We start from the raw sequence: 56842 nt of genomic DNA, 5'->3' as shown, positions 1-56842 counted from the left end.
GAATGGAACAAGGCATTGAACCTGAACCTATTCCCGGCAGTGCGCATCGATCGCGCGCTGTTGCCCTCGATGGTCGAGCAGCGTTCGGGCGTCATTATCCACGTCACGTCGATCCAGCGGCAATTACCGTTGCCGGAGGCGACGATTGCCTATGCCGCCGCCAAGGCTGCCCTGTCAAACTACAGCAAAGCCTTGTCCAAGGAGGTCAGTCCGAAGGGCGTTCGCGTCGTGCGTGTCTCACCGGGCTGGGTCGAGACGGATGCCGCCGCAGGTCTCGTTGCCGAGATCGCCCGCCAAGGCGGCATCGACGCGGAAGGCGCCCGCAAGGTCATCATGGATTCGCTCGGCGGCATTCCTCTTGGCCGGCCATGCTCACCCCGGGAAGTGGCAGAACTCATTGGTTTCCTCGTCTCTGGCCGCGCCAGCGCCATCACCGGCACTGAGTACGTCATCGACGGAGGAACTGTTCCGACTGCGTGATCTGAGCCGCTTGCCCGGCCGCCCTGGTGTCGAACGTGTCTGCCTACGGACAGGCAGCCACGACCAAGCCTCTTCTGCGAGACAGGGCTTCTGTTCGCGACCGCCGCAACGGTCTACGAGCCGACGGTCACAGCATCATTGACGACTGTCTCTTATCGGTCCGGGAGCGGGCAGTCGTGAAATTTCCTTGAGCGACTCAAGCTGGCCGAACTCGGCCGTCGGACCAGTGGCCTTCCCCGGAAATCGGCGATGAACCTTTTTTTTTGGGGCCCACGCGACCCGCGGCAATTGGCTTGGCACCTGCGAGACAGACCTTGGCGTTCCCGCGCGCGTCGCGGCTGCGTCTCCACGCGACAGTAGCAGGCGATATCGCATCGATGCGTTATCGCCTGCCGCCAGTGCCCAAGAGCGCTGGTACTGGAACTACTGGAGACAAGATGAAGCTTACCTCTCTCGAGCTGATGCGCGTGCGCACCGGCGACCGGCTGGAACGGCTACCCGTATGCGGGTATCACCGCCTTCTGTTTGCCATCATTGCGCTGGCCTTCTTTTTCGATAACCTCGACCTGGCCATGATGACGTATCTGCTGGGATCGATTCGGACGGAATTCGGGTTGACCGCAGCGCAGGCCGGCATGCTCGGCAGCGCCAGCTTCGTCGGCATGGCCACTGGCGCGATCAGCTCCGGCGTGCTGGCGGACAAGTTCGGCCGCAAGCCGGTCTTCCAGGTCAGCATGATCATCTGGGGCGTGGGCAGCTATCTGTGCTCCACCGCGAACGGTCCCATGGAGCTGGGTGCGTATCGGCTGTTGCTCGGGCTCGGCATGGGCATGGAGCTGCCATTGGCGCAGACGCTGATGTCGGAATTCATTCCCGCGCGCCAGCGCGGCAAGTACCTGGCGCTGATGGACGGAAACTGGCCGATCGCCTTCATTTGCGCTGGGCTGATGTCGTACTACGTGCTGAGCGCCTACACCTGGCGCACGATGTTCCTGCTCGGCGCGGTCCCGGCGCTATTCCTGATCGTAGTCCGCCGCTTTGTGCCCGAGTCCCCGCGCTGGCTGGAGTCGCAGGGACGCCATGCCGAAGCGGCCGACATTGTCGACCGTATCGAGCAATCGGTCATGCGGCGGATGAAGCTCGATGCGTTGCCGGAAGTCACGCCGGCGGCAGCGGCGGCGGAGCCGGCCACATCGGGCCTGCGCGTGCTCTGGTCCCGCGAGTACCGTAGTCGGACCTTGACCGTATGGGGCCTGTGGTTCTTCGCCCTGCTGGGGTTCTACGGCCTCAATACCTGGATTGGCGCGTTGCTGCAGCAATCGGGCCTCGGGGTAACCAAATCCGTGCTGTACACGGTGTATATCTCAATCGGCGGCATTCCCGGCTTTCTCTGGGCCGCATGGGCGGTGGAGCGCTGGGGGCGCAAGCCAGCATGCGTGGCGACTCTGGTGGGCGGGGCGTGCATGGTGTTTATCTACGGCAGGGTCGCCGGGTCCAGTCCCGACCCCATGGCGCTCTTCCTTTCCGGCGGCATGATGCAGTTCTTCATGTTCGGCATGTGGGCAGTGCTCTATACCTATACGCCGGAACTGTATCCCACGCGGGCGCGCGCTTCAGGTTGCGGGATGGCGTCGACGGTCGGGCGGATCGGATCGCTGCTGGGTCCGGCGTTGGTGGGGCTGGTTCTGCCCGTTGCCGGCCAGGCTGGAGTGTTCTGCCTTGGCGCGCTGTGTTTCCTTGCTGCGGCCGGCATCGTGTTCCGGTTCGGCATCGAGACCCGTGGCAGAGCGCTGGAGACCATTGCTGACTAATACCGCCCCTAGCGATGCATGCGCCCGGGCCCGGCAGCCTTCATGATGCACGCAGGCGCTTCGCATTTGCCATCGCGCGGCCGTGGATCGGCGCGAGGATCTGCTGCATCAGGTTTGTCGCCAGGTCTGCCAGCTGCAGCGGGTTGCCGGGGAACCCGGCGGCCAATTGCAGAAGGTCGGCCTGGCGTTCGAACCATTGCGCGGCGGATCGACTGGACGCCAGCGTCGCCGCGGCCGCGGAGGTCGCCCAAAGATGATCGCTGGTGTCCTTTGCGAGGGTCATGGTCAGGTTGATCCATCCCGAACCCATGGCAAGCAACGATTCAGACGCGGCCTCTCCTTTCTCAACGCTCATCAGGCTGAATTCGCGCTGGTCCTGTTCGCCAGGCGCCGGACCGGCGATGGCCATGCGCGTGGTGCGAATGCTGACGACATGTATTGCTGCCTGGAGCAGTTCGCACATGTCACGAAAGAGGCGGGAGGAGTTTGCAGAAGCGTCGAGGATCGGCTGCGGAAGAGGGGAGGAGGGCACGCGGGTTTTCCTTCGGCATCCGACGAATAACGGACACCTGGCAAGTTCTTGGGAGGCGAGCGGCGTCCGGGTCGCTTTTCGAAGGCGTAGCCGGCTGGCATGCCTCCAAGCATAGGGGTATTTATGTTGCATTGCACCATTTCTTTTGGTTTTCTGCGCTGGATCGGCACGACACGACAGGATCCGGCTTCCCCCGAGCCGCGCTACGCCAAAGCCCTGATTGGTGTCGAAGCCTCAACAGTGTGGGTACCTTGGCGCGCCTACCGCCGTGCGCCGCCGCGGCCTACGATTTGCTCCATGCCGCGGCACGCAGTGGTGAGTGCCACGGCATCCCTTCACATTTTCCATCCCTCAGGAGCCGACATGACTCAACGCGTGAATGCCATGAAGCAGTCCCCCGAACTCTTCAAGAAGTACCTGGAATTCGGCACCCTGCTGCAGGACAATGCGATCGAGCCATCCATCCGTGACCTGGTCGAGATTCGCGCTTCGCAACTCAATGGCTGTGCCTTCTGCCTGGACATGCACGTCAAGCAGTCGCGCATCCATGGCGAGCGAGAGCTCCGCCTTCACCATGTCGCGATCTGGCGCGAATCGACGCTGTTCCAGCCGCGCGAGCGGGCCGCGCTGGCGTGGACCGAGGTGCTGACCAATATCCCGCCGCACGGTGTGCCGGATGACCTGTACGAGCGCGTGCGCGCGCATCTGTCGGAAAAGGAACTCTCGGACCTGACCTTTCTGGTCATGGCCATCAATGGCTGGAACCGGCTGAACGTGGCCTTCCGGACCGTGCCGGGCTCGGCCGACAAGGCCTATGGCCTCGATAAGGCAAAGCTGGATTGACATCGTGAAAATCATCAGAACGCTGGGCCTGGCCCCGCTGCTGCTTTCCGTCCTGCTGGTGGCGCAACCGGCCATGGCTGCGCCGCCGGAGCCCAAGGTGACGCTGCTGTCGACAGAGGCGCTTCCGGAATATCCCGGCAAGGAGGTGCAGATGATCGTGGTGGAATACCCGCCCGGCGGCGCCGACCCGGTGCATCGCCATGACGCGCACGGATTCGTCTATGTCCTTGAGGGCAGTATCGTGATGGGAGTCCGGGGCGGCAAGGAAGTCACGCTGACTGCCGGGCAGACCTTCCACGAAGGCCCTGACGATATTCATATTGTCGGGCGCAACGCCAGCAACACCAGGCCCGCGAAGTTCATGGTGCTGTTGCTGAAGAACAAGGGCGCTCCGATCCTGACGCCAACGAAGTAGCACATTGGCCGGCTGCGGATGCGATCCCGAAGGTTCAGGGATCGCATCCGCGGGCCCGTCGTTGCGCGCAGCTCAGTCAACCACTGCCACGACGCTGACAATGCCCTGCCTGGCCATCTTCACATAGGGGCAGAAGCGCTCGGTATTGCGCACCAGTTCTTCCGCCACCTGTCGTTGCACGCCAGGCATCCTGACCCGGATGTCCGCGGCCAGCGCGAAGCCGCCGTCAACGGGATCGCGGCCGAACGCTATCTCCACTTCCACTGCGAGGTTGTCGACGCTGACATTGGATCGCTGGGCCAGCAGGTTCAGCGCCCCATGAAAGCAGGCGGCATATCCCGCGGCGAACAACTGCTCGGGATTGGTGCCGTGGCCGTGGCCGGGGCCGCCCAGCGCCGCCGGCAGCCGCAGGTCGATGACAAGATTGCCGTCGTCGGAACGCGCCACGCCCGAGGCGCGGCCGTGTCCGGTTTCCCCGCCCGAGACGGTGACGGTCGTGGTGTAGAGGGCGTGGAAGCCCTGCCCGCGATACTTGTCGAGCAGGCTCAGCGGGGGGGCTTGCAGCCCCTTGTTGTCCATATGGCCCGCCCGCGTTGTCAGGCCTTCGGCTTCTGGCTCTGTCGCAGCCACGCTTCGAAAGCGGTCTTGCCCAGGCGTGCCGGGCCTTCCGGTACCAGCGTATCGTCTTGCAGTTCGGCGCCGAAATAGCGGGCCTTGCCATCGACGACAACCTTGCGCGGATCCTTGGTGGCATCGAGATAGCGTTGCACGAGGTCGCTCAGGTGGAAGCGTTCCGGCCCGGCGATATCGACGATGCCGTTGACGGGATCGGCAAGGGCGTGGTCGGCCACAGCTTCGGCCACGTCATCCGAGGCAATCGGCTGGATCGATGCGGATGACAGGCGCACGGAATCGCCATCGGCGCCCGACTGGACGATGCCGCCAAGGAATTCGAGGAACTGCGTGGAGCGGACAATGGTGTAAGGGATGCCGGCGTTCCGGATCAGCGCTTCCTGCGCAATCTTGCCGCGGAAGTAGCCACTTTGTGAGAGCTTGTCCGTGCCGACCACTGACAGCGCCACATGGTGCGCGACACCGGCTGCCTTCTCCGCCGCCGCAAGGTTGCGGCCGGACGTCTCGAAGAAATGCAGGACGGCATCATCCGCGAACGATGGCGAGTTGGCCACGTCCACGACAACCTGCGCCCCGGCAAGTGCCTGGCTCAGGCCTTCGCCTGTCAGCGCATTCACGCCGGTCTGCGGAGACGCGGCAACGACTTCATGGCCTTGCCCGGCAAGCCGGGCGACGACCTTGCTGCCGATCAGGCCAGTACCTCCAATCACAACGATCTTCATCATGCACCTCGATTCTGGTGGAAGGGATGGGCATCCAACCCATGTCCCATGCTAGGCGAAGGGGTGCAGTGACGGTAGCGCCGGCGGCGGACGCATGGTGTTTCCCGTTCGGCACCAATGGTGCGGCCGGGTTGTGGCGTTTTCTCAGCCGGTCACCTTCGACCGATACTCGCTGGGCGAGAAGCCCAGGTTGCGCTGGAACGTAAGGCGCATCCGTTCCTCGCTGCCGAAGCCGCACTGCCTTGCGATCTGCTCCACCGGCAGATGCAGGTCCTGGAGCAGCCGGCGTGCGGCTTCCAGCCGGAAATGCTCAACCCCCTTGGCCGGGGTGCGCCCGGTCTTTTGCTTGTAGACCCGGGCAAAGTTGCGGGGGCTCATTCCGACCTGTTCGGCGAGCTGTTCCACTGACAGCCCTTCCCGCGACAGGTTTTCGATGATCCATAGATGGAGCGCCTCGAACAGCGGCACGTGCCGGCTCTGCGCCAGCAGGATCTCGCTGATCTGTGGCTGCGTGCCCGGCCGCTTGATGAAGACCGCCAGCTCCCTGGCCGCGCTCAGCGAGATATCGTGGCCATAGTCGTCCTCGACCAGCGCAAGCGCCATGTCGATGCCGGTGGTCACGCCGGCCGAGGTCCAGATGCGGTCCTGGCGGACGAAAATGGCGTCCCGGTCCAGTTCGACCGCGGCAAAGCGCGCGCGGAACTGCGCATGCATCGCCCAGTGAGTGGCAGCGCGCCTGCCGTCAAGCAAGCCCGCTTGCGCAAGCAGGAAGGCCCCGCTGCAGACCGAGGCAACGCGGCGTACCTGTCCGGCGGCCTGCTGCAGCCAGGCGACCAGCGAGGTGGCGCTGTCGAGCACCCTGACCATCTCGGGGGCACCCGGGAGGATGATCGTATCGATGTGCTGCAGATCGATTTCCGAGAGCGCCATGGCCTGCACGGCGGTGCCTTCGGCCGAGGCAACCAGGCCGCCGTGCTCGCTTGCCAGATAGCTCCGGTAGCCGGCGAAGCCGCGTTCGCGTGCAAACCGGGAGGCAGCCCAGAACACGGTTTGCGGTCCGGTGAGATCAAGCAGGCTCATGTCCGGGAAGGCCACGAACAGAAGATTGCGTGGCTGGTCGTCAAGTGTCCGGGAAGAGGGCGCAGGCGGAGAGGGAACCATGGCAGGGATCTTGAAAGTCGATGGATGTTATGCCGCCGGCGCGATCCCGCGCAAGGCATGTGGCCGGCAAGCACGCGCAGTGCGACGCCTTCGCCACGGATCGCAGCGGAAGGCCCTGTGGACCGGCGCCTTCCGCTGCTTCATATCTGCATTGTCGCCGCTCGCGCCGGGCCGGATGGCAGAAATCCAGGGGCATCTGTCATTTACCCGGGCATGGCGGGTCATTACGATCATGCCATGGTTGTGCACCGCACAGCGTGGATCCTCATTCGTTGCGCCGCTCCGAAAGGCAATGACATGGACATCGTCGTTCCAGACGTTCGCCTGACGTCCCCTGTCAACCGCGGGGGGGCGGATAGAGACGTAACCGGTATGCCGCAGCGGGGCTTTCGCCCCGGCCCGCCGGATCGCGCGGACGGGCTGTCCGCCAGTTTCGCGGCAAGCTACGCCGGCATCATCGCCTTCATGGCGGTCGCCACCGAGGGCAGCTTCTCCAAGGCGGGCGAGCGGCTGGGCATCGGCCGCTCAGCGGTCAGCCGCAACGTCCTGAAGCTGGAAACGCAGCTGAGCACCCGGCTGTTCCTGCGCACCACGCGCACCACCCAACTGACCCGCGAGGGCGAGCGCTTCTTCGAGAACTGCCACCAGGGCGTGGCGCATATCGTCGAGGCCATGAACGACATGCTGGAACTGCGCCTTGGACCGCCAAGCGGCCTGCTTCGCATTAGCGCGACGGCCGGCTTCGGCCGCAAGGTGGTGGCGCCGCTGCTGTCGAAGTTCTCGGCGGCTTATCCGGACATTTCCCTGGACCTGGTGCTCGATGACCGGCCAACGGACTTCGCGGCCGGGAACATCGACGTCGCGTTCCGCAATGGCCGCATCGAGGATTCAAGCATCGTTGCGAAGCAGCTGATCCCGATGCAGATGGCTGTGTGCGCGTCTCCTGCCTACGCGGCGCGGCATGGACTACCGTCGACGCTGGAGGATATCGCCCGGCACGAATGCATCAACACCCGCATCGCCGGCGCGCGCATCCTTGAATGGGAATTCAAGGTCGAGGGGCATGTGCGCAAGGTTGTGCCTGCCGCAAGGCTGACGTTCAATGACCCTGAGCTGGTGCTGGCGGCGGTGCTCGACGGGCTGGGCATCGCGCAGATGGCGGGCTACCAGGCCTGCGACCGCATCGCCCGCGGCGAACTGGTCATCGCCATGGGACGGTATGCGCCTGACGACCGCGGGCATTACATCTGTTACCTCAGCCGCCAGCACCTGCCCTCGCGCATCCGCGTTTTTGTTGACTTCATGACTGAAGAGATCCGGGCGCTCAATCTGCATTGCCTGGCGGATTTCTACACGGACTACTCGACGACAGGCTACCGGTCCTTCAGATAGCGTTGTTGTAAGGGCGCGGGCAATCGAATGTCCCGCCTCAGCTCCCGCACGCGTGAATCAGGAACTCCCTCAGCGCATCCGCCGGCTTGCCCAGCTTGCGCCCGGGCTGCCACAGCATGCCAACCTCCATGTCCGGCACCGCATTGGCAATCGGGCGGGCCTCGATCTGCTTTCCCTCCAGTGACCACGGGCGATACACCATGTCGGACAGCACGGTGACGCCGAAGCCATGCGCCACCAGCCCGCGCAGGGCCTCCATCGAGCCGGTCCGGAATGCGACCTTGGGTGCGAGCCGGTGGCTGCGCCAGTAACGCAGCGTGGATTCCTCGGCCTCGTCCACGGTGATGAGGATATACGGATAGGCCGCAATATCGCGCAGCGAAGGGCGCTCGACGGCCAGCAGCGGATGGCTGGACGAAGTCCACAACTGGCGCCGGGATCGCATCAGCGTATGGCGCTGGAAGCGCTGGGGCCGCTCCAGGTTCGACAGCAGCGCGATGCCCAGCTCGATCTCCCCCGCCAGCACGGCCCGCTCGATATCGGGCCGGTCCATGTCGAGCAGATCCAGTTCGATGTCCGGATAGTTGGTGCGAAAGCGCGCCAGCAGCCCCGGCAGGAAGTAGCCCAGCACCGTATAGGAGGCGGCAAGGCGCACGCTGCCCTGCAACCCGTGCACCTGGAAGCGCGGCTCGCGCAGCGCATCCTCGACCGAATCCAGGATCTGGCGGGCGTGCTGGAAGAAGAGGTGGCCTTCTGCCGTCAACGTCACCCCATGGGGCCGGCGCTCGAACAGGCGCACCGCCAGGCGCTGCTCAAGCGCCAGCACGGCATTGGTGATGGCCGACTGCGAGACATGCTCGGCGGTCGCGGCCATCGAGAATTGCCCGGTCTCCGCGGCCGCGACGAAGTAGCGGAACTGCCTCAGCGTGACTTCCTTGGCCAGTCTTTCCGAGCCTTCGCGCGCCTTGGACATGGGAATCTCCGGGTTATCCGTTTTTCAGATATCAGGTGTTTGAATTCATGATTTTACGATGACGGCACGGATTTCTAAACTGCTCCGGATACAAGAGAACAAGCACGGAGACTGAGATCGTGAATGCCCCGCTGAACCCCGCCTTGCTCGAAGCCCTGGCCAGCGCCAGCCTGGACGACAAGTACACCCTGGAGCAGGGCCGCGTCTACATGAGCGGCGTGCAGGCCCTGGTCCGCCTGCCAATGCTACAGAAGGCGCGCGACCGCGCCGCCGGCCTCAACACCGCCGGCTTTATCTCGGGCTATCGCGGCTCGCCGCTGGGCGGCGTCGACCAGGCCCTGTGGAAGGCCAAGCAGCACCTGGCGGCCAGCGACGTGGTGTTCCAGCCCGGCGTCAACGAAGACCTTGCCGCGACCGCCGTCTGGGGCAGCCAGCAGGTCAACCTGTTCCCCGGCGCCACGCGCGACGGCGTGTTCTCGATGTGGTATGGCAAGGGGCCGGGCGTGGACCGGTCCATCGACGTGCTCAAGCACGCCAATTCGGCCGGCTCGTCGCGCCATGGCGGCGTGCTGCTGCTGGCCGGCGACGACCATGCCGCCAAGTCCTCCACCGTGGCGCACCAGTCGGAGCACGTGCTGCAGGCCGCCGGCATCCCGGTGCTGTACCCCGCCAATGTGCAGGAGTACCTCGACTACGGCCTGCATGGCTGGGCCATGAGCCGGTATTCCGGCCTGTGGGTGGCAATGAAGTGCGTCACCGACGTGGTGGAGTCGACCGCCTCGGTCGAGATCGATCCCGAGCGCGTGCAGATCGCGCTGCCGCAGGACTTTGTCATGCCGCAGGGCGGACTCAATATCCGCTGGCCCGATTCCCCGCTGGAGCAGGAGGCGCGGCTGCTTGACCACAAGTGGTATGCGGCGCTGGCCTATGTGCGGGCCAACCGCCTCAATCGCGTCGTGCTCGATTCGCCGAACGCGCGCTTCGGCATCATGACCGCCGGCAAGGCGTACCTGGACGTGCGCCAGGCGCTCGCAGACCTGGGCCTGGACGATGACACCTGCGCCCGCATCGGCATCCGCGTCTACAAGGTGGGTTGCGTGTGGCCGCTGGAGGCGCATGGCGCCCGTGAGTTCGCCACCGGCCTGGAAGAGATCCTGGTGGTGGAAGAGAAGCGGCAGATCCTCGAATACGCACTCAAGGAAGAGCTGTACAACTGGCGCGAGGATGTGCGGCCCAAGGTCTTCGGCAAGTTCGACCAGCGTGGCAACGATGGCGGCGAGTGGTCGGTGCCGCGTGGCAACTGGCTGCTGCCCGCGCACTATGAATTGTCGCCGGCGCTGATCGCCAAGGCCATCGCCCGCCGGCTGGAACGCTTTGACCTGCCGGAAGCGGTGCGCGCACGCATTGCCGCGCGCGTGGCGCTGATCGAGGCCAAGGAGCGCGAGGCCGCGCAGCCGCGCATCGCGGTGGAGCGCAAGCCCTGGTTCTGCTCGGGGTGCCCGCACAATACGTCCACGCGCGTGCCGGAGGGCTCGCGTGCGCTGGCCGGCATCGGGTGCCACTACATGACCCTGTGGATGGACCGCAATACCGACACCTTCAGCCAGATGGGCGGCGAAGGCGTGGCCTGGACCGGCCAGATGCATTTCACCGGCGACAAGCACGTGTTTGCCAACCTGGGCGACGGCACGTATTTCCACTCGGGGCTGCTGGCCATCCGCGCATCGATCGCGGCCAAGGCCAATATCACCTACAAGATCCTGTTCAATGACGCCGTGGCAATGACCGGCGGGCAGCCCATCGACGGCGTGCTGACGGTGCCGCAGATTGCGCACCAGGTGCTGGCCGAGGGCGCGAAGAAGCTGGTCGTCGTCACCGACGAGCCGCAGAAGTATGGCGACGGCGCCATGCTGCCGTCTGGCGTGGCCGTGTTCCACCGCGACCAGCTCGACGCCGTCCAGGTCGAGCTGCGCGATACCGCGGGCGTCACCATCCTGATCTACGACCAGACCTGCGCGACCGAGAAGCGCCGCCGCCGCAAGCGCGGCACCTATCCTGACCCGGCCAAGCGCGCCTTTATCAACGACGCGGTCTGCGAGGGCTGCGGCGATTGCTCGGCCAAGTCCAACTGCCTGTCGGTGGAGCCGCTGGAGACCGAACTCGGGACCAAGCGCAAGATCAACCAGTCGTCGTGCAACAAGGATTTCTCCTGCGTCAACGGCTTCTGCCCGAGCTTTGTCACTGCCGAGGGGGCGCAGGTGCGCAAGCCCGCGGCAGCGGGTGGCAAAGGCACCGGCGCCGACTTCGAGGCGCTGCCGCTGCCGCGGCTGCCGGCCCTGGAGCGGCCGTACGGCGTGCTGGTCACCGGTGTGGGCGGCACTGGCGTGGTCACCATCGGCGGCCTGCTGGGCATGGCATCGCACCTTGAACGCAAGGGCGTGACCGTGCTCGACATGGCTGGCCTGGCACAGAAGGGCGGGGCTGTGATCAGCCACGTGCAGATCGCACCGGGCCCGGACGACCTGCATGCGACGCGTATCGCGACGGGTGAGGCGCGCCTGGTGATCGGGGGCGACGCCATCGTCTCGGCGTCGCCCGAGGTGTTGTCGAAGGTCCGGCATGGCCTGACCGCCGCCGTGGTCAACAGCGCCAACACGCCCACCGCGGAATTCATCAAGAACCCGAAGTGGAAGTTCCCCGGTGCCAGCGCCGAGCAGGATCTGCGCGCCAGCGTGGGCGATGCCTGCGCATTCTTCGACGCCAGCGCATGGGCGGTGACCCTGCTGGCCGACGCCATCTACTCCAACCCGCTGTTGCTCGGCTTTGCCTGGCAGAAGGGCTGGATCCCGCTGCAGCGTGAAAGCCTGCTGCGCGCGATCGAACTCAATGGGGTGTCGATCGACAAGAACCGGCTGGCATTCGAATGGGGGCGGTATCTCGCGCACCATGGCGAGGCGGCGGTCAAGGCGCACTTGCCGGGTGCTCCGGCGGCCCCGGCCGCACAGGTCGTGGCAATCCCGCAGGCGCTCGACACCCTGATCCGCAAGCGCGAGACGATGCTGGCCGAATACCAGAACTCTGCATATGCCGCCCGCTACCGCGAGGCTGTCGAGCGCATCCGCGCCGCGGAGCAGCAACTGGGCATCGACCGCAAGCTGCCGTTGACCGAGGCCGTGGCCCGCAACCTGGCCAAGCTGATGGCCTACAAAGACGAATACGAGGTGGCGCGCCTCTACGCCGATCCCGCCTTCCTGGACAAGCTGCGCGCCCAGTTTGAAGGGGAGCCCGGCCGCGACTACCAGCTCAACTTCTGGCTGGCGCCGCCGCTGCTGGCCAAGACCGACAAGGGCCACCCGGTCAAGCGCCGCTTCGGTCCGCGCACGATGACGGCATTCCGCTTGCTGGCGCGCCTGAAGGGGTTGCGTGGCACGGCGTTCGATGTGTTTGGTAAGACTGCCGAGCGCCGCGCCGAGCGGGCGCTGGTCAACGACTATCTGGCCTTGGTCGACGAGTTCGCGGCGTCCCTGAGCGCGGACAACGTCGACACCGCGCTGGCGCTTGCCGCGTTGCCGGAGGATATCCGCGGCTACGGCCACGTGAAGGAGGCCAGCATGGATGCGGCGGCAGTACGGCGGGACGCGTTGCTGGCGCAGTATCGCGGCGCGGCCCGGCGGGCTGCTGCTTGAGGGGCGGGCGGTTCGAGCCCTGCGCCGAACCGCCCCCCTGTCTATGCTTCGCGCCGGGCGAGCGCCAGAATGGCGCCCAGGCCCAGCATCGTCACGCCCGACATCCGGGTCATCAAGCGGGCGCGAGCTCCGCGGGCGGCGCCGGACTTGAGCAGACGATGCGCGGCAAACACGACAACAACGTCGACCAGCGTATTGAGCGCGACGCAAATGCAGCCCAACAGCACCAACTGCGGCACCAGAGCTTCGCTCGCCGAGACAAACTGCGGCAGGAACGCCAGAAAGAACAGCGCCGTCTTGACGTTCAGGACCTCGACCATGATGCCCTCGACCAGAGCGCGGCGCGCACCTCTGGATGGCATGGTTTCGAGCGTGACCGGCGCCTGCTTGCGCATCAGCATGCGAATCCCCAGGTACACCAGATAAGCAGCACCCAGATACTTGAGCAGGTTGAATGCCATGGCCGACTGGGCAATGACCAGCGACAGGCCCAAGGCTGCCGCGAGCACATGGAGCAAGCCTCCGAGGGCGGTGCCGAAGCATGAAGCCAGGCCTGCGGATCGGCCGCCAGCCACCGTTCGTGCAACGACATAGGCGATGGCCGGGCCGGGGGTGATGGCGAGAACGATGGCTGCGATCAGGAAGGGGATGAATGACATGGCGGGGTATTCGTCAATGGTGAGGAAAAGCTGAGCGCGGGCCCGGGGGCAATTCAACCAGCCTTGCGCATGGACTGCGCAAGTTCGCCATACCCCCGCGCCTCCAGGGTCTCGGCGGCACCGAGGCGGTCCCGCAACTCCTTGTTCTGGCTGAGCTTGACCTTGCCCACCAGCGAAGTGACGGCGATCTCGATGCCCACGATGTTGCGCAGCATGCTGTCGATGTACTCCGGCGCGGAGTCCCCCATCTTCCAGGGCCTGGGTTCGGCTGCCTCGTGCCGCCGTGTCAGGCGCGCAACCAGGCGGCGAACAAAACGCTCGTCGTCATGCACGGTGATCGTGCCGTGCGCGTGCACCACCTCGTAGTTCCAGGTCGGCACCTGGCGGTGCGCCTCATGCTTGCTCGGGTACCAGTTGGGCGAGATATAGGCCTCGGCGCCCCGGAACACGACCATGACCGGCGAGCCGGTGGGGCAACGCTGCCAGAGCGGGTTCGCGCGGGCCACGTGGGCTGTGAGCACGCCGTGGGTTCCCTCGCCGGGATCGAACTCGAACGGGATGTGGTCGGCATCCAGTCCGGCGCTGCCTTGCGTAACCAGCATCCCCAGCGGGTGCTCGCGGATGATGCGGCCCAGTTCCTCTGGCCGGTTTTCAGCAAAGTGAGCAGGAATATACATGGTGGGGAATCGGAAGCGATGGAATGCTCGATACTGTCGCCGACAACTGGCACAATCGGAAGGTCCGGTTTTCATGATTCTTTATGGGCCAGTCACGCCAGCCAGCCGGTACCCGTGCCGGAGCCACGGGCGCGGGGCGCCGCATCTACGATCTTCTGCGTGCCCAGATCGCGGACGGCACCCTGCCGCCGGGCGCCCGGGCGCCGTCCACACGGGCGCTGGCGTCCGAGTTGGGGGTGTCGCGTACCACTGTCACCGCCGCCTACGAACAACTTGCTGCCGAGGGCTTCCTCGTCACTGCGGTGGGGCGCGTGGCCCGAATCGCCAGCCCCCTGGCGGCACCGGCACCAGCCGGGATCAGCGCAGGCCGGCGCGCCAGGTCCGCCCCAACCCTGTCCGAATTCGGGCGCCGCGTGGCGGGACTCGGCATGCCGGCACTGCTGCAGGCTGAACCGGTTCGTTTCGACTTCCTGTATGGGGCGGTGGCTTCGCGGGACTTCCCAACCCTGGCCTGGCGGCGTGCCTACCAGGCCGAACTGCTGCGCCAGCAAAACAGCCTGTCTTACGCCCCGCCAGAAGGTGAGGCGTCGCTGCGACGCGCCCTCCAGGGCTATTTGCGGCGTGCCCGGGGACTGGCCTGCGAGGCCGAGCAGGTTCTGGTGGTGCATGGCTCGCAGCAGGCCATCGACCTGTGCGCGCGGCTGCTGCTGGATGCCGGCGACGCCTTTGCCTTCGAAGATCCCGGCTACCTGATGGCGAGGCGCTGCTTCGAAGCCACCGGCGCCAGGTGCCAGGCCACGCCGGTGGACGGGCATGGCCTGGATACCGCCAGCCTTCCCCAGGACGATCGTGTGCGCCTGGTGTACGTGACACCATCGCACCAGTTCCCACTAGGGGGCGTGCTGCCGATCGGCCGGCGCCTGGAGCTGCTGCAATGGGCGCAGCGCCACGACGCCTGGATCATCGAGGACGACTACGACGGGGAGTTCCGCTACGGCCAGCGCCCGATCGACACGCTGCGCTCGATCGACACCGACGGCCGCGTGATCTACGTCGGCACTTTCTCCAAGGCGCTGTCGCCACAACTGCGGCTCGGCTACCTGGTGCTGCCGCCTGAGCTGGTGCCGGTGTTCCGGCAGGCCAAGCGGCTGGCCGACCGCCATGCGCCCGTGCTGGAGCAGCGCGTGCTGGCAGCGCTGATCGAAAGCGGTGCCTACGAACGCCATGTGCGGCGCATGCGCCGGGAAAACGAGCGCCGGCGAGCGGCCTTGCTGGATGGCGTCGCACGTTTCCTGCCAGCGGACGCGGAAGTCTGCGGTACGGCGGCGGGGCTGCATGTGGTGCTGTGGTTGCCGTCGCTGCGGCCCCGCGACGAGACAGCGCTGGTGGCCGCTGCGCGCAGCCAGGATGTGGGGGTCTACCCGGTATCACCGTTGTTTGCAGGGGCCCGGCCGCACGGACAGCGTCGAGCGGCCGGGCTGGTGCTCGGTTATGCGAGTTTGACGGTGGAGCAGATTCAGCGGGGGATGCAGATTTTAGGGGCGGTGATTGCGGCGATGGGGCGGGCGCAAGGCCAGCCACATCAGCTTGATGGCCGCCTGACTACTGGTCAGGAGGCTCCAGGCGGGGGCCGCATCAATAGTTCATCGTCACGTTGAGCATGGCCACCCGCGGATTGCCCACTGGTAGCACGTTGTTGTTCAGGCCGCCCGCGTAGTACATCTTGTCGAACACGTTCTTGACGTTGAACGCCGCGCGCCAGTGCGATGCCACGTAGCCGACGGCAAGATCGACCACCGTGTAGCCCGGCACGGTGTAGTTAAAGCTGTAGCCGCGCTTGGCGCTCTCGCCGCGCACGCCGGCACCGACGTACCAGCCAGCCAGCGCGCCGCGGAAGCGGTACTGGCTCCACACCGAGAAGCTGTGCCGGGGCACGCTGTTGAGCGGCTTGCCGACGTTCGCAGCCGTGGTGTCTTCGGTGACTTCGCTTGCGATATAGGCATAGGCGCCCGAAACGCTGAGGCCATTGCCGAGATCCTGCGTCAGCTCTATTTCCAGCCCGCGCGAACGCTGTTCGCCCACGGCCACGCTGAAGCCTGTGTTAACCGGATCGGTACTGAGCACATTGGTGCGGGTCAGGTCGAACGCGGCCAGGGTCAGCAGGCCGGTCTTGTCCGGCATGTCGAACTTGATGCCCACTTCGTACTGGCGGCCCTTCTCGGGCTTGAACGTGGCGCCGTTGACGTCGGTGCCGGCGTTCGGCAGGAACGAAGTGGCGAAGCTCAGGTACGGACGTGCCCAGTGCGTCAGGTCGTACATCACGCCCGCGCTGCCGGTGACGGCGTTGTCGTCGTTGCCGGTACGCGACCGCGCCAGCCGGTCCGTCGTGCTCGTCTGCGCGGATTCGTAGCGCACGCCGCCGGTCACGGTCCAGCGCTCGGCGATACGGATCTGGTCGCGCAGGTAGAGGCCAACCGCGTTTAGCGTATCGGTCGCGTCCAGGCTATAGGCGGACGGGCAGTTGATGCTGGCGCCATAGACCGGGTTGTAGACGTTCAGCGCTGCCACGCGGCACGTCTTCTGCAGGCGGTCTTCCTTCGTATGGCGGTAGTCGATGCCAAGGGTCACGCTGTGGGCATGCCCCGTGAACGCGAAAGTCCGCTGCACGTTAGTGTCAACACCGAACGAGTCCCCCGAGAAGCTCTGCTGCGTGCCACTGCGGTTCATCGCCTGGCTGTTGACGGCCATGGTGCCGGCCGACACCAGCGTGCCGGTCAGCGACGACGTCTGGTAGCGCAGGTTCTGGTTCAAGGTCCAGCCGGAGTCGAAGCGGTGCGTCAGCGCGTAGCCGATGCGGTTCTGCTCGCCGTCATAAGACGGCGCATTCGGCTCGCCGATGAAGCGGTTGCTCGGCACCACGCCATTGCGGTTCGGCACCAGGGTGCCATTCACTGGCAGGCCCTGCTGGCGCACGTAGTTGCGTTGGCTGTGGCTGGCCAGGATCGTGAAGTCCGTGCGCGTGCCAAGGTCGAGCGTCAGCGATGGCGCGATCCAGCGGTTGCGATACCAGACGTAGTCGGTCGGATCGTCGCTGTTCATCATCAGCGCGTTCAGGCGGAACGCGGCCTTGCTGTCCTTGGCCAGCGGCGTGCCGACGTCGACCGTCGCCTGCCGGAAGCCGTAGTTGCCGACGGTCAGGCCCAGTTCACCGAACAGTTCGGCACGCGGGCGCTTGCTGACCATGTTGACCAGGCCGCCCGGCTGCACCGCGCCGAACAGGATCGAGGCCGGTCCCTTGAGCACTTCCACGCGTTCCACGCCGAACAGCTCCTGCGCCACGCGGTTGTTGCTGTCGACGAGCAATCCGTCGGCAAAGATCGATTCCGATGCACGCTGGCCGCGGATGATGAAGTCGTCCCAGCCGCGCCTGCCATAGACGTTGGTGACCACGCCGGCTGAGTTCTGCAGCGCGTCGCTGAGGTTCTGTGCCTGCTGGCTGTCGAGCAGGTCACGCGTAATGACGGTGATCGACTGCGCGGCGTCGGCCGCGGATTGATCCGACTTGGTCACTCCGGCCGGCCGCCGCGTGCTGAAGCCTACGTCAGTTTGCCCGTCGGCGGCGGCGCTGACCGTCACGGATGGCAGCGTGGCGGGATCTTCGGCGGCGAGGGAAACGACGGGAGGCAGGAGCAGGCAACTGACGGCGGCGGGTATGGCAAGACGGCGGACAAGCATGAGGGCGCAAGGTGAAAACGACGAAAGTGGCGCATCATAAATGAGAATGGTTTGTATTTACAAGAATTTCGTCCGGCAAAAGCCGTACTAACTTTTTGATTCGTATCCATCAACGCCGTTTCTATGGCACATGCTTTCCCTACATAGCGGTCCCTGCGCAGCCCCGTTGCTGCTATCAATGTTCTCTTCCCGGCCGCCTGCCCATGAAACGCACCACCACCATTCCAACCCCGCCGCCCGATGCCGCACATGTCCTGGTGCCGGCCGACGCGCAGGCGGGCCATGCCTGCGCCGACGACCGCAACTTCGTCACCGCGCTGGCACGCGGCATGGAGCTGTTGCGCGCCTTCGGGCCGCAGGACGATTACCTGGGCAACGCCGAGCTGTCGCGGCGCACCGGCATCCCGCGCCCGACCGTGTCGCGGCTCACCTACACGCTGGCCACGCTCGGCTATCTCACCTACATCGAAGCCACTGAGAAGTACCGGCTGGGGCAGGGCGCGATGGTGCTGGGCCACCGCTATGTAGGCGGCGCCGGCATCCGCGAGATCGCTCAGCCGCTGATGCAGTCGCTGGCGTTTGCCTCCGATTGCACGGTGGCACTGGCCATGCCGGACCGGCACGCCATGGTCTACCTGGAAAGCTGCCAGCCGCGCGGGGCGCTGGTGATCCGGCTGGCGCCGGGCGCGCGCCTGCCGATGGCCACCTCGGCGATCGGCCGCGCCTGGCTGGCGGGGCTCGATGCCGATCACCGCGAGGCCGCGCTGGCCGAACTGGCGCGCCACTATGGCTCGCGCTGGCCCGCCGTGCGCACCGGCATCGACCGTGCGCTGCGCGACCACGCACGGCGCGGCTTCTGCGTGGCGCATGCCGAATGGGACCGCACCGTCAGCGGCGCCGCCGCGCCGCTGCGCCTGGCGGGCAGCAGCGAGGTGCTGGCGTTGAATATCGGCGGGGCCGCGACACGGCTGTCGCCCGAGATCCTGGAAAGCAACCTGGGCCCGCGCATCCGCGAACTGGCCGAGACCCTGCAGGCGCGGCTGTGGCAACCCGGCGGCGCGCGCGCGACCGCCCGCTTTGCTTCCGCGCAGCCGGACCCTGATACCTATCCCCACGCGTCCAACGCATGACGCGGGCACTGAATTCAACGAGGAGACAACCCATGGAAGTACGCAACAAGACCGTCGTGGTGACCGGCGCGGCCACCGGCATCGGGCGCGCGCTGGCGCTGGCCTTTGCGCAGGCCGGCGCGCGCGGCGTGGCTGTGGCCGACCTGAACGCGGCCGGCGCCGCCACCGTTGCCACCGAGGTCCAGGCCGCGGCGCCTGCGTGCCAGGTGTTCGCCCAGCCGGTCGACGTGGCCGATGCCGCCGCCGTGCAGGGCCTGGCCGACGAGGCCACGCGCCGCTTTGGCCAGGTCGACATCTTCTGTTCCAACGCCGGCATCATCCTGCGCAAGGGGCTGGATGCGAGCGCCGACGAGTGGCAGCGCATCTGGGAAATCAACGTGATGGCGCATATCCACGCGGCCAGGGCGGTGCTGCCGCAGATGCTGGAGCGCGGCGACGGCTACTTTATCAACACGGTGTCGGCAGCGGGCCTGTTGTCGCAGATCGGCTCGGCGCCGTATGCGGTGACCAAGCACGCCGCCATCGGCTTTGCCGAGTGGCTGTCGATCACCTACGGCGACCGCGGCATCAAGGTCAGCTGCATCTGCCCGCAGGGCGTGCAGACCAACATGCTGTTCGGCGAGAAGGGCGAGCGCAAGGGCTTCCTGCAGGAAGGCTCGGTCACCGCCGAGCACGTCGCCGCGGTGACGCTGGAAGGGGTGGCCGATGAGCGCTTCCTGATCTTGCCGCACCCGGAGGTGCTTGAGTACTATCGCCGCAAGGGCCAGGACTATGACCGCTGGCTGCGCGGCATGCGGCGCCTGCATGACAAGGTGATGCAGGAGTTCGGCGGCATCGCGGTATAGAGCTTAGCAGGTTCAGACGGCGGCAGTGGCCGCCGTCTTCACATAGCAGGCGGCCACGCAGCCGCCGGCAACAGGAGGAACACCCATGCGTTTCGGCACCCTTGCCGCGGCAATGCTTGTCACATCCGCGCTGGTCGGCGCGGCCCCCGCGCTCGCGCAAACCTGGCCCGCCAAGCCGATCCGGATCGTGGTCGGCTTCCCGACCGGCGGCGCGCCCGATACGCTGGCGCGCATCGTCTCGGAGAAGATCTCGCCATCGTGGGGCCAGCCCGTGATCGTGGACAACAAGCCCGGCGCGGGCGGCAATATCGGCGCCGAGGCGGTGGCGCACGCGCCGGCAGACGGCTACACCCTGGCACTGGGCACGGTCGGCACGCACTCGATCAACGGCGCGCTGTACAGCAAGATGCCGTACGACATGGTGAAGGACTTCGCGCCGGTCATGATGATCGCCTCGACGCCCAACGTGCTGGTGGTCAACCCCGGCGTGCCGGCGAAGACCACGGCCGAGCTGATCGCACTGGCGAAGAGCAAGCCCGGCGCGCTGACCTTCGGCACCCCCGGCGTCGGCACCTCGCCGCACGTGGCCGGAGAAATGTTCAATTCGATGGCCGGCGTCAAGATCACGCACGTGCCCTACAAGGGCCGAGCCATGGCCATCCCCGACCTGCTCGGCGGCCATATCACCATGATGTTCGACAACCTGCCGTCGGCCTTGCCCGTGGTGCGCGAGGGCAAGCTGCGCGCGCTGGGCATTACCAGCGCGAAGCGCTCGGCCTCGGCACCGGATATCCCGACACTGGCCGAGCAGGGCTTGCCTGGATTTGAAGCCGATTCATGGTTCGCCGTGTTCGCGCCGGCCAATACGCCGAAGGATGTGGTGGCCAGGCTCAACACTGAACTCAACCGCATCTTCACGCTGCCCGATGTGCAGGCGAAGCTGAAGACGCTGGGGCTGGATCCGATCCTGGGGACGCCGGAGAAACTGGCGGCATACCAGCGCCAGGAGATTGCAAAATGGGCGAGGGTGGTGAAGGAATCGGGGGCGAAGGCGGAGTAGGCCTTTAAATCCAGAGGGTTTGCTCCCCTCTCCCGCTTGCGGGAGAGGGGAGCACGCAATCACTGATCAGGCGTCCGGCTCCACCGCCCCCCGCGCAGGTTCCGCGCCGCTGGCATCGCGCAACCTGCTCAGGCTGATCAAGGCCCCCAGCGCCGCCACCACCGCCGCCAGATACAGCGCAATGCGGGCCGCGCCGGTCGGCGTCAGGCTGAACAGCAGCGCCACCACCGCTGTGCCGCTGGTCTGCCCCAGCAGCCGCGTGGTCGCCTGCGCGCCGCTGGCGCCGCCGCTGCGCTCGGGCGGCGTGGCGCCGATCATGGCGCGGTTGTTGGGGGACTGGAAGAAGCCGAAGCCCGTGCCGCACATCGCCATGCGCCAGACGATATCCAGGCTGCCGGCGTCCGGGCCCAGCGTGGCCAGCCCGACCAGCCCGCCCGCCAGCATGGCCAGGCCGATGCCGGCGAGGATGCTGGCCGGATAGCGGTCCGACAGCCGGCCCGACACCGTGGCCATCACCGCCACCATCAGCGGCCAGGGCGTGATCAGCAGGCCGGTTTCCTGCAGGGAGCGGCCGAGCTGGTATTCGAGATAGAACGGCAGCGCGATAAAGGCCAGCATCTGCGTCATGAAAGAGCAGAACGAGGTGCCCACCGCCAGCGTGAAGGAGCGGCTGGAAAACAGGTCCACCGGCACCAGCGGAGCGGGGCGCCCGTGCTGGCGCCGCACCAGCAGCCAACCCAGCATCACAGCGGCGGCCATGCCCGCGGCGCCTGCGATGCGCCAGCGGGCGTGGCCCAGGCCGTCGACGCCGAGGATGAACATGCCGAACACCAGCGCCGACAGCAGCGCGCTGCGGTAGTCGAACTCGCGCGGCTGCGGCGGCGTCGCGGGCAGCGAAGTGCGGCTCAGCACCAGCGCGACGATGGCCACCGGCACGTTGACCGCGAACAGCCATTTCCAGCTGGCGACCGCCAGGATCAGCGCGCCCAGCGACGGGCCCACGGCGATGGTCACGCCGACCACCAGCGCGTTCAGCCCGATGCCGCGGCCCAGGCGCGTGGGCGGGTAGATAAAGCGCACCAGCGCCGTGTTGACGCTCATGATGCCGGCGCCGCCGATGCCCTGCAGCACGCGCGCGGCCACCAGCATCGGCAGGTTGACCGCCAGCGCGCACAGCAGCGAGCCCAGCAGGAAGGTGGCCAGCCCCGCCCGGTACACGCGCTTGTAGCCAAGGATGTCCCCCAGCGACGAGAGCGGCAGCAGGCACACGGTCACCGTCAGCTGATAAGCGTTGACCACCCAGATCGTGCTGGACGGATCGGCCTGCAGCTCGCGTGAGATCGAGGGCAGGGCGATGTTGGCGATCGAACCATCGAGCACGGCCATGATCAGGCCGAAGAAAACAGTGAGGATCGCCCAGGTCCGCTGTGGCTGGGGAAGGCCTTGTTCTGGCTGCATGGGGAGAGACATTGAAGACAATGCCGCGCCAGCATTGCTCAGGCATGGCCAGGACGGCCATGGCGCAGCGTTGCCATTATCGTCCCGCGTGGCGATGCTCGCAAATCCGCTAATTGTGGTAAGGCGCAGCGCGCCGCGCGCATTATTCCGCTGCGGCGGCCTGCGCGTATCCGCGCAGCCGTTCATGCAGGGCTTCGGCCGCGGCTGCGGCGGCCGGGGTCCACGCCTGGGCGCCGTCACACAGTGCTTCCAGTGCCAGGCATGCCCCGACGATGGGCTGGCGGCGCACGATCATGAAGGCGCCGGCTGCGGCATGGACCCAGTGCCGCAATGCCGGCAGGTCCTGCTGCGCAATGATGTGCGCTAACGCTGGCAGGTCTTGTTGCAGCTGCCGGCGCAGCATGGCTTCGTAGCGGCGGCGATCAGCGGTTTCTGCCTGGGAAGCCGCAGCTGGCTCGTCATTGGTGCGAGGGGCCGCGGCATGCCGGCGGCCGGGCAGGCCATGCAGGCACGCCTGCAGGTCCTGCAACGACGCCGGCTTGGCGATAAAGCCGGAAAAGCCGCGCAGGCGCCAGTCTGCGCATGGCTCGCTGCCAGTGAATGCGCTGAAGGCCAGTACCGGCATGTCGGGATGCTGCGCGCGCAGCAGCGCATGGCCGTCCATGACTGGCATATGGATATCGGTCAGCACGGCGTCGATGTGCGTGCTCTTCAGCTCCGCCAGTGCCTGCCTGCCGTTGCCAGCAACGATCGGGTGGCAGCCAAGTGCCTGCAGCTGTTCGGCGATCAGGGTCTGGTTCAGCGCATTGTCCTCGGCGACAAGGATCGTCAGCGGCGCCTCGGCCGATGCCGGGAGTGCCTGCGCCGCCGGCGCCGGGCCTTCGGCCGCCTGGGCCACGCAGTCGAGCAGCGCGCGGTGGCTGTAGGCCGTGACTTCGTGCATGCCGGGGGCGCACTGGCACGGCCGATGCGGGCCCTCCTGTGTCACCCACACAACCGGGACCTTTGCCGCATCGCGCAGGCCGGCCAGTGCGGCCAGGGGGTACTCTTCAGTGGCGACGATAACGCGTGGCACCTTGACCTGGAAAGACGCCAGTGCGGCCGCCTGCGATGCCAGCACATCGGCACGCCAGCCTGCCGTGGCGAGCCACGCGGCCAGGGCCTCGCCGGTACGCATGTGCTGGCACAGCACGACCACGTCGCCGCACTGCGCCGCGGCGGGCGGGACCGGCGGCAGCGGCGTGCCAGCGGCCGCCGGCAGCGGCACCGAGACCGTGAACGCGCTGCCCACGTCCGGCACGCTGTCCACGCTGATGCTGCCGCCCATCAGCTCGCACAGCCGGGCGCAGATCGACAAGCCCAGGCCAGTGCCGCCGTAGCGGCTGGCGGTTGCGGCATCGCCCTGCACGAAGGGCTGGAACACGCGCGCCGCCAGCGACGGCGGCATGCCGATGCCGGAATCGCTGACGCGGCAGACCAGCCGCTGCGTGCCGTGGTGGTCCTGGCGCAGCTCGCCGCTTAAGGTGATGCGGCCGCTGGCAGTGAACTTGAAGGCGTTGCTCAGCAGGTTGTTCAACACCTGCACCAGGCGCATGCGGTCGCCTGTGACCTCAGCATCCAGCGATGGCGACAGCTGCAGGTGGAAGCGGATGGGGCGGCCGGCCACCATCGGCGCATGGGTCAGCGCCACGCTTTCCAGCGCCTCGACGGGGCGGAAGGGCGCGTTGACCAGCCTGAGCTTGCCGGCATCGATCTTGGAAAAATCCAGCACATCGTTGACGATCCGGCGCAGCGCCTCGGCGGCGCTGTCCAGCGCCCTGAGCCGGGGCGCGTGTGCCGCCAGGCCGCTGCCGCGCGCGAGCAGCTCCAGGTTGCCCAGCAATGCGTTCAGCGGCGTACGGATTTCGTGGCTCATCGCGGCGAAGAAGGTCGAGCGTGCGCGCATCATTGCCTCGGTGGCCTGCTGGGCGGAGCGCAACTGCTCTTGCAGTGCCTGCTGCGCGGTGCAGTCCTGCACGGCGCAGAACAGCACTGCCTCATCGCGGTAGCGCGCCGGCGCGTAGGTGATTTGCAGGAAGTGCTGGGTGGCGTCGCCGTGGCCGGATGGCTCATCCGCCGGCACGCGCGGCGGTGCCGCGACGGTAAAGCTGGAAATGGACGCTTGTCCGCTGCTGCCACCGCATGGCTGTTTCTTGAACGCCTCCGCTACGGCATCGGGCAGGTGCCCATGGGGCTGCCATTGCAGCAGCACGCCGGCCAGCGGGTTCGACGTCAGGACGGCGTAGTCGTGCTGACGCACGATGCAAAGGCCGATCGGCGTGGCATTGACCAGCACCTGGTTCATCAGCTCGCTTTCCAGCGCACGCGAGGCTTCGGCGTGCGTGCGCCGCAGCAGGTGCCGGCTCCAGTAGCGCGCGGCCAGCCCGATGGCGCCGGTCAGCAGCAGCATGGCGCCGGCGATCACGGCCAGCTCCGCTGCCAGCGCCGTGCCCAGCATGCGATACGGCAGGTGGTAGACCAGCTGCCCGAAGCCTGCCGGCAGCGGCTGCACCAGCCGCATGCCCGATGGCGTGACATCCAGCCTGCTGTGCGACAGCAGGCGCGTGCCGGCTGCCACATCGTTGACGCTGGCCGAGGCCGCCGGCCAGTCTTGCGGCGATACATCGATGACCTGACCGGCTGGATTGAGCAGTGCCAGCAGCGCCGGATCCTCCGCGCGCTGCAAGTCGGCCAGGAAGGCGTGCAGGGGCACGCAGGCGGCCACCAGCATGGTGGGCGTGTCGCCGGCATAGGCGGCGCCGGCCAGCACCATGACCGGAGTGTCGTCCACGGGGTGGCGCAGCGGACCCACCCAGACCTGCTGCTCGCGCGCCGGCACGCTGCGGCCGCTGCGCTCCAGCAGCGCCTGGGTCAGCCATGTGCGCAGCAGCGGGATCAGCGCCGGGTCGAGCGCGAGCGGTGGCGCGCCGGCCTCGGGCTGGCTGATGACCACGGCGCTGTCCTCGTTCAGCGCGACCGCGTAGGCCCCGTGGTCGAGATCGAACGCCTGTTGCGTGGCCACCGCAGCCAGGGCAATCTGCCGCAGCCGCACGTACTGCGCCGGCAGCCCGGCGCCCCAGCCCTGCCGCGTTGCCTCGGTGGCAAGCAGGTGATAGTCCTTGCGCACGGCATCGACGTGGAGGCTGGCGGTGCCGGTGCGCCGGAAGGCCCCGAAGCCGGGATCGCGCGATGGCTCCGGTGCGGGTGCATCCAGGTTGTAGCGGATGCCCAGCACGGTGCGCCGCAGGAACGAGGACTCGTTATGCAGCAACTGCGAGACCGAGCCGGCGTACCGCGAGACGTCGCTGCGGCGGTAGTCCAGGTGTTGTTCCGTGGCCAGGCCGGCAAGCAGCAAGCCGGAGAACAGCACGATGGCGATCAGCACCGCGATGGTCACTGAATACTGGTGTTGCTGGCGCCTCGCATTGTCGGCAAGCGCGTCGAAGGCGCTGGCCAGGGTTTCACGGGTACGGTCGACGGTTTGCTGCATCGGCGGGTTCCGGCCGTGTCAGATCAGGCGGTTTTCATAGGCGTAGCGGATCAGGCCGGTATTGGTCTGCACCCCCAGCTTGCGCATGGCCACGGTCTTCTGGCTGGAGATGGTGCTGACCGAGCGGCCGAGCTTGCCGGCGATGTCGGTCAACTGCAGGCCCTGCACATAGAGCCGGATCACTTCCAGTTCGCGCTGCGTCAGTTCGGTGGCCGGTGCGCCGGCCAGCGTGGCGTGTTGCAGGATGGCGTGCACCGCGGGCGAATAGAAGCAGCTGCCGCCGGATGCGACGTGGATGCAGGCGCGCACGACCTCCTCCAGGTGGTCTTCCTTGCTGACGAAGGCGCGCACGCCAAGCTTCATGGCGCGGCGGATGATGGCGGGATTGGTCTGGGCGCTGATCACCACCACGCGCGTCAGCGGATGGCGACGCGCCAGGCGGCCCAGCAGGTTGAAGCCGTCCAGCGAGGTATCGCCGTGGCCCATGCAGAAATCGGTGATGGCGATATCGGCGTGATGTTGGTCCAGCGCGCCGAGCAACTCCGTGCCGTTGCGGCATTCGCAGCTGATCTGGGCACTGCCGCTGCGCTGCAGGCAGTCGCGCAGGGCGGCCACGACCAGCGGGTGGTCGTCCGCCAGGGCGACACGCAAGACTCCGTCGTACATAGCTATCTCCGGATGGGCGGCAACCGGTCCACGCCGGTTGCACTGGGCGATTGCGCCACCACAAATCCGAGATTCTGGCTATGTTCCGCACCTCCTTGAATCGTAATTCAGCTAGTTCAGGGAACTAGCTGAGGCGGGCATGGACACGGCCAGTTTGGGAAATGCGTGACCTGCCAATAGAACGGCGCCATGCCGCGATGCTTGACCTGGGTTTGCGCAGCATTGCGTCGCTTGTTCCGCGGCGAGCGCGGCCGGCTATTTGCCTTATGTCAATGCGTGGCGGAAGACGCATTCACGCAGCGGCAGGCAGGAGCGCCGCGAGAGAAAGTGAATTCGCGGTGACATCCCCGCATGCGCGCAGCGCGCCGGCTCCGGCACGGCGAACTTTCACGCTTCGGGGCACGGACCGCTGTCCTAGAATGAAGCTGACACGCGCCCCGCGGCGCGTGCACCGCGTTGGGGAACGCCATGCCCGTCTACCAATACCGCTGCGAGAAGTGCGGCCATATGTTCGAGAAAACCGAGCATCTCGCGGAACACGCCTCTGCCCATCCGAACTGCCCGAACTGCGGCAGCCAGTCCGTCCAGCACGCACCGGCCCCGTTCGTGGCAGTGACCCAGCGCAAGAGCTGAGTCCGCTGAGTCCGAACAACTACCTCCCAGGAGGGTTTGCGGCCCGCCGCAGTTGTGCGGCGGGCGCGCAGGTGTGCCGCCGGCCGACGGCCGCGGCATGTCTTTTCCAGGCGTGGTGCCCGTGCACCACGTGCGTTAGCGCTGCGCGCAAGCGGCGATCTCAACCTTGACGGAGGATGCCATGGCAACGAGACCGTTCACCGAATTTCCCGCCGACGAGCAGCAACAGGTCCTGCAGGTATGCAGGCAGGTCGGGCTGGCGGCCGAGATGTTCGAGATTTTCGAGGAAAGCCGCGAGGCCGGGGTGCGGCGCATCAGCGTGCGCCGGGTCGGCACGGACAAGACCAGTGTCTACGAGGCAGGCCCCGGTTCGGTCTGGGTCGAGGAATTCGAGAGCGACCTGGAGTGCGGCCTGTTCGGCCAGGTGACGGCCTGACGGCGAGGCTCAGTGCCGTCCGCGTTCGCCGGTGCGCGACACCACTGACGCGCCGGCGATCAGCTCCTTGAGCAAGGCCAGCGACGCCGCACCGCAGGTGCGGTACGGATCCAGTTCGGCGCGCGCCGAGAACTTGAGCAGGGTGGCGGTGTTGATGCGCGCCGCATTGACCTGGCCCATCGCCCAGCCGGCAAAGTCGCGCGTGCAGGTTTCCTCGAAATGCAGCAGGGTCACGTCGTGGTGGCGCGGGTCGCGTGCGATCGCCTGGAACAGCTGTGATACGTCCTGGCGGTCGCCTTCCAGCGCCTGCAGGAAGATGCCGTTGCCGTGGCACAGCACCCCGGTGATGCCGTGGCGCGGATTGCGTTCCAGGCTGGTGGCCAGGATGGCGTCGAGCAGGGCGGCGTCGATGGCCTGGCGGGCACGGCTGGCATAGAGCAGGCGGACTAGCATGGGCGTGGCGCTCGGTTGTGGCGGCTGGTGGGCGGGGCGTGCGGCCTAGCCGCGGTTGTGGTTCAGCAGCGTGAGGAACTCGCGGCGCAGGCTGTCGTCCTTCAGGAACGAGCCGCGCATCACGCTGTTGGTCATCTTGGCATCGGTGTCGCGCACGCCGCGCCAGTGCATGCAGAAGTGCTCGGCTTCCATCACGATGGCCAGGCCGTCGGGATTCATCTTTTCCTGCAGCAGGTCGGCGACCTGTGCCACCGCCTCTTCCTGGATCTGCGGCCGGCACATGATCCATTCGGCTAGCCGCGCGTACTTGGACAGGCCGATCAGGTTGGAATGCTGGTTCGGCATCACCCCTACCCACAGCTTGCCGATGATCGGGCACAGGTGATGCGAGCAGGCACTGCGCACGCGCAGCGGGCCGACGATCATCAGTTCGTTGAGCTGGCCGACGTTGGGGAACTCGGTCACCGGCGGCGCCTTGGCGTAGCGGCCGGCGAAGATCTCCTTCAGGTACATCTTGGCGACCCGGCGCGCGGTTTCCTGGGTGTTGTGGTCGTTGTCGACGTCGATCACCAGCGCGCGCAGCACGTCCTCCAGGCGCGCCTGCACTTCGGCCTGCAGCTGCTCCATCTCGCCCGGCTCGATGTGGTGCGAAATATTGTCGTTGGCGTGGAAGCGCTCCTGCGCGGCCTCGAGCCGTGCGCGGATGCGGGCGGAGACGCTGGGGGCGTGGGGGTGGCCGGCATCGTCGCCGGCGTTGCTGTCCTTCGCGCGGTGCGCCGCGTCCTTGCTGGTCATGGTTATGCGTGGTGGGATGGATGACTGCGCGGCGGGTGTGCCGGATTCACTATATGGCAGATGCCGTGGCCTCACAACCCGCACGGGGCATGGCAAGGTGCGGCGCGGTGGGCCGATTACGCCACAAGCCGACGTTGCTCCGTGAATAGTTCATGACATCGCTAAAGCCCGCGCCGCACAACGCCGACAAGCGCACATAATGTCTGCACAACGCCAGGCAGCCCGCCATAAAGCCGCCGGCACCCGGCCGCTGCAGCGCGCGGCCTGACTCTTTGTCGGGAATAACGTCATCATGCCGATTGCCTTTCCGTGCAGCAGCCTGATGCTGCTCCATGTGGTCACAGTGCCGCTGCCGGCCACGCCGGTGGAAACTGGCGTGGCGGAACACCACGCCAGTGCCGTGCGCCATGGCGCGACCGGCCTGCGCCGGCCCCTGCTGCAGGCCGCCAACACCCCCGCGGCCAATGACGCCGCTACCAGCTGAGCCAGCGCCTAAAGCAGCAAAAGCGCCAGTGCCGGCAGCATCGCTGCCGGCATCACCACGGCCCCCACGCGCAGGAACTGGCCGGCGCTGACCATATGCCCTTCGCGCCGCAGCGCCGTGAGCCACAGCAGCGTGGCCAGCGAGCCGGTGACGGACAAGTTGGGGCCAAGGTCAATGCCGATCAGCACGGCACCGGTCACGGCATGCGAGGCATGTCCGCCCGCCAGCGCCGAGGCGGCGATCAGGCCGGCCGGCAGGTTGTTGGCGATATTGCCCGCCAGCGCCACCACCGCGCCCACGCCCAGCAGGGCCAGTGCGCCGCCGTCGCGCGACGCCGCTGCGACGGCATCGGCCAGCTGGCCGATCACCACGGTCTGCTCCAGTGCCGCGACCAGCACGAACAGCCCCGCCACCATCGGCAACACCCCCCATGACACCTCGCGCAGCGCCGGCACCAGCAGCTCGCGCCGGGTCGCGCAGACCAGCAGCAGCGTGGCCACGCCCGCCGCGCAGGTCGGCCAGCCCAGGTCGTTGCCGCGCAGCGAGGCCACCAGCAGGATCAGCCCGGTCAGCACGATGCCCAGCGCGGTCAGCCGGGCCTGCGGCGACAGCGGCGGCACCGGCACGTCATGTTCGATGGGCTCGGCCAGCGCCGCGCGCTGGGTCCACCACAGCGCTGCCAGCGTGGCCAGCACCGCGGCCAGCGACGGCAGCGCGAAGCTCGCCAGCCAGCCCGCCAGCGGCGGCATGCGTGTGCCGAAGATGACCAGGTTGGCCGGGTTGGAGATCGGCAGCACGAAGCTGGCGGCATTGGCGATGAAGGCGCACGCGTACAAGTAGGGCAGCGGATGCCGGACCCGCGCGGCGCGGGTGGCGGCCAGCACCGCGGGCGTCAGCACCACGGCGGTGGCGTCGTTGGACATGAATGCCGTCACCAGCGTGCCGAAGCCGTACACCATCAGGAACAGCCGCGGCGCCGAACCGCGCGCCCGGCGCACGGCGAGCGCGGCGACGTGGTCGAACAGCCCGGTCTTGCGGGCCAGCTCGGAGATCAGCATCATGCCCGCGAGAAACAGGTACACGTCGTAGCCGCGCAGCACCGCCGCCAGCGCGTCGGGCAGCGTCATCAGGCCGGTGACGCACAGCAGCAGGGCGCCGGCGGCGGCCCAGAAGGCTTCGGGCAGGCGGAACGGGCGGAACAGGACGCCGGCCGTGGTCAGCGCGGCGACCGACCAGATCAGCAGCGGGGCGTGGCTGGACATCGGGATCGGGGACAGTGGAAAGCCGGAAGTCTACAGCCTGGCGTCCGCGGGGACGGCCGGCGTGGCAGCGCCGGGCGCCGGCAGGCCAGTTGTCTCGCTGGTGACAGGTGTCGGCGCGGGGGCAGCCGGGGCCGGCGCCGCGGTCCCGCCGAGGTTGCTGGCGACCGGATCGACCGCCGGCGCCGCCGCGGGTGCCGGCGGCGGGAAGCCGATGGCGGCGATGCCGTGGCTGCCATCGGCATACTCCGCGTACATCCAGTCATCTCCCACGCGGACCACGCCGGCGGGCGCTTCAGCTTCAGGCACGGGCACGCCCGCAAGGCGGCCCTCCATATAGGCGGCCCACACCGGCAGCGCGGTGGTGGCGCCGAACTCATGCTCGCCCAGGCTGCGGTTGTCGTCGTAGCCCATCCACGCCACCGTGACGACGCCGCCGGCGTAGCCCGCGAACCAGCCGTCGACCGAGTCATTGGTGGTGCCGGTCTTGCCGGCCACGTCGGCGCGGCGCAGGTAGCGGCGCACGCCGGCGCCGGTGCCGTCGTCGACCACGCTGCGCAGCAGGCTGTCCATGACGAAGGCGTTGCGGGCGCTGATCACGCGCGGCGGGGCCGGGCTGTCCGCGGCGTCCTCCGACTCGGCAGAGAACAGCACCTTGCCTTCGCTGTCGGTGATGCGCGCGATCAGGTAGGGCTCGATGCGGTGGCCGCCGTTGGCAAAGACGCCATAGGCCGCGGCCAGGCGCAGCGGCGAAGTGGTGCCGGTGCCCAGTGCCAGCGGCAGGTAGCGCGGCAGCCGCCTGGGCGCGAAGCCGAAACGGCTGGCGAACTCCGCCGTGTACGGGATGCCGATCGCCTGCAGCGTGCGGATCGCCGGCAGGTTGCGCGATTCCGCCAGCGCCTGGCGCACGGTGATAGGGCCGACAAAGCGCCCGTCGTCATTGGACGGCTGCCAGCGCGAACCATTGGGCAGCGGCGAGTCGTTGATCAGCGTGCCGGGCGACACGCCGCGCTCCAGTGCCGCCGCATAGACGAAGGGCTTGAAGGTCGAGCCCGGCTGGCGCTGCGCCTGGGTGGCGTGGTTGAAGCGGCTGGTGGCAAAGTCGGCGCCGCCCACCATCGCCTCGATTGCGCCGGTGGCGCTGTCCAGCGATACCAGCGCACCCTGCGGGCCCTGCGACAGGTCCTTGACGAACTTGCGGTGGCGCCGCGCGTAGCCTTCCAGCCCGCCGTGCACCGCATCGTAAGCCAGGGTCTGGCGCACCGACGACACCGTGGTGTAGACGTTCAGGCCGCGCGTGTAGGCCTCGTCGCCAAAGCGCTCGCGCGCCAGCTGGCGCGCGAGTTCGGCCACGTACTCGGCATGCCCGGCAAAGCTGCCGGGGCTGTCGTCGGAGATTGCCAGGCGCGCGGCGCGGGCCTCGCGGTAGTCGTCCTGGCTGATCATGCCCAGTGCCAGCATGCGGCCCAGCACATATTCCTGGCGCCGCTTGGCGCGCGGGAAGTTGACCACCGGGTTGATGGACGAAGGGGCCTTGGGCAGCCCCGCCAGCATCGCCGCCTCGGCCAGCGACAATGACGCCAGCGGCTTGCCGAAGTACGCATGCGCGGCGCTGCCGAAGCCGTAGGCATGCTCGCCCAGGTAGACCTGGTTCATGTACAGCTCAAGGATGCGGTCCTTGGGCAGGGTCTGGTCGATGCGCCAGGCCAGCAGCATTTCATACCACTTGCGCGCCAGCGTCTTCTCGCGCGACAGGTAGAAATTGCGCGCCACCTGCATGGTGATGGTGGACGCGCCCTGCGCATAGCCCTGGCCCAGGTTGGCCAGCGCGGCGCGCAGCACGCCGGGAATGTCGACACCCTCGTGCTCGTAGAACTGGTCGTCCTCGGCTGCCAGCAGCGCCTGGACCATGCGCGACGGCATCTGCCCGAAGGGGATGAACTCGCGGTGCTCGCTGCCGAACTCGCCGATCTGCACATTGTCGCTGGTGTAGATCCGCAGGGGCACGTCGGGCCGGTAGTCGCGCAGGGAGTCGACTGCGGGAAGCTGCCGCAGGCTTACCACCGCGGCAAAGCCGGCAAGCAAGGCACCGGCTGCAGCCAGTGCCAGTACGGCGCCGCCTGCCTTGACTGCGATTTTTTTCATGCGCGCATTTTACCCGCTGCCTGACTGGCGCTAGCGGCCGGCCGCCAGCGGCAGCGGGTTGCCGAGCTCGTCATGGTCGATGGGCGGCGTGCCGGTGGCGGCCGGCGGTGCGGGCTGGGCTGTAGCCACGCGCAGCCTGGCCTGGCCGTGATGCCGGGCAAATTCGCACAGCGCCAGCCAGGTTTCCTCGCGTTCGATAATGGTGAAGTGATTCGTGGCTGGCACGGTCTGCAACGCCACCGGGCCGGGCCAGGCAGCCATGAGCCGTTCCGAGCATTCATGCGGCACCACTTCATCGGTCTCGGCCAGCAGCACCTTGGTGCTCTGCACGACCTTCTTGCAATGCGAGATCGAATCGAAATGGTGGCGCATCAGCTGGCGCAGCGGCACCAGCGGGAAGCGCTTGCGCACCAGTTCAAGCAGCGAGTCGTAGGGCGTGATCAGCTGCAGGCTGTCGAAGTCCTGCAGATCCGCCAGCTGGATCGCGACGCCGGTGCCCAGGCTGCGGCCCACCACATGCACCCGGGTGTCGGGGAAGACACGCCGCGCATGCAGCAGGAACTGGCTGGCGTCGGCCACTGCGGCGCCCTCGGACGGCAGGCCGTCGGAGTGTCCCAGGCCGCGGTAGTCATAGGTGGCGAAGGCCATGCCGGCGGGCAGCCAGCGCGCGTACTGCAGCGTTTCGAGCACATCCTCGCCACGCCCGGGCAGGTAGAACAGCAGGTCGCGCACGTTGTCGCCGGGGCTATGGTAGATGTAGCCGCGCACCACGCCGCCGGGGATCAGGTGCGAGTAGCCAATGATGCCGTCGGGCAGGTCGCGCGGCGGACGCCGGCGTGCATCGAACAGCAGCCGTTCCTGGTTGAGCGTCAGGTAGGTCCAGTAGCAGGCGAAGCCGCTGGCAGTCATCAGCGCGGCTGCCAGCGTACGGCGGGTGATCAATGGCATGGCTAGTCTTCAGTGTCGCTGCCAGGCGGGGCGCACCAGCGCCGGCCTTGCCGCCCAGCCGCGCAGCCTACCTCATTTTTGTCAGGCGCGAGCGCGCAGCGCAAGCCGCCCGGCGCAGTTCTTGTACGATATACCTCATTCACGCGCGCGCACCCCCTCCCGAGACGGCGCGCATACGGAGCAAACGGGCATGAGCGAGCAGAAACACGAGCAATACCGCGCCGAAGAGGCGCAGGCCATGGAACGCGTGGTCGCGGCCACGCGGCAGGTGCAGGTGGCCTTCACCGCGTTGCAGGCCCACTATCCGCCGCAGGGCAGCGGCAAGCCTTCCAAGCTTGCGCTGCAGACGTTCGATGCGGCGCTGCAGGCGCTGGAAGATGCCCAGGCCACCTTCGACGAAATCCTGAACGACCTGCTCGACGAAAAACGCTGACCCCGGCCCGGCATGGCGCGGGGGCAATACATGGCCGGGAGCCTGTGATAAGGTTGCCGGACTACAGCCGCCCGGCCTGCCGCCGCACCTGAGCTGCACGGCACGCGCCACGGGACGGCAGGCAGCGGCCGCGACGCGCGCCGCCTGCTGATACAGGAGACCCGCCGCCATGCACCGTGCCGCCCATCCCGCTGCGCCTTCCGATGTCGCCCGCCAGGCTGCCCATGTCGACCCGGCCGATGCCGACCGCGCTGGCCTGATCGCCCGCGCGCATGCGCGTTCGGCCGGCTTCGGGCTGGATGTGCGCCATGCGCCCGGCTTCGATGCCGTCAGCCCGCGCGCGCTGGGTGAGCTGGTGGACGCCAGCCGCGACTTGTACCGCCATGCCTTGCCGGTGATGGAGACCCTGCACGCGCAGATCGCCAATACCGACAGCATGGTGCTGCTGACCGACAGCAGCGGCGTGATCCTGCACAGCCTGGGCGACGGCGTATTCGTCGCGCGGGCGCGGCGCGTGGCGCTGGCACCGGGGGTATCGTGGTCGGAGCCGAGCAAGGGCACCAATGCCATCGGCACCGCACTGGCCGAGGCCCGTCCCACCCTGATCCATGCCAGCGAGCATTTCCTCGAGTCCAACCACCAGCTGACCTGCTCCTGCGCGCCGATCGCCAGCCCGACCGGTGCCATCCTGGGCGCGCTCGATGTCAGCGGCGATCATCGCGGCTTCCACCGGCACACCATGGCGCTGGTGCGGATGTCGGCGCAGATGATCGAGAACCACCTGTTTGCCAACCACTTCCCGGACGCGCTGCTGGTGCGCTTCCATGCGCGGCCCGAGTTCGTCGGCACGCTGTTCGAGGGCGTGGCGGCGTTCTCGCCCGACGGCGCCTTCCTGGCTGCCAACCGCAGCGGCCTGTTCCAGCTGGGGCTGGCCCCGCACGCGCTGGCGGACGCCGGTTTTGCCGGGCTGTTCGGCCAGCCGGTGCGCGCGGCGATGCAGGCGCGCGGTGGCGCGGCGGGATCGCTGCAGACGCTGACGCTGCCCAGCCGGGTGCAGGTGTTTGCCCGCATCGAATACCTGGCCGCGCCCATCGCGGTGCGCCAGCCCGGCGCCGAAGACCCGCTGCCGCCGGCACTGGCCGCGCTCGATACCGGCGACGCCGCGGTGGCCGCGGTGCTGCGCCGCGTGCGCAAGGTCAGCGGGCGCGATATCACCATCCTGGTCCAGGGCCGCACCGGCACCGGCAAGGAGTGGCTGGCGCGCGCCATCCACGCCGCCTCGCCGCGCGCCGGCGGGCCTTTCGTCGCGGTCAACTGCGCGGCCATCCCCGAATCGCTGATCGAGGCCGAACTGTTCGGCTATGAAGAAGGCGCCTTCACCGGCGCGCGTCGCCGCGGGAGCGAGGGCAAGGTCGTGCAGGCGCACGGCGGCACGCTGTTCCTGGACGAGATCGGCGACATGCCGCTGGCACAGCAGGTGCGGCTGATGCGCGTGCTGCAGGAGCGCGCGGTCACCCCGCTGGGCAGCGCCCGCGCGCTGCCGGTCGATGTGCGCGTGGTCTGTGCCACCCACCGCGACCTGCGCGCGATGATTGCCGATGGCGCTTTCCGTGAAGACCTGTACTACCGCATCAATGCGCTGGCCGTGACCCTGCCGCCGCTATGCGAGCGCAGCGACCTGCCGCTGCTGGTCGATCGCATCCTGCAGCGGCAGTGCGAAGAAGCCGGCCTGCCGTCCCCGGTGCATGTCGACGCGCAGGTGCTGGCGCTGCTGCGCCGGCACCCGTGGCCGGGCAATATCCGGCAGCTTGCCAACGTGCTGCGCACCGCGGCGATCCTGGCGGAAGGGGAGGCGCAGATCGGGGTGGAGCACCTGCCGGAAGGGTTTGAGCAGGAGTGCGGCGATGAGGCGGAGCGCTGTGACGCGGCGGCTGCCGTGCAGGCGCCGGCGCCATCAAAGTCCGCCCGCATGCGCGACTGGGAAGCAGGCCTGATCCGGCAGGCGCTCGCCAGGCACGGCGGCAATGTCAGCCACGCGGCGCGTGAGCTGGGGGTGTCGCGCAATACGATCTATCGGAGGTTGAGGGAGGGGTTGGAGGGCGACGAGGAAGCGGAGCGCTGAAGGCCTTCCGATCCCGCTTGTTTGCTCCCTCTCCCGCTTGCGGGAGAGGGAGCACTCCGTCGGCAAGCAACTACCGACATCAGCAAGCAATCATCCTCACAACCCCGGCTGCGCCGCGAGCCACGCGGCCTCTTCATCGCTGAACAACTCCGACCGGGTCAGGAACCGCTTCCCCGTCCGTCCCTCCAGCGAGAACATCCCGCCCGCCCCCGGCACCACATCGATCACCAGCCGCGTGTGCTGCCAGTACTCGAACTGCGCCCGCGTCATGTAGAACTGCGCGCCGCCGATCTCGCCCAGGCAGACATCGGCCTGCCCCACCAGCAGTTCGCCGGCGGGGTAGCACATCGGCGCGCTGCCGTCGCAGCAGCCGCCGGACTGGTGGAACATCAGCGGGCCATGCCGCGCGGCCAGCTCCGCGATCAGCGCGAGCGCGGCCGGGGTTGCCACCACGCGTGCGACCGGCGCGGTGGCGGGAGCGGACGTCGGGCCCGCCATGGTCAGAAGAACCCGAGCGCGTTGGGGCTGTAGCTCACCAGCAGGTTCTTGGTCTGCTGGTAGTGGTCGAGCATCATGCGATGGTTCTCGCGGCCGATGCCGGACTGCTTGTAGCCCCCGAATGCCGCATGCGCGGGGTAGGCGTGGTAGCAGTTGGTCCACACGCGCCCCGCCTGGATGCCGCGGCCCATGCGGAATGCGCGCGCGCCGTCACGTGTCCAGACACCCGCACCGAGCCCGTAGAGCGTGTCGTTGGCGATGGCCAGCGCTTCTTCCTCATCCTTGAAGGTGGTCACCGAGACCACCGGCCCGAAGATCTCTTCCTGGAAGATGCGCATCTTGTTGTGGCCGGCGAACACGGTCGGCTTGACGTAGTAGCCGCCCGCGAGGTCGCCGTCCAGCACGTTGCGCTCGCCGCCGGTGAGGCACTGCGCGCCTTCCTTGCGGCCCAGGTCGATGTACGACAGGATCTTCTCCAGCTGTTCGGCGGACGCCTGCGCGCCGATCATGGTGCCGGTGTCGAGCGGATGGCCCTGGCGGATCGCGGCCACGCGCTTGAGCGCGCGCTCCATGAAGCGGTCGTAGATCGATTCCTGGATCAGCGCGCGCGACGGGCAGGTGCAGACCTCGCCCTGGTTCAGCGCGAACATGGCAAAGCCTTCCAGCGCCTTGTCGAAGAAGGCGTCGTCGGCAGCCAGCACATCCTCGAAGAAGATGTTGGGCGACTTGCCGCCCAGCTCCAGCGTCACCGGGATCAGGTTCTGCGACGCGTACTGCATGATCAGCCGGCCGGTGGTGGTCTCGCCGGTGAAGGCGACCTTGCTGATGCGCGGGCTCGATGCCAGCGGCTTGCCGGCTTCCAGGCCGAAGCCGTTGATCACGTTGACCACGCCCGGCGGCAGCAGGTCGCCGATCACTTCCATCAGCACCAGGATCGAGGCCGGCGTCTGCTCCGCGGGCTTGAGCACCACGCAGTTGCCGGCGGCCAGCGCCGGCGCCAGCTTCCAGGTGGCCATCAGCAGCGGGAAGTTCCACGGGATGATCTGGCCGACCACGCCCAGCGGCTCATGGAAATGGTAGGCAATGGTGTCGGCGTCGATCTCGGAGATGCCGCCTTCCTGCGCACGGATGCAGCCGGCGAAGTAGCGGAAGTGGTCGACCGCCAGCGGCAGGTCGGCGGCGGTGGTTTCACGCACCGGCTTGCCGTTGTCGATGCTCTCGGCCACGGCCAGCAGCTTCAGGTTGGCCTCGATGCGGTCGGCGATGCGGTTCAGGATATTGGCGCGCTCGGTGGTCGAGGTGCGAGCCCACGCGGCCTTGGCGGCGTGCGCGGCGTCCAGCGCGGCGTCGACATCCTGCTGGCCGGAGCGCGGCACGCGCGTGAACGGCTTGCCGGTGATCGGCGTGGTCGATTCGAAGTACTCGCCGCCGGCGGGCGGCACCCAGGCGCCGCCGATGTAGTTCTCGTACTGCTGCTTGTAGGGGTTGCTGACGCCCAGCTGGGCGATTTCCGCCATGTTCATGTCTCGCTCCGTTCAGAGATTTCTGTGGTGTCGTCACGGCATTCCGGCCGTGCGCACGGCAGGCAGATCGCAAGAGCTGTGCCGGGGCGTGAATCGAACGAAAAAACGGGGAAAAGCGGGGGGCGCGTGCGCGTGGCACGGGTGGGAGATGTCACGCGCCGGCACGGCTGTGCCAGCGCGTGACACCGGGTGTTCCAGAATGGAACACCCGGGGCAGGGCTTACCCCTGCCGCTGGCGCCGGCTGTCGGGCACGAAGTGCCGGAGCGAACCGTCGCCATAGGCGCGCTGCACTTCGGATATCACCACGTGATAGCCGTCATACCACTTGCGGTACTGGCGCTTGGCGTCCAGGTGCCGCGGGTGGGTGGCGAAGGCCTGCAGGGAGTCCTTGTCGCGCCAGTAGTAGCTGGCGTTGGACAACTGGCCATCTGGCGAGCGCCAGGACTCGGCACCGACAAAGCCGGGTATGCCGGCGGCGATCTCGTCGATCAGGGCGCTAAGGCGGTGGAACTCGTCATCGGCCTGGCCGGGCCGGTAAATAAAGGCTGCGATATACATCAGGGGCTCTGCGTGGGAAACGGGTTCAGGCCGGGCGTGAGGTCAGCACCAGCCGCAGCGCCAGCAGCACCAGCACGGCTGCCAGGCCGCGCGACTGCAGTGTTGCCGCCTTGGGATGGCGTGACAGGAAGCGGCGCACGGTGCCGCCAGCCGCGCCGAGCAATGCGTGAAACACGGTGGCGATCACCGTCAGGACCAGGCCAAGCTCAAGCAGCTGCCGGGCCACGCCGCCCTTGCCGGGATCCACGAACTGCGGCAGGAAGACCATGAAGAACAGCAGCGCCTTGGGATTGAGCAGGCTGTTGAGCATGGCGCGCACGAACACCGAGCGCAACGACGCCTGCGTCACCACTGCCTCTTTCAGCGCAAGCGGCTGCCGCAGCGCCTTGACCGCCATCCACAGCAGATAGGCCGCGCCGGCATAGCGGATCAGGTCGAACGCCGGCGCCCACGCCATCACCAGGGCGGTGATGCCGGTGGCTGTCAGGACCGTGAGGATCAGGTCGGCCACGGCAATCCCCAGTGCCGTCGCAACGCCGCCCCGAGGGCCATAGGTGATGCCATGTGCCATCACGAAGGCCATGTTCGGGCCGGGTGACAGGAGCAGCAGCATCACTGCCGCGGCGAAGACCGACAGGGTGGTCAGGGCAATCATGTGCAGGAAATGGTTAGCGTTGACTAGGCATGCAGGCTATTCTTCTAGCCTGATACACGCAAAGCATTGTTCTAGATACAAAGCATGGCCCACGCGCGCTACAAAACCATTGTTGACGAGATTGCCGCGCGCATTCATCGCGGCGAACTGCCTCCGGGCACGCAACTGCCGACGGTGCGTGCGCTGATGAAGCAGTACGGCGTGGCGCTGGCGACCGCGGCACGCGTCTACGTCGAGCTGGAGGCCGTCGGCCTGGTGGTCGGCGAGACCGGCCGGGGCACGTTCGTGCGCGATACCTCGCTGCCGCGTGGCCTGGGGCTGGAGCAGCATCCGGTGCGCGCCGGCGCGGTGGACCTGACTTTCAACTATCCGTCGCTGCCCGGGCAGGTTGAACTGTTGCGCGATGGCTTGCGCAGCATCGCGGCTTCGGGCGACCTTGACGCGTTGCTGCATTCCGCGCCGCAGGGCGGGCGCCCGCACGAACGGCAGGCCGTCGCCCGGCACCTGCGCAACCGCGGCATCCGGGTGCCGGGCAGCCAGGTGCTGATCGTCAACGGCGCGCAGCAGGGCCTGGCGGTGACGGTGATGGGGCTGCTCAATCCCGGCGACGTCTTGGCGGTTGACGCGCTGACGTACCCGGGCATGAAGGCGCTGGCGCAGTTGTATCGGCTCGACCTGGAGCCGTTGCCGGTGACCGCCGCGGGCCTGGACCTGGATCGCCTTGGCGCGCTCTGCAAGCGGCGTCCGGTGCGGGCGGTCTACACCATGCCGACCATGCACAATCCGCTGGGCTATGTCATGAGCGAGGCGGACCGCGGTCGCCTTGCGGCCCTGGCGCAACGGCATGATCTGCTGATCATTGAAGATGGCGCCTACGCCTTCCTTGCCGAACCGGCGCCGAAACCGGTGTTCACCTTCGCGCCAGAGCGGACCGTCTACGTCTCGGGCCTGTCGAAGAGCGTGGCATCGGGACTGAGGATGGGGTTTGTCGCGGCGCCCGCGCCGCTGGTGCCGGCGCTGGAACGCGCCATTCGCGTGTCAACCTGGAACACGCCGTCGCTGACCGTGGCGCTCGGCTGCCTCTGGATCGAAGCCGGCATCGTCGATGACCTGGAAGATCGCAAGCGCAAGGATGCCCGGCGCAGGCAGAGCCTGGCGCGGCGCATCCTGCGCGGCTGCCGCGTCACGGCGCACCCGTCTTCATACTACCTGTGGCTTGAACTCGAGGAGGACCTGCGCGCCGACCAGGTCGTGGCCGCCCTGGAGCACGAGGGTGTGCTGGTGACGACGGCCGAGCCGTTCGCGGTCGGCGCGAGCGTGCCGCATGCGCTGCGGCTGGCGCTCGGGTCGATTTCCATGGATGCGCTGGAGCAGGCGTTGCGCAAGGTCCGGCGGGCGGTGGCCGGCTGAAGCTGCGGCAAAGGCTGCCGCGTCAGCGGAACACCAGGGTCCTGCCGCCGTTGCGCAGGACCCGATGTTCCGCATGCCATTTCACCGCACGCGCCAGCGCCACGCATTCCACGTCGCGTCCGATGGCGGTCAGCTGTGCGGCGTCCATGGCATGGTCCACGCGCGCGACTTCCTGTTCGATGATGGGGCCTTCGTCGAGGTCGCCGGTCACGTAGTGCGCTGTGGCGCCGATCAGCTTGACGCCGCGCTCATAGGCTTGCGCGTACGGGCGCGCGCCCTTGAAGCTGGGCAGGAAGGAATGATGGATGTTGATGGCGCGGCCCTCCAGGCGGCGGCACAGGTCGTCGGACAAGACCTGCATGTAACGGGCCAGGACGACCAGGTCGATGCTGTAGTCGCAGACCAGGTCCCACAGCCGCGCTTCTTGCGCGGCCTTGCCTTGCGGCGTGGCATTGAGCAGGGGCAGGTGATGGAACGGGATGTCGTAGCTCGCTGCAAGCTGGTAGAAGTCCTTGTGGTTGGAGACGATGGCCGGAATCTCGATGGGCAGCTGGCCGGTGCGGTAGCGGAACAGCAGGTCGTTCAGGCAGTGGCCGATCCTTGACACCATCAGCATCACGCGCGGCTTGCGCGCGGCGTCGTGGAGGGACCAGTCCATCTCATGCGCGGCCGCCACGCCTGCCAGCGTGCTGCGCAGGGCAGCGAGCGCATCGCCGGCATCCTGGCCTTCGGGCAGCGGCCGCTGGAAGTGCACGCGCATGAAAAACCGTGCGCTGTCGCGATCGCCGAACTGCGCGGAATCGACGATATTGGCGCCGGCTTCCACCAGCAGCGCTGAAACGGCATGGACAATGCCGGGACGGTCGGGGCATGACAGCGTCAGGATGTAGCTGGCGGTTTCGGTCTGGATCACTGGCATGGGCACTCCGGTATCCGCTTGCATCGAGGTTCAGGCCTTGGTCCGCTCGCTGGCCGGATCGTACGGCGCGCGCAGGTGGATGCGCGCGGGCAGCAGTTCCCCGGCCAGGTCTACGTGATACTTGCCGCCCTCGATCCATGCCGCGTCGGCCGGACCATCGGCGCGTGCCAGCAAGCCCATGCCCACTGGACAGCCAAGGGTGTGGCCGAACGCGGCCGACGTGACGAAGCCGGCCGGGCGCACGGTGCCGTCCGGGGCGGTGCGCAGGATCGCCTCGCCGCCCCAGAGCATGGCCTCGCTGGCGCCGTCCAGCGTGACCACGGCAACGCGCCGCCGCACCTGCGCGGCACCGCCGGCAGCGCGCAGCTTGAGCAGCGCTTCGCGCCCGCGGAACGGGATGTCCGTGTTCAGCTTGCAGGCAAACGACAGCCCGGCCTCGAACGGATGGATGTCGGTGGTCAGTTCGCGGCTCCAGGCGCGGTAGCCCTTCTCTATACGCAGCGATTCGATGGCGTAGTAGCCGGCGTTGACCAGTCCGAAGCGTTTCCCGGCCTCGTGCAAAGTGTCATGGACGCCCACGGCGAATTCCACCGGGACATACAGCTCCCAGCCCAGTTCGCCCACATAGGTCAGGCGTGTGGCGCGCACCGTGGCATAGCCGAGATCGATCTCTTTCGAGGTGCCGAACGGGAACGCCTGATTGGAAAAATCGGTGCGCGACACGCTCTGCAGCAGCTCGCGCGAGCGCGGGCCCATCACCGCCAGCACGGCGTACTGCCCGGTGACATCGACAATCGCGCAGCGCTTGTCGGCCGGAATCAGGCGCTCGATATAGTTGAAGTCGCGCGTGGTCTGCGCCGAGCCGGTCACCAGCAGGTACTGGTCGTGCGCCAGCCGCGTCACGGTCAGGTCGGATTCATAGGTGCCGCGATCGTTGAGCATGGCGGTGTACACGGTCTGCCCCGGCGGCACGGCCACGTCGTTGCTCATCACGTATTGCAGCACGGCCTCGGCATCGGCACCCTTGACGATGTACTTGGAGAACGAACTCATGTCGAACAGCGCCACCGCCTCGCGGCAGGCGCGGTGTTCCGCGCCGCTCCACGGCAGCCAGTTCTGTTGCCCGAACGAGTAGCGGATCTCGGGCGATTGTCCGGCAGGCGCGAAGAAGTTTGGCCGCTCCCAGCCCATCTTGCTGCCGAAATTGGCGCCGGCAGCGTGCAGGTGGGCATAGAGCGGCGAGCGCCGGAACGGCCGCGCCGTATCCAGTTCCCGGTTGGGCCAGGGCATCGCGTAGTGCAGGCCCAGCGTTTCCCTGACGCGGTCGTGCAGCCAGCTTTGGTTGCCGTTGAAGCCGGCAAAGCGGCGGATATCGACCGGCCACAGGTCCATGGTCGGGTCGCCCGCGACGATCCATTCCGCCAGTGCCATGCCGGCGCCGCCGGCAGACGCGATCCCCATTGAGTTGAAGCCCGCGCCCACGTAGAAATTGCGCAGCTCGGGCGCTTCGCCGAGGATGAAGTTGTTGTCCGGCGTGAAGGACTCGGGCCCATTGTAGAACTGCTTGACCTGCGCCGACTCCAGTGCCGGAACGCGGATCAGCGCGTTCTCCATCAGGATCTCGAACTGATCCCAGTCATCAGGCAGCAACTGGAACTCGAACGGCTCAGGAATGCCCTGCATGCCCCACGGCTTGGCATTGGGCTCGAAGCCGCCCATCACCAGCCCGCCCACTTCTTCCTTGAAGTAGATGAAGCCGTCCGGGTCGCGCATCACCGGCAGGTCAGGATGCACGCCGGCAATGCGCTCGGTGACGATGTAATAGTGCTCGGCCGAGTGCAGCGGCACGGTCACGCCGCACATCTGCCCGACCTGGCGCGCCCACTGGCCGGCGCAGTTGACGACGATCTCCGCCTCGATGCGGCCTTCGTCGCCGGCCTTGTTGCGCCAGCTCACGCCGGTGGCGCGGCCATCGCGGGTATGGATCGCGGTGATCTTCGTATCCTGCGCGATGACCGCACCGCGGCTGCGCGCGCCGCGCGCCAGCGCCTGGGTCAGGTCAGTCGGGTTGGCCTTGCCGTCGCCCGGCAGCCAGACCGCCCCAAGCAGGTCGTCAGTGCGCATCACCGGCCATAGTTCGCCGGCCTGGGCGGGCGAGATCACCTCGCAATCCACGCCATAGGCCCGCGCCACCGCCGCGGTGCGGCGCAGTTGCGTCATGCGTTCCGCGGTGCGCGCGACCGACAGCGAGCCGCATTGCTTCCAGCCGGTGCCGAGGCCCGTTTCCGCTTCCAGTTCGCTGTACAGCTGGGTGGAGTAGCGGATCAGTTTCGTCATGCTTTCCTGCGAGCGCAGTTGCCCGACCAGCCCGGCCGCGTGCCAGGTGGTGCCGCAGGACAGTTGTCCCTGTTCCAGCAGGACCACATCCTTCCAGCCGAGCTTGGTCAGGTGATAGGCGACGCTGCAACCGATGATGCCGCCGCCGATGATGACGACGCGGGAGTGGGATGGGATGACAGGGGACATGGCGGGAAAACCTCGGCAGGAAAGGGTTTGGCGTTGCCTGCCATGTTATGCAAAAAAACGCCAACAAACAACACAAAATGCAACATACGTCGACGGATCAGCGCGCCAGTTGCAGTGTCAGGATCCCCGCCAGGACCAGCGCGGTCGCAATCAGCCGCCGCCGGTCGAAGGGCTCGCGCAGCAGGAAGTGGCCCAGCAGCGCGGCAAAGATCACGCTCGATTCACGCAGCGCAGCCAGCTTGGTCACGGGCGCCATGGTCATCGCCCACAGCATCAGCGCATACGAGCCCACCCGGTTGATGCCGCCGATCCACGCGCGCTTCCATTCCGTGCGCATCAGCGTGACCAGCGCGTTGCCGCGCCGGCTGAAGGCGTAGGTCGGCATGAAGATGTGCGACATCGCCTGCAGCCAGACGATGTAGGTGAAGACCTCGCCGTAGCGCTTGACCGCGGTGCCGTCGATCACGGTGCCGGCCGCCAGGCAGGCCCCGGCCAGCAGCGCAAAGCCGAGCAGGTCGGGCGATTGCCGGCGCCAGCGCACCAGGCTGACCAGCCCGCAGCAGATCAGCGCGATGCCGGCATAGCCGCCTGGCCCCAGCCGTTCGCTGCCGGCCAGCAGCAGCAGGATCGCCACCATCATCGGCGCCGAGCCGCGCATCAGCGGATAGGCCTGGCTGAAGTCACCACGGTTGTAGGCAGCCACCAGCGACAGCTTGTAGCCGACTTCCAGCGCCACTGTGGCCAGCAGGAAGGGCCACACCTGCGGCGCGGGCAGGGGCACCAGGAACAGGAAGGGCAAGGCCACCAGCAGGCAGAAGGTGTCGATCAGCGCCATCGACGACAAGCGGTCGCCGCCGATCTTGACGATGGCGTTCCACGACGCGTGCATCAGCGCGGACAGCATCACGGCGGCAAAGGCGAGGCCGTGAAAGTCTGGGGGGAGGGGCATGAAGGGTTGAGTTTGCGAACCGATGGTTTGCTCCCCTCTCCCGCTCGCGGGAGAGGGGAGCCTGCTGCTAGGCGAGTGAGGTGAAGATGCTCAAGGGGTCAAGCCGCTTCTGCCAGCGGCGCCTGCATCTTGATCCCCATCTCGCGCAGCACCTCGCCAATCGCCGTCACCACATTGCGCATCTCGTTGTCGTCGATCGCACCAATGCACCCGACGCGGAAGGTCTCCATCTGCGTCAGCTTGCCCGGATACAGGATGTAGCCGCGCTCGCGCACCCTGGCGTAGAAGGTCTTGAAGTCATAGCGCGCGTCGGCCGGCGCATGGAAGGTGACGATGATCGGCGCCTGCACCGCCGCCGGCAGGAAGGCGCGGAAGCCGAGTGCGGCCATGCCCTGCACCAGCGTGTCGCAGTTCCTGCGGTAGCGCGCGCCGCGCACCGGCTGGCCGCCTTCTTCCAGGAACTGGTCGAGCGCGGTGCGGAACGCCGCCACCACGTGCGTGGGCGGCGTGAAGCGCCACTGCGTGGTCTTCTGCATGTAGACGTACTGGTCGTACAGGTCCAGCGCCAGCGAGTGGCTGTTGCCCTGGCTGGCTTCCAGCACGTCTTTCTTCACCAGCACGAAGCCCATGCCCGGCACGCCCTCGATGCACTTGCCGGTGGCGGCCACCAGCGCGTCGAACGGCATGGTGCGGGCGTCGATCTCGATCGCGCCGAACGAGCTCATCGCGTCGACGATCAGCCCCTTGCCCAGCCGCTGGCACAGCGCGGCGATTTCCTGCAGCGGGTTGAGCACGCCGGCGCCGGTCTCGCAGTGCACCTGCGCCACGTGCGTGATCGACGGGTCGCGCCGGATGGCCTCTTCTATCAGCGCGGCGGTGGCGGGCTGGTCTTCGGGGATCGGCAGTTCCACGCTGGCGCGGCCAAGCACCTTGCAGATCTTGAGGATGCGCTGGCAATAGGCGCCGTTCTGCGGCACCAGCACCTTGCCGTCGCGCGGCACCACGTTGGCGATGGCGGCCTCCACCGAGAACGTGCCGCTGCCCTGCATCGGCACGCACACATGGGTGCCTTCGCCGTGGACGATGCGCACCAGGTCGTCGCACAGGCTGCGCGTGATGGCGTTGAAGGCGGCGTCCCACGAGCCCCAGTCGCGCAGCATGGCCTGCTTGGTGGCGAGCGAGGTGGTCAGGGGACCGGGGGTCAGAAGGATCGGGTCGTTGCCGCGAATCATGATGAGCTCCTGATTGGGAAGGAGTGGAAACAGGGGAAAGGTCAGTCGTTGCCCTGGCGCCAGGCCTGGGTCTTGCAATCGAGCACGCGTTGCAGCAGGTAATAGAGCAGGCAGGCGAAGGCCGAGGTCAGCACCACCAGCGTCGCCATTGCCGCCGCGGGGCCGATGTCGCCGGATTCATCCAGGTTGACGATCTCGACCGAGGCCAGCTTGGTGTCGGCGCCGTACAGGAACACCACTGCGGAGACCGTAGTCATCGCATTGATGAACAGGTAGCGCGAGATCTCCAGGATGGCCGGCAGGCAGGCCGGCACCGTGACCTTGAAGAAGGTCTTGTAGAACGGCACCTTGAGCGAGGCGGACACGGCCTCGAACTCGCTGTCGAGCTGCTTGAGCGCGGTGACCGCCGTCAGGTGGCAGGACGCGTAATAGTGGACGATGGTCACCAGCACCAGGATCCCCAGCGTCTGGTACAGCCCGTGCATCGGATTGGCCTGCGGCACGAAGAAGAAGATGTAGCCCAGGCCCAGCACCAGCCCGGGCACGCCCATCGGCAGCACCGCCATCAGCCGCACGAAGCTGCGCAGCCAGTCCATGCCGCGGGTCTTCTCCAGCAGGTAGGCGGTGGCGAAGATGAACACCGGCCCGATCACCGCGGCCATTCCGGCCATGCGCAGGCTGTTCAGGTAGGAATCGACCACGCCGCCCTCGACCAGCCCCACCCGGTAGTGGTTCAGCGACAGCGAGAAGTTGTACGGCCACAGCTTGACGAAGGACGCGTAGATCGCCATGCCCATCACCGCCAGCATCAACGCCGCCATCAGCCAGCAGAGCATCGCCATGGCCAGGTCGAAGCGGCGGCTGCGGCGCGGCACGTAGGGCACCGAGCGTGCCGACATCAGCGCCATCTGGCGGCGCTGCACGCGCGCATCGACACAGTAGGTGACGGCCACCGGCACCAGCAGCATCAGCGACACCACCGCGCCCTGCGAGAAGTCCTGCATGCCGATCACCAGCTTGTAGATGTCGGTGGCCAGCATATGGAAATTGCCGCCGATCACCTTGGGGATGCCGAAGTCCGAGATCGCATAGGTGAACACCACCATGGCCGCGCTGACCAGGCCGTAGCGCGCGCCCGGCACGGTGATGGTGAAGAACTTGCGCACGGTCGAGGTGCCCAGCGCATCGGCCGCCTCGTACAGCCGCGCGTCGGTCAGCGACAGCGCGGTGATCAGGATCATCAGCGCATGCGGGAAGGTGGCGAACACCAGCGAGGCCACGATGCCCAGCGGCCCGTAGATCTGGGTGCTGCCCATCCACGGCTTGAACAGCCCCTGGTTGCCGAACCAGAAGATGAAGGAGATCGCCGCCAGCAGCGATGGCGCCAGCAGCGGGATCAGCGCCAGGTTGCGCAGCAGGCCCTTGCAGGCGATGCGGCTGCGCGTCAGCGCATAGGCAAAGCTGAATGCCAGCGGCACGGTGATGCAGGTGGCCAGGGCAGAGACCCACAGGCTGTTCCACACCGAGCGCAGCAGCGCGGGCGACTCGAAATACGCGCGGAAGTGCGCGATGCCGGCCAGGCTGCCGTCGCGGTTCTGCACGCTCTTGGCCAGGATCATCACGATCGGCGCCAGCACGAAGCAGGCGAGCGCCAGCGCGGCCAGCGCCAGCAGCACGTGGGCGAGGCGGTCGGTCCAGTGCGCGCGCACGGCGGTTGCGACCACGGCCGGCGGGGCGGGTTGCGCGCCAGGGTTGGCAGGCCCGGCCGGCCCGCTGGTGGCGGGAGCGGGGATGGTATCGGTGGCCGGCATGGTGGCAGACGTATTGGCCGGCGCCGCAGTGAGGCTCATGCGCATGCGTGGCGGAAAATGCGGATACGGTCAGCGGGAATGGCCAGGCGCAGCAGGTCGCCGGTGTTCGGGCGCAGCTCGTGCAGGTCATTGAGGGAGAGGTCCGCGTACAGGGCGCCGGACGCTGCGTCAGGCAGGCGCAGCGTCAGCCGCGAGAACGCGCCGAGGAACTCGATCTTGTCCACGGTGGCCTCCAGCACGTTGGGGCCATGCTGTTCGATGCCGCGCACGCATACGTCTTCGGGGCGGAAGAACACCTGCACGTCCTCGTCGGCGCAACAGCCCGGGGGCGCGGCGCAGCGCATGCGCACGCCGCCCAGGTGCAGCTCGCCGTCGCCGCAGACGCGCGCGCCCAGCATATTGGTCTTGCCGACGAAGTCCGCGGCGAACGGCGTGGCCGGGCGCTGGTAGATCTGCGCCGGCGTGCCCACCTGCTCGATCGCGCCCTGGTTCATCACCACGATGCGGTCGGCCATCGATAATGCCTCTTCCTGGTCGTGCGTGACCAGGATGGTGGTGATGTTCAGCCGTTGCTGCAGCGCGCGGATCTCGCTGCGCAGCCGCACCCGCACACGGGCATCGAGCGCGGACAGCGGCTCATCCAGCAACAGCAGGCCGGGTGAGGTGGCCAGCGCGCGCGCAATCGCCACGCGCTGCTGCTGTCCGCCGGACAGCTGCGCCGGGTACTGGTTGCCGCGCTCGGGCAGCCCCACCAGCGTCAGCAGCTCATCCACGCGGGCGCGGCGCTGGTCACGCGGCATGCGGCGGTTGACCAGGCCGTAGGCCACGTTGTCCGCCACCGTCAGGTTGGGGAACAGCGCGTAGGACTGGAACACGATGCCGTAGTCGCGCTCCATCGGCGGCAGCGTGGAGATGTCGCGCCCGCCCTGGCGGATGGTGCCGGCGCTCTGCGATTCCAGTCCGGCGATGATGCGCAGCAGCGTGGTCTTGCCGCAGCCCGACGGGCCCAGGAAGCACAGCAGCTCGCCCTGGCGCACGTCCAGGTCGATATTGTGGAGTGCGACGAAGGCGCCGCTGCTGCCGCCGAAGCGCTTGTGGATGCCTTTCAGGCTGAGGTAGGTCTCGGCCGTGGATGGGGAGGTCTGCATGGCGTGGGGCCCGGTGGGTTCTGTTGGGGGACCCGGCGTCCTCTGCCCCAGGGGGCGAGGGCGCCGGTACAGGACGGCGCTCAGGCGCTCAGGGCTGCTTCTCCGACTTGCTGGCATAGCGCTTCTGCCACTCGGCCAGCACGCGCTCACGGTTCTTGGCGATATGGCTGAAATCGTTCTTGACCAGCATCTGCTCGTAGTTGGCCGGGATGGTCTCGATCTTCCTCGCCACGCCCGGATAGGCGACGATGGCCCAGTCCTTGGCAAACAGCTGGTTGGCCTCCTTGCTGGCCAGCCAGTCCATGTAGCGCTGCGCGGCTTCCATTTTCTTGGTGCCCTTGACGATGCCGGCAGCCTCGATGTCGTAGCCCAGGCCTTCCTTGGGGAAGATCATCTCGATCGGCGCGCCCGAGGCCAGCGTCTTGTGCGCGCGCAGCTCGAACGAGATGCCGATCGGGAACTCACCAGAGCCGGCCTGCTTGCATGGCTTGGAGCCCGAATGGGTGTACTGGGCGATGTTCTCGTGCAGTGCATCCATGTACTTCCAGCCATCCTGCTCGCCATAGAGCTGCAGCCAGGCGGTCACGTCCAGGAAGCCGGTGCCGGAAGAGGCCGGGTTGGGCATCACGATGGTGCCCTTGTAGACGGGCTTGGCCAGGTCCTTCCAGGTCTCGGGGCGCGGCAGGTTGCGCTTCTTGGCTTCGATGGTGTTGAAGCAGATGGTGGCGCCCCAGACGTCCAGCCCCACCCAGGACGGCGGCGTGGCCTTGTCGCTGTAGTCGCGCGTCAGTTTCTCGAAGCCCTTGGGCGAGTAGGGCGCCAGCATCCCTTCCTGCTTGAGCAGTTCCAGGCTCGACGCAGCCAGCCCGGCGATCACGTCGGCCTGCGGGTTGCCTTTTTCGGCGAGCGCCTTGGCGGTGATGACGCCGGTGGAGTCGCGCACGTACTTCAGTTCGATATCGGGCGCCACCTTGGCAAAGCCCTCGGCGTACGGCTTGAGGGTCTCGATCTCCCACGCCGTGTAGACGGTGAGGGTGGTCTTCTGGGCCAGCGCCGTGCCGGAGGCGGCTAGCGCAAGCAGGGCGGCGGCGGTGCGCAGGGTGGAAGTGAAGGACGGTTGCATGGGACTCCTTCTGGCATTGTAGGTGGAGATATGTGTCAATTTGGTGAATATGTTGCATTGCCATAGGGCGTGCTGCACAACATTGAATCACCGTGAAACCCTTGTGCTACAACACTTGCAAGACATATGCCTGGGTTTTCGCGCTCCGTGCGTCACCATCCGCGCCACATCGATGTCTTGATTGTTGACAATATACAAACCGCTTGCTTTAATGGCAATAAGGATTTTCGATATTGCGCAATCCCTCACAAACGGGAGTTTTCATGTCACGCCAAGCACCGCTGGCGAGCGAAATCACCATCCTGCAGAGCCAGTCCCTGGCCACCCTGGTGCAGCGCGAACTGGAACTGCGGATCATGTCGGGCGACCTGCCCCCCGGCGCCAAGCTCAATGAGATCGAGGTGGCAGGGCAGCTCAATGTGTCGCGCGGACCGGTGCGGGAAGCCTTCCGGGCGCTGGAGCAGGCCGGCCTGCTGCGCACCGAGAAGAACCGCGGCGTGTTCGTGCGCGCCATCTCGGTGGAAGAAGCCGATGAGATCTATGAGCTGCGCGCCGTGCTGGATGAGTTCATCGGCCGCCAGCTGGCCGCCCGCATCACGCCCGAGGGCCTGCGCGAACTGCGCGCGCTGGTGGAATCGCTGGGCGTCGCCAGCCAGGCGCGCGATGTCGATGAATACACGCGGCTGAACCTGGAGTTCCACGACCGCATGGTCGAACTGGCCGGCAACCGCAAGCTGCTGGATACCTACCGGCGCCTGGTCAAGGAACTGACGCTGTTCCGGCGCGAAGCGCTGTCCGGCAGCCACGCCGCCATGCCCGACTCCACCCGCGAGCACCGCGCCATCGTCTCGGCGATTGCCGCGCGCGACGGCGAACTGGCCGCGCGCCTGATGCGCGAGCACGTGGAGCGTGGCCGCGCCCGCATGCATGCCGCGGTGGACCCGGCCAGCGCCGACAAGGGCGCCGCTGCCTGAATCCGACCGTATCCATGGAAAGTACCGACCCCGATCGCGCCCAAGCACAGGAACCCCAACATGCCTGACACCAATGCCCGCACCATTACCGTCAACCAGCGCACCTACCGCTGGATGCAGCAGCCCGTCGTGGTGGTCTGCGTCGACGGCTGCGAGTTCGACTACCTGGAAGCCGCCGCCGCCAGCGGCCGCGCGCCCTACCTGAAGCGGCTGCTGGAAGCCGGCTCCGCCTTCCGCGGCGCCTGCGTGGTGCCCACCTTCACCAACCCCAACAACCTGTCCATCGTCTGCGGCGCGCCGCCGGCGGTGCACGGCATCTGCGGCAACTACTTCTTTGACCGCAGCGCCAACGGCGGGCGCGGCGAGGAAGTGATGATGAACGACCCCAAGTACCTGCGCGCCGGCACCATCCTGGCCGCGTTTGCCGATGCCGGGGCCAGCGTCGCCGTGGTGACCGCCAAGGACAAGCTGCGCCGCCTGCTGGGCCACGGCATGCAGGGCATCTGCTTCTCGTCGGAGAAGGCCGACCAGGCCACGGTGGAAGAGAACGGCATCGACGGCGTGGTCGAACTGGTCGGCATGCCGGTTCCAGACGTGTACAGCGCGGAGTTGTCGGAGTTCGTCTTCGCCGCCGGCGTGCGCCTGATGGAAACGCGCCGCCCGGACCTGATGTACCTGTCCACCACCGACTATATCCAGCACAAGTTCGCACCCGGCTCGGACGGCGCCAACGCTTTCTACGCCATGATGGACAAGTATCTGGCGCGGCTGGACGAACTGGGCTGCGTGGTCGCGCTGACCGCCGATCACGGCATGAACGCCAAGCACGACGACGCCACCAAGGCGCCCAACGTGATCTACCTGCAGGACCACCTGGACGCATGGCTGGGCCGCGGCGTGGAAGACGGCGGCGCGCGCGTGATCCTGCCGATCACCGATCCCTACGTGGTCCACCACGGTGCGCTCGGGTCCTACGCCACCATCTATCTGCCCGACGATGCGGACCCGGCCGCGATCAAGGCCCGGCTGTCCGACCTGCAGGGCGTGGAAAGCGTGCTGACCAATGCCGAGGCCTGCGCGCGCTTTGAACTGCCGCCCGACCGCGTCGGCGACCTGGTGGTGACCAGCGACAAGCATGTGGTGCTGGGCACCAGCCACAGCCGCCACGACCTGTCCGGGCTGGACGCGCCGCTGCGCTCGCACGGTGGCGTGTCGGAGCAGACCGTGCCGCTGGTATTCAACCGCGCCACGGCCGGTATCCCCGGCAAGGCCCTGCTGCGCAACTTCGACATCTTCGATGTCGCGCTGAACCATCTGCACTGAGTGCATCGAGCCGTACCGAACCGTGTTGACCGGAGGAGACTTATGAACGCCCCCCAATTCCCCGCTGGCGCCGTCAGCCCCCATTTCCGCGCCGAGGCCCTGCGCATCGACGGCCAGAAGATCGTGCGCGAGCGCATGATCGAAGTGCGCAACCCGTATGACGGCACTCTGGTCGGCACCGTGCCCAAGGCCACGCTTGACGATGTGCGCCGTGCCTTCGAAGTGGGCCAGGCCTACCGCTCCACGCTGACGCGCTATGAGCGCGCCGCCATCCTGAACCGCGCCGCCGCGCTGCTGCGTGAGCGCACTGAAGAAGCGTCGGACCTGATCACGCTGGAATCCGGCCTGTCCAAGAAGGATTCGCTGTATGAGATCGGCCGCGTCGCCGACGTGCTTGGCTTTGCCGCCACCGAGGCGCTGCGCGACGATGGCCAGCTGTTCTCGTGCGACCTGACCCCGCACGGCAAGAAGCGCCGCGTGATGACCCAGCGCGAGCCGCTGCTGGGCGTGATCTGCGCCATCACGCCGTTCAACCACCCGATGAACCAGGTGGCGCACAAGGTGGCGCCGTCGATCGCCACCAACAACCGCATGGTGCTCAAGCCGTCGGAGAAGGTGCCGTTGTCGGCGTTCTACCTGGCCGACCTGCTGTATGAAGCCGGCCTGCCGCCGCAGATGCTGCAGGTGATCACCGGCGACCCGCGCGAGATCGCCGACGAGCTGATCACGCACCCCGCCGTGGACCTGGTGACCTTTACCGGCGGCGTGGCGATCGGCAAGTACATTGCCAGCAAGGCCGGCTACAAGCGCGTGGTGCTGGAGCTGGGCGGCAACGACCCGCTGATCGTGCTGGACGATGCCGACCTGGACCGCGCTTCGGACCTGGCGGTGCAGGGCTCCTACAAGAACTCGGGCCAGCGCTGCACCGCGGTCAAGCGCATGCTGGTGCATGAGGCCGTCGCCGCGCGCTTTACCGAACTGGTGGTCGAGAAGACGCGCGCTTGGAAATACGGCGACCCGATGGATCGCGGCGTGGACATGGGCACGGTGATCGACGAGCAGGCCGCGATGCTGTTCGAGGCGCGCGTCAATGAAGCGGTAGCGCACGGCGCGCGCCTGCTGGTGGGCAACCACCGCAACGGTGCCAGCTATTCGCCGACCGTGATCGACCGCGTGGACCCGTCGATGACGGTGGTGCGCGAGGAGACGTTCGGGCCGGTGTCGCCGATCATTACCTTCCGCGATGTCGATGACGCCATCCGGATTTCCAACGGGACCGCGTTCGGGCTGTCTTCCGGCGTGTGCACCAACAATATCGAGGCCTTCACCAAAATCGCCAACTCGCTGCATGTGGGCACGGTCAATCTTTGGGAAGTGCCGGGCTACCGCATCGAACTGACGCCGTTTGGGGGCATCAAGGATTCGGGGCTGGGCTATAAGGAAGGCGTGCAGGAGGCGGCCAAGAGCTTTACCAACCTGAAGACGGTGACGTTGCCGTGGGCGTGAAGCACCGGGGGAAATGAATCTGTCGCTGGTTTGGCCCCTCTCCCGCAAGCGGGAGAGGGGCATGGTCCTTGGCACACCGCAGCACCCGCTGCGCTAGAATCAGCCCCCAGTCCCTGACGCTTCCGGAGTCACCGTGCTCGCCGAACAACGGCAGAAATACATCCTCGACCAGCTCTCCGCCACCGGCGCGCTGGCTATCAGCGAACTGGTGACCGAGCTCGACGTCTCGCGCGAGACCGTCCGGCGCGACCTCAACGCGCTGGCCGCCCGTGGCCTGCTGGTGCTGACCCACGGCGGCGCGCTGGCTTCTGACCGCACCGAGCCCGATACCCAGACCCGCGCCGCGGTCAATGCCGAAGGCAAGCGCGCGATCGGCGTGCGCGCCGCCGAGCTGGTGCGCGACGGCGCCTCGCTGATCCTGGACTACGGCACCACCACCCACGCGGTGGCGCAGGCGCTGCATGGCCACCACAACCTGCTGGTCTACACCAACGACCTTGCCATCGCCCAGCTGCTGGGCCGGCGCAACGGCAACCGGGTGATCGTGCTGGGCGGGGAGCTGCAGGACAACGAAGACGCCACGCACGGCTGGGACACCATCGAACAGCTGTCGCGCTACCACACCGACTTTGCCTTTGTCGGCATCGGCGGCGTCACGCCGCGCGGCGAGATCTGCGACTTCTCCCGCGCCGCGGCGGAACTGCGCAGCCGCATGCTGCTGGCCGCCGACGTGGCCTGCGTGGTGGCTGACCATACCAAGTTCGGCCGCAATACCGGCGTGACCATCAAGCATTTCGACCTGGCTGCCTGGCTGATTACGGACATGGCGCCGGAGCCGGAACTGGCCGCGGCGCTCAAGGAGCGGGGCGCCAAGCTGCTCATCGCCTGAAGGCCCAGAGCGTCCGCCCCAGTCGGATTCCCAAAGGCGGCGCGGCGCTGTCCGCTGATCGCACGGAAATCCCCGCCTGATGCACTAAAATGCGGCTTTCACGCCGCTGTCACAGGTGTTTTGACTGTCGTGTGCCCCACGCTGGTGCTAAAGTGCTGCATTGTCCGACAGGCACGGCCCCGCCGTGAATGTGCGGACAACCGGAGGCCACCCACCTTCCATCGGCGCAACGCCAGACGGCACCACAGACCGGCACCAAGCCGGCAAGGCTGCCGGATCCAGCCACTCCAGCACAGCAAGAGACATCCGTGAATTCTCCCTCCCTTGACGCATTCCTGGCGGGGGTTGCCCGCCGCGACCCCAATCAACCTGAATTCCTCCAGGCCGTGAAGGAAGTGATGATGACGCTCTGGCCCTTTGTCGAGCGCAATCCGCGCTACGCCGACCAGGCCCTGCTCGAGCGGCTGGTGGAGCCCGAGCGCGTGATCCAGTTCCGCGTGGCCTGGACCGACGACCAGAACCGGGTGCAGGTCAACCGCGCCTTCCGCGTGCAGCACAGCTCGGCCATCGGCCCGTTCAAGGGCGGCATGCGCTTCCACCCGACTGTGAACCTGTCGGTGCTGAAGTTCCTGGGCTTCGAGCAGACCTTCAAGAACGCGCTGACCACGCTGCCCATGGGCGGCGGCAAGGGCGGCTCGGACTTTGATCCCAAGGGCAAGTCCGATGGCGAAGTGATGCGTTTCTGCCAGGCGCTGGTGACCGAGCTGTTCCGCCACCTGGGCCCGGATACCGACATCCCGGCCGGCGACATCGGCGTGGGCGCACGTGAAGTCGGCTTTATGGCCGGCATGATGAAGAAGCTTTCCAACCAGTCCGCCTGCGTCTTCACCGGCAAGGGCCTGGCCTACGGCGGCAGCCTGATGCGCCCGGAAGCGACCGGCTACGGCACGGTCTACTTTGCGCAGGAGATGCTGCACCGGCGCGGGCGCGCTTTCGACGGCCTGCGCGTGCTGATCTCGGGCTCGGGCAACGTGGCCCAGTACGCGGCCGAGAAGGCGATCGAGCTGGGCGCCACGGTGCTGACGCTGTCCGATTCAGGCGGCGTGCTGCACTACCCGCAGGGCATGACTACCGAGCAGCTGGCCGAAGTGATGGCCTTCAAGAATGAAGAGCGCGGCCGCCTGTCTGACTTTGCCGCCCGCCACGGCATGGCCTTCGAAGCCGGCCGCACCCCGTGGCACGTGCCCGCCGACGTGGCGCTGCCGTGCGCCACCCAGAACGAGCTGGACGGCAACGACGCCGAGACCCTGCTCGGCAATGGCGTGATCTGCGTGGCCGAAGGCGCCAACATGCCGTCGACGCTGGAAGCCGTGGACCGCTTTGTCGATGCGAAGATCCTCTACGCCCCGGGCAAGGCCAGCAATGCCGGCGGCGTTGCCACTTCCGGCCTGGAAATGTCGCAGAACGCCATGCGCCTGTCCTGGCACCATGCCGAGGTCGACGAGAAGCTGCACGCGATCATGAAGGACATCCACCAGAACTGCATCCACCACGGGCAGAAGGCGGATGGCTATATCAACTACGTGGAAGGCGCGAACATCGCCGGCTTCGTCAAGGTAGCCGACGCCATGCTGGCGCAAGGCGTGATCTGACCTGAAGTTCCGGCCGGCGCAATGCCGGCC

48 protein-coding genes (1 of these 48 cut by a window edge) are annotated in these 56842 nt (G+C 67.3%); 21 read left to right on the top strand and 27 right to left on the bottom strand.

The genetic code is table 11. From position 1 onward, the window contains the following. Both AC3WRI_RS00240 and AC3WRI_RS00235 read left to right on the top strand, forming a co-directional pair. Positions 1-480, top strand: the 3' portion of a protein-coding gene (locus AC3WRI_RS00240) for an SDR family oxidoreductase (RefSeq protein ID WP_011617578.1). It extends 300 nt beyond the left edge of the window; the window shows 480 of its 780 coding nt (coding positions 301-780); its start codon lies beyond the left edge, outside the window; the stop codon is at positions 478-480. 437 nt (positions 481-917) lie between these two features. Next, complete coding sequence (locus AC3WRI_RS00235) at positions 918-2291, top strand: MFS transporter (protein ID WP_010812767.1); 1374 nt, start codon at positions 918-920, stop codon at positions 2289-2291. Between the two features lie 40 nt (positions 2292-2331). Here the strand turns inward: AC3WRI_RS00235 and AC3WRI_RS00230 are convergent, their stop codons facing one another. Then, complete coding sequence (locus AC3WRI_RS00230) at positions 2332-2823, bottom strand: polyhydroxyalkanoate granule-associated phasin (protein ID WP_231881453.1); 492 nt, start codon at positions 2821-2823, stop codon at positions 2332-2334. Between the two features lie 363 nt (positions 2824-3186). On the opposite strand from AC3WRI_RS00230, the gene AC3WRI_RS00225 reads away from it, so the two are divergent. Continuing rightward, positions 3187-3666, top strand: a complete 480-nt coding sequence (locus AC3WRI_RS00225; protein ID WP_492292302.1) for a carboxymuconolactone decarboxylase family protein — start codon at positions 3187-3189, stop codon at positions 3664-3666. Between the two features lie 73 nt (positions 3667-3739). Beyond that, a complete protein-coding gene (locus tag AC3WRI_RS00220; RefSeq protein ID WP_371852230.1) occupies positions 3740-4081 on the top strand; it encodes a cupin domain-containing protein in 342 nt (113 codons plus the stop codon). A 72-nt stretch (positions 4082-4153) separates the two neighbouring features. Here the strand turns inward: AC3WRI_RS00220 and AC3WRI_RS00215 are convergent, their stop codons facing one another. From AC3WRI_RS00215 to AC3WRI_RS00205, 3 genes are all read right to left on the bottom strand, one after another. Continuing rightward, the gene (locus tag AC3WRI_RS00215) at positions 4154-4660 is read right to left on the bottom strand and encodes an Ohr family peroxiredoxin (protein WP_011617575.1); all 507 of its coding nucleotides are present in this window, start codon (positions 4658-4660) and stop codon (positions 4154-4156) included. 17 nt (positions 4661-4677) lie between these two features. Next, a complete protein-coding gene (locus tag AC3WRI_RS00210) occupies positions 4678-5436 on the bottom strand; it encodes an SDR family oxidoreductase (protein WP_010812772.1) in 759 nt (252 codons plus the stop codon). A gap of 144 nt (positions 5437-5580) precedes the next feature. Then, positions 5581-6597, bottom strand: coding sequence for a GlxA family transcriptional regulator (locus tag AC3WRI_RS00205; protein WP_037023370.1), 1017 nt, complete (start codon positions 6595-6597; stop codon positions 5581-5583). 372 nt (positions 6598-6969) lie between these two features. On the opposite strand from AC3WRI_RS00205, the gene AC3WRI_RS00200 reads away from it, so the two are divergent. Continuing rightward, positions 6970-7989, top strand: coding sequence for a LysR family transcriptional regulator (locus AC3WRI_RS00200; RefSeq protein WP_011617574.1), 1020 nt, complete (start codon positions 6970-6972; stop codon positions 7987-7989). Positions 7990-8026: 37 nt separating this feature from the next. Here AC3WRI_RS00200 and AC3WRI_RS00195 read toward each other — a convergent pair whose 3' ends face one another. Next, a complete protein-coding gene (locus tag AC3WRI_RS00195; protein ID WP_081050135.1) occupies positions 8027-8962 on the bottom strand; it encodes a LysR substrate-binding domain-containing protein in 936 nt (311 codons plus the stop codon). A gap of 119 nt (positions 8963-9081) precedes the next feature. On the opposite strand from AC3WRI_RS00195, the gene AC3WRI_RS00190 reads away from it, so the two are divergent. Further along, complete coding sequence (locus tag AC3WRI_RS00190) at positions 9082-12648, top strand: indolepyruvate ferredoxin oxidoreductase family protein (protein WP_492292300.1); 3567 nt, start codon at positions 9082-9084, stop codon at positions 12646-12648. Between the two features lie 41 nt (positions 12649-12689). On the opposite strand, the gene AC3WRI_RS00185 is transcribed toward AC3WRI_RS00190, so the two are convergent. Both AC3WRI_RS00185 and AC3WRI_RS00180 read right to left on the bottom strand, forming a co-directional pair. Beyond that, complete coding sequence (locus AC3WRI_RS00185) at positions 12690-13307, bottom strand: LysE family translocator (protein ID WP_492292299.1); 618 nt, start codon at positions 13305-13307, stop codon at positions 12690-12692. A gap of 53 nt (positions 13308-13360) precedes the next feature. Beyond that, positions 13361-13984, bottom strand: coding sequence for an FMN-binding negative transcriptional regulator (locus AC3WRI_RS00180; RefSeq protein WP_010812778.1), 624 nt, complete (start codon positions 13982-13984; stop codon positions 13361-13363). An 83-nt stretch (positions 13985-14067) separates the two neighbouring features. Here AC3WRI_RS00180 and pdxR point away from each other — a divergent pair, with 83 nt between their 5' ends. After that, positions 14068-15642, top strand: a complete 1575-nt coding sequence (gene pdxR / locus AC3WRI_RS00175) for a MocR-like pyridoxine biosynthesis transcription factor PdxR (RefSeq protein ID WP_058696539.1) — start codon at positions 14068-14070, stop codon at positions 15640-15642. Here pdxR and AC3WRI_RS00170 read toward each other — a convergent pair. Continuing rightward, the gene (locus tag AC3WRI_RS00170; protein ID WP_492292297.1) at positions 15620-17719 is read right to left on the bottom strand and encodes a TonB-dependent siderophore receptor; all 2100 of its coding nucleotides are present in this window, start codon (positions 17717-17719) and stop codon (positions 15620-15622) included. The two genes, pdxR and AC3WRI_RS00170, sit on opposite strands and share 23 nt — an antisense overlap. A 203-nt stretch (positions 17720-17922) precedes the next feature. Between AC3WRI_RS00170 and AC3WRI_RS00165 the strand changes: the two genes are divergently transcribed. From AC3WRI_RS00165 to AC3WRI_RS00155, 3 genes are all read left to right on the top strand, one after another. Next, positions 17923-18849, top strand: a complete 927-nt coding sequence (locus AC3WRI_RS00165; RefSeq protein WP_454749707.1) for an IclR family transcriptional regulator — start codon at positions 17923-17925, stop codon at positions 18847-18849. 32 nt (positions 18850-18881) lie between these two features. After that, complete coding sequence (locus AC3WRI_RS00160; RefSeq protein ID WP_010812782.1) at positions 18882-19694, top strand: SDR family oxidoreductase; 813 nt, start codon at positions 18882-18884, stop codon at positions 19692-19694. 85 nt (positions 19695-19779) lie between these two features. Further along, on the top strand, positions 19780-20754 hold the full coding sequence (locus AC3WRI_RS00155) for a Bug family tripartite tricarboxylate transporter substrate binding protein (RefSeq protein ID WP_010812783.1): 975 nt from the start codon (positions 19780-19782) through the stop codon (positions 20752-20754). Positions 20755-20820: 66 nt separating this feature from the next. Here AC3WRI_RS00155 and AC3WRI_RS00150 read toward each other — a convergent pair whose 3' ends face one another. From AC3WRI_RS00150 to AC3WRI_RS00140, 3 genes are all read right to left on the bottom strand, one after another. Further along, positions 20821-22212: an MFS transporter gene (locus tag AC3WRI_RS00150; RefSeq protein ID WP_010812784.1), complete on the bottom strand. Its 1392-nt coding sequence runs from the start codon at positions 22210-22212 to the stop codon at positions 20821-20823. A gap of 142 nt (positions 22213-22354) precedes the next feature. After that, positions 22355-25741: an ATP-binding protein gene (locus tag AC3WRI_RS00145; RefSeq protein ID WP_492292296.1), complete on the bottom strand. Its 3387-nt coding sequence runs from the start codon at positions 25739-25741 to the stop codon at positions 22355-22357. An 18-nt stretch (positions 25742-25759) separates the two neighbouring features. Beyond that, on the bottom strand, positions 25760-26407 hold the full coding sequence (locus AC3WRI_RS00140) for a response regulator (protein ID WP_011617566.1): 648 nt from the start codon (positions 26405-26407) through the stop codon (positions 25760-25762). A 468-nt stretch (positions 26408-26875) separates the two neighbouring features. On the opposite strand from AC3WRI_RS00140, the gene AC3WRI_RS00135 reads away from it, so the two are divergent. Both AC3WRI_RS00135 and AC3WRI_RS00130 read left to right on the top strand, forming a co-directional pair. Then, positions 26876-27040: an FmdB family zinc ribbon protein gene (locus tag AC3WRI_RS00135; protein ID WP_010812787.1), complete on the top strand. Its 165-nt coding sequence runs from the start codon at positions 26876-26878 to the stop codon at positions 27038-27040. A 181-nt stretch (positions 27041-27221) separates the two neighbouring features. Continuing rightward, complete coding sequence (locus AC3WRI_RS00130; protein WP_010812788.1) at positions 27222-27476, top strand: hypothetical protein; 255 nt, start codon at positions 27222-27224, stop codon at positions 27474-27476. Positions 27477-27485: 9 nt separating this feature from the next. Here the strand turns inward: AC3WRI_RS00130 and AC3WRI_RS00125 are convergent, their stop codons facing one another. Beyond that, positions 27486-27929: a BLUF domain-containing protein gene (locus AC3WRI_RS00125; protein ID WP_010812789.1), complete on the bottom strand. Its 444-nt coding sequence runs from the start codon at positions 27927-27929 to the stop codon at positions 27486-27488. A gap of 45 nt (positions 27930-27974) precedes the next feature. Continuing rightward, entirely contained in the window at positions 27975-28724 is a 750-nt protein-coding gene (gene folE, locus AC3WRI_RS00120) for a GTP cyclohydrolase I (protein ID WP_011617565.1), read from the bottom strand. Between the two features lie 292 nt (positions 28725-29016). Here folE and AC3WRI_RS00115 point away from each other — a divergent pair, with 292 nt between their 5' ends. Then, complete coding sequence (locus AC3WRI_RS00115) at positions 29017-29208, top strand: hypothetical protein (protein ID WP_010812791.1); 192 nt, start codon at positions 29017-29019, stop codon at positions 29206-29208. A gap of 8 nt (positions 29209-29216) precedes the next feature. On the opposite strand, the gene AC3WRI_RS00110 is transcribed toward AC3WRI_RS00115, so the two are convergent. From AC3WRI_RS00110 to AC3WRI_RS00100, 3 genes are read right to left on the bottom strand one after another with little or no spacing between them, the layout of a single operon-like run. Continuing rightward, a complete protein-coding gene (locus AC3WRI_RS00110) occupies positions 29217-30470 on the bottom strand; it encodes an arsenic transporter (protein ID WP_010812792.1) in 1254 nt (417 codons plus the stop codon). A gap of 30 nt (positions 30471-30500) precedes the next feature. Continuing rightward, positions 30501-32612 (bottom strand): penicillin-binding protein 1A, encoded by a 2112-nt coding sequence (locus AC3WRI_RS00105; protein ID WP_492292294.1) that lies wholly within the window; start codon positions 32610-32612, stop codon positions 30501-30503. Positions 32613-32642: 30 nt separating this feature from the next. Continuing rightward, a complete protein-coding gene (locus tag AC3WRI_RS00100) occupies positions 32643-33560 on the bottom strand; it encodes an alpha/beta hydrolase (protein WP_011617563.1) in 918 nt (305 codons plus the stop codon). A gap of 190 nt (positions 33561-33750) precedes the next feature. Between AC3WRI_RS00100 and AC3WRI_RS00095 the strand changes: the two genes are divergently transcribed. Beyond that, entirely contained in the window at positions 33751-33993 is a 243-nt protein-coding gene (locus tag AC3WRI_RS00095) for a hypothetical protein (RefSeq protein ID WP_010812795.1), read from the top strand. A gap of 169 nt (positions 33994-34162) precedes the next feature. Further along, positions 34163-36115 carry a sigma-54-dependent Fis family transcriptional regulator gene (locus AC3WRI_RS00090; RefSeq protein ID WP_058696534.1) on the top strand — a complete coding sequence of 651 codons (1953 nt, stop codon included), beginning with the start codon at positions 34163-34165 and terminating at the stop codon, positions 36113-36115. A 96-nt stretch (positions 36116-36211) separates the two neighbouring features. Here AC3WRI_RS00090 and AC3WRI_RS00085 read toward each other — a convergent pair whose 3' ends face one another. The 4 genes from AC3WRI_RS00085 to AC3WRI_RS00070 form a co-directional block, all read right to left on the bottom strand. Then, entirely contained in the window at positions 36212-36613 is a 402-nt protein-coding gene (locus tag AC3WRI_RS00085) for a DUF779 domain-containing protein (RefSeq protein WP_010812797.1), read from the bottom strand. Positions 36614-36615: 2 nt separating this feature from the next. Further along, the gene (adh, locus tag AC3WRI_RS00080; RefSeq protein WP_010812798.1) at positions 36616-38136 is read right to left on the bottom strand and encodes an aldehyde dehydrogenase; all 1521 of its coding nucleotides are present in this window, start codon (positions 38134-38136) and stop codon (positions 36616-36618) included. Positions 38137-38356: 220 nt separating this feature from the next. Next, the gene (locus AC3WRI_RS00075) at positions 38357-38695 is read right to left on the bottom strand and encodes an antibiotic biosynthesis monooxygenase family protein (protein WP_010812799.1); all 339 of its coding nucleotides are present in this window, start codon (positions 38693-38695) and stop codon (positions 38357-38359) included. A 25-nt stretch (positions 38696-38720) separates the two neighbouring features. After that, positions 38721-39350: a LysE family translocator gene (locus AC3WRI_RS00070; RefSeq protein WP_492292292.1), complete on the bottom strand. Its 630-nt coding sequence runs from the start codon at positions 39348-39350 to the stop codon at positions 38721-38723. Between the two features lie 84 nt (positions 39351-39434). Here AC3WRI_RS00070 and AC3WRI_RS00065 point away from each other — a divergent pair, with 84 nt between their 5' ends. Beyond that, positions 39435-40760 (top strand): aminotransferase-like domain-containing protein, encoded by a 1326-nt coding sequence (locus tag AC3WRI_RS00065; RefSeq protein WP_492292290.1) that lies wholly within the window; start codon positions 39435-39437, stop codon positions 40758-40760. 22 nt (positions 40761-40782) lie between these two features. On the opposite strand, the gene purU is transcribed toward AC3WRI_RS00065, so the two are convergent. The 7 genes from purU to AC3WRI_RS00030 all read right to left on the bottom strand — a co-directional run bounded on the left by purU (position 40783) and on the right by AC3WRI_RS00030 (position 50468). After that, positions 40783-41679 (bottom strand): formyltetrahydrofolate deformylase, encoded by an 897-nt coding sequence (gene purU, locus AC3WRI_RS00060; protein ID WP_041688172.1) that lies wholly within the window; start codon positions 41677-41679, stop codon positions 40783-40785. Between the two features lie 30 nt (positions 41680-41709). Next, the gene (locus tag AC3WRI_RS00055; RefSeq protein ID WP_011617558.1) at positions 41710-44205 is read right to left on the bottom strand and encodes a GcvT family protein; all 2496 of its coding nucleotides are present in this window, start codon (positions 44203-44205) and stop codon (positions 41710-41712) included. Between the two features lie 97 nt (positions 44206-44302). Next, positions 44303-45154, bottom strand: coding sequence for an EamA family transporter (locus AC3WRI_RS00050; protein ID WP_041688170.1), 852 nt, complete (start codon positions 45152-45154; stop codon positions 44303-44305). 98 nt (positions 45155-45252) lie between these two features. Continuing rightward, complete coding sequence (locus tag AC3WRI_RS00045) at positions 45253-46386, bottom strand: 2-aminoethylphosphonate--pyruvate transaminase (RefSeq protein ID WP_439669253.1); 1134 nt, start codon at positions 46384-46386, stop codon at positions 45253-45255. Positions 46387-46427: 41 nt separating this feature from the next. After that, entirely contained in the window at positions 46428-48242 is a 1815-nt protein-coding gene (locus AC3WRI_RS00040) for a putative 2-aminoethylphosphonate ABC transporter permease subunit (protein ID WP_492292288.1), read from the bottom strand. Beyond that, positions 48233-49345, bottom strand: coding sequence for a putative 2-aminoethylphosphonate ABC transporter ATP-binding protein (locus AC3WRI_RS00035; RefSeq protein WP_010812807.1), 1113 nt, complete (start codon positions 49343-49345; stop codon positions 48233-48235). Before AC3WRI_RS00035 ends, AC3WRI_RS00040 begins: the two co-directional genes overlap by 10 nt. An 88-nt stretch (positions 49346-49433) precedes the next feature. Continuing rightward, complete coding sequence (locus AC3WRI_RS00030; protein ID WP_010812808.1) at positions 49434-50468, bottom strand: putative 2-aminoethylphosphonate ABC transporter substrate-binding protein; 1035 nt, start codon at positions 50466-50468, stop codon at positions 49434-49436. A 263-nt stretch (positions 50469-50731) separates the two neighbouring features. Between AC3WRI_RS00030 and AC3WRI_RS00025 the strand changes: the two genes are divergently transcribed. The 5 genes from AC3WRI_RS00025 to gdhA all read left to right on the top strand — a co-directional run bounded on the left by AC3WRI_RS00025 (position 50732) and on the right by gdhA (position 56812). Then, positions 50732-51442, top strand: coding sequence for a phosphonate utilization associated transcriptional regulator (locus AC3WRI_RS00025; protein ID WP_010812809.1), 711 nt, complete (start codon positions 50732-50734; stop codon positions 51440-51442). Positions 51443-51502: 60 nt separating this feature from the next. After that, the gene (gene phnA / locus AC3WRI_RS00020) at positions 51503-52765 is read left to right on the top strand and encodes a phosphonoacetate hydrolase (RefSeq protein ID WP_011617554.1); all 1263 of its coding nucleotides are present in this window, start codon (positions 51503-51505) and stop codon (positions 52763-52765) included. 42 nt (positions 52766-52807) lie between these two features. Continuing rightward, positions 52808-54271 carry a phosphonoacetaldehyde dehydrogenase gene (gene phnY, locus AC3WRI_RS00015; RefSeq protein WP_010812811.1) on the top strand — a complete coding sequence of 488 codons (1464 nt, stop codon included), beginning with the start codon at positions 52808-52810 and terminating at the stop codon, positions 54269-54271. A gap of 133 nt (positions 54272-54404) precedes the next feature. Then, positions 54405-55160: a DeoR/GlpR family DNA-binding transcription regulator gene (locus tag AC3WRI_RS00010; protein WP_010812812.1), complete on the top strand. Its 756-nt coding sequence runs from the start codon at positions 54405-54407 to the stop codon at positions 55158-55160. 308 nt (positions 55161-55468) lie between these two features. Continuing rightward, a complete protein-coding gene (gene gdhA / locus AC3WRI_RS00005) occupies positions 55469-56812 on the top strand; it encodes an NADP-specific glutamate dehydrogenase (RefSeq protein ID WP_010812813.1) in 1344 nt (447 codons plus the stop codon). The last annotated feature ends 30 nt before the right edge of the window (positions 56813-56842 follow it).

The sequence above is a fragment of the Cupriavidus sp. FW305-27 genome (assembly GCF_058787995.1).
Note: the sequence above shows the minus strand (reverse complement) of the source record. Positions and strands in the feature narration are given on the sequence as shown.

Coding starts and splice junctions, on each gene's coding strand:
- adh (WP_010812798.1), bottom strand. CDS start 38,136: ATGAACATGGCGGAAATCGCCCAGCTGGGCGTCAGCAACCCCTACAAG.
- AC3WRI_RS00210 (WP_010812772.1), bottom strand. CDS start 5,436: ATGAAGATCGTTGTGATTGGAGGTACTGGCCTGATCGGCAGCAAGGTC.
- AC3WRI_RS00220 (WP_371852230.1), top strand. CDS start 3,740: ATGGCTGCGCCGCCGGAGCCCAAGGTGACGCTGCTGTCGACAGAGGCG.
- AC3WRI_RS00025 (WP_010812809.1), top strand. CDS start 50,732: ATGTCACGCCAAGCACCGCTGGCGAGCGAAATCACCATCCTGCAGAGC.
- folE (WP_011617565.1), bottom strand. CDS start 28,724: ATGACCAGCAAGGACGCGGCGCACCGCGCGAAGGACAGCAACGCCGGC.
- AC3WRI_RS00180 (WP_010812778.1), bottom strand. CDS start 13,984: ATGTATATTCCTGCTCACTTTGCTGAAAACCGGCCAGAGGAACTGGGC.
- AC3WRI_RS00065 (WP_492292290.1), top strand. CDS start 39,435: ATGGCCCACGCGCGCTACAAAACCATTGTTGACGAGATTGCCGCGCGC.
- phnA (WP_011617554.1), top strand. CDS start 51,503: ATGCCTGACACCAATGCCCGCACCATTACCGTCAACCAGCGCACCTAC.
- AC3WRI_RS00225 (WP_492292302.1), top strand. CDS start 3,187: ATGACTCAACGCGTGAATGCCATGAAGCAGTCCCCCGAACTCTTCAAG.
- AC3WRI_RS00205 (WP_037023370.1), bottom strand. CDS start 6,597: ATGGTTCCCTCTCCGCCTGCGCCCTCTTCCCGGACACTTGACGACCAG.
- AC3WRI_RS00155 (WP_010812783.1), top strand. CDS start 19,780: ATGCGTTTCGGCACCCTTGCCGCGGCAATGCTTGTCACATCCGCGCTG.
- AC3WRI_RS00075 (WP_010812799.1), bottom strand. CDS start 38,695: ATGTATATCGCAGCCTTTATTTACCGGCCCGGCCAGGCCGATGACGAG.
- AC3WRI_RS00035 (WP_010812807.1), bottom strand. CDS start 49,345: ATGCAGACCTCCCCATCCACGGCCGAGACCTACCTCAGCCTGAAAGGC.
- AC3WRI_RS00125 (WP_010812789.1), bottom strand. CDS start 27,929: ATGCTAGTCCGCCTGCTCTATGCCAGCCGTGCCCGCCAGGCCATCGAC.
- AC3WRI_RS00200 (WP_011617574.1), top strand. CDS start 6,970: ATGCCGCAGCGGGGCTTTCGCCCCGGCCCGCCGGATCGCGCGGACGGG.
- AC3WRI_RS00050 (WP_041688170.1), bottom strand. CDS start 45,154: ATGCCCCTCCCCCCAGACTTTCACGGCCTCGCCTTTGCCGCCGTGATG.
- AC3WRI_RS00215 (WP_011617575.1), bottom strand. CDS start 4,660: ATGGACAACAAGGGGCTGCAAGCCCCCCCGCTGAGCCTGCTCGACAAG.
- AC3WRI_RS00135 (WP_010812787.1), top strand. CDS start 26,876: ATGCCCGTCTACCAATACCGCTGCGAGAAGTGCGGCCATATGTTCGAG.
- AC3WRI_RS00145 (WP_492292296.1), bottom strand. CDS start 25,741: ATGCAGCAAACCGTCGACCGTACCCGTGAAACCCTGGCCAGCGCCTTC.
- AC3WRI_RS00235 (WP_010812767.1), top strand. CDS start 918: ATGAAGCTTACCTCTCTCGAGCTGATGCGCGTGCGCACCGGCGACCGG.
- AC3WRI_RS00110 (WP_010812792.1), bottom strand. CDS start 30,470: ATGTCCAGCCACGCCCCGCTGCTGATCTGGTCGGTCGCCGCGCTGACC.
- AC3WRI_RS00170 (WP_492292297.1), bottom strand. CDS start 17,719: ATGCTTGTCCGCCGTCTTGCCATACCCGCCGCCGTCAGTTGCCTGCTC.
- AC3WRI_RS00040 (WP_492292288.1), bottom strand. CDS start 48,242: ATGCGCATGAGCCTCACTGCGGCGCCGGCCAATACGTCTGCCACCATG.
- AC3WRI_RS00185 (WP_492292299.1), bottom strand. CDS start 13,307: ATGTCATTCATCCCCTTCCTGATCGCAGCCATCGTTCTCGCCATCACC.
- AC3WRI_RS00195 (WP_081050135.1), bottom strand. CDS start 8,962: ATGTCCAAGGCGCGCGAAGGCTCGGAAAGACTGGCCAAGGAAGTCACG.
- AC3WRI_RS00160 (WP_010812782.1), top strand. CDS start 18,882: ATGGAAGTACGCAACAAGACCGTCGTGGTGACCGGCGCGGCCACCGGC.
- AC3WRI_RS00055 (WP_011617558.1), bottom strand. CDS start 44,205: ATGTCCCCTGTCATCCCATCCCACTCCCGCGTCGTCATCATCGGCGGC.
- AC3WRI_RS00095 (WP_010812795.1), top strand. CDS start 33,751: ATGAGCGAGCAGAAACACGAGCAATACCGCGCCGAAGAGGCGCAGGCC.
- AC3WRI_RS00085 (WP_010812797.1), bottom strand. CDS start 36,613: ATGGCGGGCCCGACGTCCGCTCCCGCCACCGCGCCGGTCGCACGCGTG.
- phnY (WP_010812811.1), top strand. CDS start 52,808: ATGAACGCCCCCCAATTCCCCGCTGGCGCCGTCAGCCCCCATTTCCGC.
- AC3WRI_RS00115 (WP_010812791.1), top strand. CDS start 29,017: ATGCCGATTGCCTTTCCGTGCAGCAGCCTGATGCTGCTCCATGTGGTC.
- AC3WRI_RS00070 (WP_492292292.1), bottom strand. CDS start 39,350: ATGATTGCCCTGACCACCCTGTCGGTCTTCGCCGCGGCAGTGATGCTG.
- AC3WRI_RS00045 (WP_439669253.1), bottom strand. CDS start 46,386: ATGATTCGCGGCAACGACCCGATCCTTCTGACCCCCGGTCCCCTGACC.
- purU (WP_041688172.1), bottom strand. CDS start 41,679: ATGCCAGTGATCCAGACCGAAACCGCCAGCTACATCCTGACGCTGTCA.
- AC3WRI_RS00030 (WP_010812808.1), bottom strand. CDS start 50,468: ATGCAACCGTCCTTCACTTCCACCCTGCGCACCGCCGCCGCCCTGCTT.
- AC3WRI_RS00165 (WP_454749707.1), top strand. CDS start 17,923: ATGAAACGCACCACCACCATTCCAACCCCGCCGCCCGATGCCGCACAT.
- AC3WRI_RS00100 (WP_011617563.1), bottom strand. CDS start 33,560: ATGCCATTGATCACCCGCCGTACGCTGGCAGCCGCGCTGATGACTGCC.
- AC3WRI_RS00150 (WP_010812784.1), bottom strand. CDS start 22,212: ATGCAGCCAGAACAAGGCCTTCCCCAGCCACAGCGGACCTGGGCGATC.
- AC3WRI_RS00105 (WP_492292294.1), bottom strand. CDS start 32,612: ATGAAAAAAATCGCAGTCAAGGCAGGCGGCGCCGTACTGGCACTGGCT.
- pdxR (WP_058696539.1), top strand. CDS start 14,068: ATGGGCCAGTCACGCCAGCCAGCCGGTACCCGTGCCGGAGCCACGGGC.
- AC3WRI_RS00140 (WP_011617566.1), bottom strand. CDS start 26,407: ATGTACGACGGAGTCTTGCGTGTCGCCCTGGCGGACGACCACCCGCTG.
- AC3WRI_RS00130 (WP_010812788.1), top strand. CDS start 27,222: ATGGCAACGAGACCGTTCACCGAATTTCCCGCCGACGAGCAGCAACAG.
- AC3WRI_RS00090 (WP_058696534.1), top strand. CDS start 34,163: ATGCACCGTGCCGCCCATCCCGCTGCGCCTTCCGATGTCGCCCGCCAG.